We start from the raw sequence: 56,841 nt of genomic DNA, 5'->3' as shown, positions 1-56,841 counted from the left end.
GAAGACTACGACGCGCAACAGGCGCGTGGCCTCGTCACTTGTCCGGTCTGCGGATCGGCGACCATCACCAAACGCCTGTCCGCCCCGCGCCTGAACGTGGCGCACCTGCACGCGCCCGCCGCGCAGCCCGTCGTGCCCGCCGGCGCTTCGGACGCCGAAAAAATGGCCGCGCTCCAGGCCGCCGTCATGCGGCAGGTGCGCACGCTGGTGCGCAACACGGAAAACGTCGGACCGCGCTTCGCCGAGGAAGCCCGTCGCATCCACGAAGGCGACGCCGACGACCGCCCCATCCGCGGCACCGCCACCCGCGAAGAACGCGAATCCCTGGCCGAAGACGGCATCGAGGTCATGGCCGTGCCGGATTTCCTGGACGACGAACGCCTGCAGTAGGGCGTCGGGCGTGGCAATCGGTCCAATCGGTCGCCTGGCCGCCAGCAGAACGTTACGTTCGATCCCCGGTCCCGCCAGATCCGTAAGACCTGCTTATTCACGGTTGTTTGGTTTTTCGCTGCTCAGCGAATATATGAATTTTGTCGAATATTCGCTATATTCCCGACATTCCCGTCATTCGTGACATTTCCGACGTGCATTGAGCAGAGATTACGGCCCTCATGACGAGATCTATCGTGGCGGGACAGGCGTTGATCGGACAGCTCCTGGAGTCACTCCAGGCGTTGCCTGACGTGCGCGTGGCGTCGACCCGGGCAGCACCTGAGGTGCGAGGCGCCAACCCTGTCGATGCCAGGATCGATCTGCAGGTCGCGGGCAAGGCGGTCGTTCTGCTGGTCGAGGTCAAGAAGTCCGTCTATCCCCGGGATGCGCGTCAATGGCTATGGCAATTGAGGTCGCTACAGCCGGGCCAAAACGCCGATGTCCAGCCTCTGCTGGTGGCGGAGTCGCTATCAAGTGGAGCGAAAGAACTGCTCAGAAGCGAGCGGGTCGGTTACTTCGATAGCGGCGGAAGCCTATTCCTGCCGGCGGCGGGTGCCTTCATCTACATCGACAGGCCGGCGCCGAAGGTGCTGGACAAGTCGGTTCGGTCGCTGTTCTCGTCGCGGCGTGCCCAGGTCTTGCACGCCCTCCTGGACGATCAAGATAAATGGTTTGGCGTTAACGACGTGGCTGGCCGTGCGCAGGTGGCGCCATCTACCGCCTCGGAAGTGTTAAGTCAGCTGGAGCGGTTCGACTGGCTGGAGTCGCGTGGGCAAGGACCCAATAAGACGCGCCATCTCCGCGAGCCGGCTGCGTTGCTCGATGCGTGGGCAAAGCAGGTCGCCACGCAGCCTGCGCCGACGCAGCGCCGGTATTTTGTGCCCGCTCTGAAGTCCGATGCGTTGATCGAACGGCTCGCTCAGTCTTGCGATGCGCACCAGGTGGATTACGCGGTGAGCTACGAAGCGGCTGCGCAGCGCTATGCGCCGTTCTTGTCCGGTATTTCCCTGGTGCGCGTTCGACTGCAGCCCGGACCTGGCGCCGAGTTGGCAATGGCCGACTTGGGCGCGCGTGTCGTCAATGAAGGCGCGAACCTCGCGGTCGTCGATTCGACCTCGGCCGGAGCGCTGCTTTTCCGGCGACACGTTGGCGATGTCTGGCTGGCCAGTCCGGTCCAGGTGTATCTCGATCTTCTGCAGGCAGAAGGCCGCGCCAAGGAAATGGCCCAGCACCTGCGCCAGGAGAGGATCGGTTTCTGATGGCAAAGCCCGCGACGTTGGACGGCTATAGCGACCAGTACACGACGGATTGCGAACGTCTCCTCGTGACGTTGCTGCGGGGACTGGGACCGTGGAAAGATTCGGTCTATCTGATCGGGGGGCTGACGCCGCGATATCTCGTTGCGGCTCGTCCTCCGGCCGTGCCCGCGCACGCTGGAACGCTGGACGTGGACCTCGTGATCGACCTGCAGATCCTGGCCGACACCGATGCATATCACACACTCGAAGACAACCTGAAGAAGATGGGCTTCGAGCGAGCCGAGAACGCCGCCGGTGCAAAGTTGTCCTGGCGGTGGCAGACCCGTACTGAACATGGCGCGCTGATGGTGTTGGAGTTGCTGGCGGACGCGCCGGAGATCGCCGGCGGCAAGGTACAGCCATTGCCGACCAATGGCACGATCTCTGCGTTGAACATTCCCTATTCGTCCATTGTTTTCGACCTTCATCAAGTCACCGAGATTCAGGCCGAACTATTGGGCGGCAATGGAATCGCCACAGAACGGATCAAGCATGCGAACCTGGTGAGCTTTACCTGTCTGAAGGTGTTTGCATTCGATCAGCGCTTCGAACGCAAGGATGCCCACGATCTGGTCTATTGCATCGAGCATGCGTCCGAAGGACTGGATGCCGTGGCTGCGGCGTTTCACAAGGAGCGCGAGGGCAGGCATAGGGGCGTTGTGGAGGCCTCTTTGGCGATCCTGCGCAGTCGCTTCGCGAGCGACGCGACCGCCGAGGGCTATCGCAAGGACGGTCCCGTGTCGGTCGCCAAGTTCGAGTTGGGTGATGGCGACGAGCCAGAGCAGCGCGAGGCAAGGATGTTGCGGCAGCGGCAGGCCAGCGACGTGATCGAACGGCTTCTTTCTCGAATCGGCCCGGCACTCCCCTAGCGTGGCCGTCCGCCGGCCGAAAAAAAAGCCAGACCGCAAGGTCTGGCTTTTTTGCGCTGGGCCGGATCAGTTGTTGACGCGGCTGCGGTATTCGTTCGTGCGGGTGTCGATTTCGATCTTGTCGCCGATGGCGCAGAACAGCGGCACGTTCAGTTCGTAGCCGGTGTTGATCTTGGCCGGCTTGGTCACCTTGCCCGAAGTGTCGCCACGGACGGCGGGTTCGGTGTAGGTGATTTCGCGAACGATGGTGGTGGGCAGTTCAACCGAGATGGCGCGGCCGTCGTAGAAGACCACTTCCACGGGCATCGCTTCTTCCAGGTAGTTCAGGGCGTCGCCCATGCTTTCGGCTTCGATTTCGTACTGGTTGTACTCTTCGTCCATGAAGACGTACATCGGGTCGCCGAAGTAGGAATACGTGCATTCCTTGCGATCCAGTTGGACGACTTCGAACTTTTCGTCAGCCTTGTAGACCGATTCGCTGGCCGAGGCGGTCAGCAGGTTCTTGAACTTCAGCTTGACGACGGCCGCGTTGCGGCCCGACTTGTTGTATTCGGCCTTCTGGACCACGAGGGGATCCTTGCCGACCATGACCACGTTGCCGACTCGCAATTCCTGAGCGGTTTTCATCGATAAAACTCCGGGGGTGATGGGTGCGCTCGCCGTGTTAGCAAAAGCCGCAATGGACTTGTGCACACCCCGGGAGGCGTCATAGTTGAGGCCCGACAGATTCAGGGCAACTCAGAAAACTCTCTATTCTAGCGTTTCTTGGCCAACTCTGTGCAAAAAACGGCCAGATTTTCGGCCAGGCCGGGCAGCGCCGATTGGCAGGCGTCCCACTGGCGGGCGGCGTCGAGCCAGGCCTGCCACGCCGCCGGCGCCAGCGCGTCGGCGCAGGCTGCGGCGGTGCGGCCGGGTTCGGGCTGGTTCCAGGCCCGGATCAGCGCATGCGCCGGTTCCGGGGCCGGGTAGCGGGCGAGCCAGGCGTCCAGCTTCTCCAGGTGGACGTTTTCTTCCTGGGGATAGATCTGCCAGACCAGCGGACGCGCGGCCCAGGCCGCGCGGACGAAGGAGTCTTCGCCGCGCACGAAATTGAGGTCGGCGCACCACAGCAGCCGGTCGTAGTCCGGCTGGGCGATGAAGGGCAGGCGGACCACGCGGGGCGCGCCGGGCGCTCCGCAAGCCGACTCCAGGGCCGGGGCCACGCCCTGCGGGACCAGCAGGACGGTCGGACGCGGGTCGGCCGCCAGGGCCTGGGCCAGTTCGGCGGCCGGGGCGGACGGGTAGCAAAATAGGGACACGGTGCGGGCGCCCGCCTGCCGCAGGGCGAGCGCGTCTTCCGGCACGCCCACCGCGCGCAGGAAGCTGTCCTGAAGCGGGGCCGACGCCTGCAACGCATCGCGTTCGGCCGACAGCCCGGGCTCGCGCAGCAGGCCGCCGGTGGCGGCCGTGAAGCCAGGAAAGAAGAAATGCTTTACCAGGCCGTCCGGCCGCTGCGACGGGAGCCCGTGGCAGCTTTCGACCCAGGATTCGGCGCTCAGGTATTCCAGGTTGATCCAAACCGGGTGGGTGCGGCGCATCGACTCGATGAAGGTCGCGGGCGGATCGCAGGCGAAGGCTTCGATCACCACGTCGCGCGCGCAGAGCGCCGGATCGGGCGCGTCGGTCCAGTGCAGGACGTCCACGCCGGCCAGCCGCTGGCGGGGCGCCGTGGGGACCAGCCCGGGCTGGATGTGCGCGAAGCTTTCCAGGTCATCGACCCACAGGCGCACGTCCCAGCCGCAGTCGCGCGCAAGCTGGCGCGCCAGGCGCCAGCACACGCCGACGTCGCCGTAGTTGTCGACGACTCGGCAGAAGATGTCCGCTTGCATGGCCGCTCAGTGGAACTGCGCGGGGGCCGCTTCGGCGTCCTCGGGCAATTCGGCATGCACCAGTTCGCCCAGGGGATTCGGGAAGTAGGGCGCGCCGCAGTCTTCGCAGTACTCGGGCGGCAGCACCCCGGGGATGCGGCGCACGTCGGTGACGCCGTATTCCTTGAGCAGGGCCGCGATTTCGTCGACCACGTCCGGCTGACCTTCGTCCATGACCACGTCTTCCTCGCGACCGTACAGGGGCCAGACGCAGCCGTAGTACACGTCGTTGCTGTTGCGCGCCGTGAAGCCGATGCGGTATTCGTCGATACGGCCTTCGCCGCAGCCGGCCACGACCGCCCGCAATTGCGAGGCTTCCAGGTTGACGGCGCCCTCCAGCCAGCTGACCGCCGCGCGCAGCGACAGCGGACGCACCTGGCGATCGGCTTCGCGGTTGCTGACGTAGTAGGCGTCGGGCAGCAGGGTTTCGAAGCCGCAGCCGGGAAGCAGGGCGGCCAGGGTGGGCTGCGCCTGGGCGGCCCATTGCGCGAGGCAGGCGTCGCGGCTTGCCTCGGCGTCGCCCACGTGTTCCTGCCAGCGGAAGATCGGTGCGCCTTCGGCCACGGCCACGGCGCCGACGATGTAGCGCGTGTCGGCCAGCATGTTGGCGGTCTCGGTGTCCGTGTTGAGCGCCGGCTTGGTGGTTTCTGCCCCCAGTGCCTGCGACCCCAGGCGCTGGAGCCATTGCCAGGTTTCGGAGAAGGTGCGCGGCATCTGGTCCACGCTGACCAGCACGGGCATCAGCGCGGTGCGGGCCGTGCTGGAAAGGACGTGTCCATGCAGTTGCGCCAGCAGGGCTTGCTGGGCGCTGGCGGAAATGGGGCCGGTGGGAATGGCGTAGCGGGTCCAGGCGACGATGGGCGCGACGATCAGCAGCACGTCGTAACGGACGCCGTTTTTCTCGATCTTCATCGATTCGGACAGGGTTTCGGCCTGTTCGATCAAGACCTCGTAGGCGCCCACGTCGCTTTGGGCAAGGTGGTCCAGCGCCGCTTCGAGCGGGGCGTCCTGGCTTGCCTTGAGCAGCTTCGGAATCGCTTCGCCAAGCTGGGTCTCCCAGAACACGTCTTCGACACGGCTGCCCGAGCGGTTCAACGCCTGGGCAAGCGCGACCAGACGAGTGGCCTCACGGGTCATGCGGGGAGCGGATTGGCTGCGGGATCGGGCCATAACTTTCGGGGAACGTCCATTCAGTGTGTAACGACGTAGTTTAACGCCCGGCACCTGCGGCGGGGCGGCCGCCCATCCCATGGCGGATGGCGGCGCGCTTGCCGGCTGGGTCGCCCCAACCGCGCGGCGGGCACTTGGCGCCTGATTGGTGCTGTATTGATGCTGTATTGGCAACAGATTATCTCCGTGCCGGGGGTTTATTGCTGGATTGAATCGGCCGAAAATGAGGGCATCGATACATTCCTGGAGGCACCGCCATGCGTTGGCCTACGCTTTTTGTTTCCCATGGTTCTCCGATGCTGGCCGTCGAACCCGGCAAGACCGGTCCGGCGCTCGCGGACTGGAGCGCCGCGCAGGGCCGCAAGCCCCGCGCCATCCTGGTGGTCTCGCCGCACTGGATGGGCGAGGGCCTGGCGCTGTCCACCCGCGACCAGCAAGTCGCCTGGCACGATTTTGGCGGCTTTCCGCCCGAACTCTACACGCTGCAGTACGCCGCGCCGGGCTCGCCGGAACTGGCCGCGCGCGTGCAGGCCCTGCTGTCGCAATCCGGCATCGCGGCGGACCGGGATCCGCGGCGTCCGCTCGACCACGGCGCTTGGGTGCCCCTGCGATACCTGTATCCGGACGTGGACGTGCCCGTCGTGCAGCTTTCGCTGGACATGGGCCGCGATGCGGCCGGGCAGTTGGAACTGGGCCGCGCGCTCGCGCCCCTGCGCGACGAAGACATCCTGATCATCGGATCGGGGTCGCTGACGCACAATCTGCGCCACATCCGCATGCCGCAGAACGCGCCGGCGGTGGACTACGTGCCGGGCTTTCAGGCGTGGTATGCCGAGAAGCTGGCCGGGCATGACGTGCCCGCGCTGCTGGACTGGCAGGCGCAGGCGCCGGGTGCCCTGCAGGCGCATCCGCACGACGACCACCTGATGCCGTTGTACGTGGCGCTGGGGGCGGGCGGGCCGGCGGCAACGCGACTGAACGATGAAGTGTCGTACGGCGCGCTGGCGATGGACGCTTATCAGTTCGATTGATCTTTGAATGGGTGTCTGACACCCGTGGAGATGCTGGGCAAGCTGACGGTCGTCTTTCGTAGGGGTGTCTGACACCCATGAGACGCTGGGCAGGCTGACGGTCATCTCTCCTGGGTGTCAGACACCGGGCAGTGCCATAAATGAAAAACGCCCCGGAACCGCAAGGTCCCGGGGCGCTTGTACTGCGCTGCAGCCGTCGAGGATCAGGCCGCGAGCAACTGGCGCAGCACGAAGGGCAGGATGCCGCCGTGCTGGTAGTAATCGACCTCGATCGGCGTGTCGATGCGCAGCAGCACGGTCACGTCCTGCTTGGAGCCGTCCTTGCGCGTGATCGTCAGCGTCACGTCCTGCATCGGCTTGATGCCGTTTTCCAGGCCGGAGATGTCGTACGTTTCTTCGCCGGTGATGCCCAGCGACTGGACGCTGTCGCCGCCCTTGAACTGCAGGGGCAGCACGCCCATGCCCACCAGGTTGCTGCGGTGGATGCGCTCGAAGCTGCGGGCGATGACGGCCTTGACGCCCAGCAACTGGGTGCCCTTGGCGGCCCAGTCGCGCGAGGAGCCGGTGCCGTACTCTTCGCCGCCGAACACCACCGTGGGGGTGCCGGCAGCCACGTACTTCATGGCCGCGTCGTAGATCGACATCTGTTCGCCGGTGGGCTGGAACAAGGTCTCGCCGCCTTCGAAGCGGCTGCCGTCGGGCAGCGACGGGATCATGAGGTTCTTGATGCGCACGTTGGCGAAGGTGCCGCGCATCATGATTTCATGGTTGCCGCGACGCGAACCGTAGCTGTTGAAGTCGGCCTTCATGACGCCGTGCTCCTTCAGCCACTTGCCCGCGGGCGAGGTTTCCTTGATGGAGCCGGCGGGCGAAATGTGGTCGGTGGTGACCGAGTCGCCGAAGACGCCCAGCGCGCGCGCGCCCTTGACCGTGGGCATCGCGCCCGGGGTCATGCCGAAGCCTTCGAAGAAGGGCGGTTCGGCGATGTACGTGGAATCGGGCCAGTTGTAGGTATCGCCCGTGACGCCCTTGATGTTTTCCCAGAGCTTGCCGGGATTGCTCTTGACCTGGCCGTAGTTGGCCTCGAAGGCTTCGGGATCCAGGGCGTACTTCAGCAGGGCGTTGATTTCCTCGGTGGTCGGCCAGATGTTGCCCAGCCACACGTCGCCGTTCTTGCCGCGGCCGACCGGTTCGGTCATCAGGTCACGCGTGACGGTGCCGGCCAGCGCATAGGCTACGACCAGCGGCGGCGAGGCCAGGAAGTTGGCCTTGATGTTCGGATGGATGCGGGCCTCGAAGTTGCGGTTGCCCGACAGCACGGCCGAGCAGATCAGGTCGTTGCTGATGATGGCTTCGTTCAGGTCCGGGGTGAGGTCGCCCGCGTTGCCGATGCAGGTCGTGCAGCCATAGGCCGCCACGTCGAAGCCCAGCTTTTCCAGGTACGGCAGCAGGCCGGTCTTGGTCAGGTACTCGGTGACCACGCGGGAGCCAGGCGCCAGCGAGGTCTTGATGTGCTTGGGCACGGTCAGGCCGGCTTCTACGGCCTTCTTGGCCAAAAGGCCGGCCGCCAGCAGGACGCTGGGGTTGGACGTGTTGGTGCAGGACGTGATGGCGGCGATCAGGATGTCGCCGTTCTTGATCTTGGTGCCAGCGCTGGTGGTGAAGGTCTGGTCCAGCTTTTCGGCGGGCTGGTTGAAGCCGTTTTCCGCAACCGGCTTGGAGAACAGGTCGATGAAGGTGTTCTTGACGTTGCCGATTTCGATGCGGTCCTGCGGGCGCTTCGGGCCGGCCAGCGAGGGCGCGACGGTAGACAGGTCCAGCGTCAGCAGCTTGGTGAAATTGATGTCCTGCGCCGAGGGAATGCCGAACATCTTCTGTGCCTTGAAGTAGGCTTCGAAGGCGGCGATTTCCTCTTCGGTGCGGCCGGTGCCGCGGAAGTAGTCGATGGTGCGTTCGTCGACCGGGAAAAAACCCATGGTCGCGCCGTATTCCGGCGCCATGTTGCCGATGGTGGCGCGTTCGGCCACGGTCAGGCTGGCGGTGCCTTCGCCGCAGAATTCGACGAACTTGCCCACGACTTTTTCACGCCGCAGCATTTCGGTGATGGTCAGCACCAGGTCGGTGGCGGTGACGCCGCCGCGCAACTGGCCCTTGAGCTCGACACCCACCACGTCGGGCGTCAAGAAGTAGACGGGCTGGCCCAGCATGCCGGCTTCGGCTTCGATGCCGCCCACGCCCCAGCCGACCACGCCGATGCCGTTGATCATGGTGGTGTGGCTGTCGGTGCCCACCAGCGAGTCGGGGTAGTAGACGTTGTTCTGCTTGTCCTGGTGCACGCCGCGCGCCAGGTATTCCAGGTTCACCTGGTGAACGATGCCGAAGCCCGGGGGCACGACGCCGAAGGTGTCGAACGCCTGCATGCCCCACTTCATGAACTGGTAGCGCTCTTGGTTGCGCTTGAACTCCAGCTTCATGTTCAGGTCCAGCGCGTTCTTGGTGCCGAAGTAGTCGATCATGACCGAGTGGTCCACCACCAGGTCCACCGGCACGAGGGGCTCGATGCTCTTGGGGCTCTTGCCCATCTTGTCGGCCACCGAACGCATGGCGGCGATGTCGGCCAGCAGCGGCACACCGGTGAAATCCTGCAGCACGACCCGGGCGACCACAAAGGGAATTTCATCTTCGCGCTTGGCGTTGGCCTGCCAGTTGGCGAGCTGCCGGACGTGTTCTTCAGTGACCTTCTTGCCGTCGCAGTTGCGCAGCACGGACTCCAGCACGATGCGGATGGAGACCGGCAGCCGCTGCACGTCGATGCCGAGCGATTTGCCCAGCGCCGGCAGCGAGTAGTACTGACAGGACTTGTTGCCGATCTTGAAATTCTTGAGTGTGTCTAGGGTGTTGTGCGGCATGATGGACTCCGTGGTTTTGCCCAGCTGAAGGCGGCATTTTCAAGCGTTTCGGCGCGTTTGTCATTGTCTCAGGGACAAGTTTGCCGAGGGGCTATATCTTGGTTTGTGTCTTATATCTTATATAAGACTTGTCTGGCGCGTCAAAGTTCCGGCCCTTGGTTTCGCGCCGGCCAGGCCCGGATATGGCGAAGCCCCTACTTTGGCGGACGCGCGCAAAGCCTGCAATACCCCGTGTCCGCAATCGCGGGCTCAGGCCAGGCGCGCGGGAAGTTCCGCCGCCGCATATTCCAGGAAGCGCCGCAGCGCCAGCGGCTCGCCGCCGCGCGCCGGCATGACGGCGTGGATGCGTGCGGGCGGCGCGACCCAGGCGGGCAGGACCTGCACGAGTTCGCCCGAGTTCAATTGGGCGGCGCACAGGTAGCGGGGCACCAGCGCCACGCCCAGGCCCGCGCAGGCCATCGCCCGCAGGGCGTCCATGTTGCTGCTCAGGCACCGCGGCTGGAATTCCACGGACTCGGTCTCGCCCGACGGGCCCGTAAAGCGCCACGTCCGCGGGCCGTCCTGCGTGGCGAGCGCCAGGAGCGGCATTGCCGCCAGGTCGCGGGGATGCCGGGGCGCGGCGCTTGCCATGGTCGGATTGCAGACCAGCACCAAGGGCGCTGGCGCGACTTCGTGCGCGTTCAGCCGCGAGTCGGTCAGGGACGACGCCTGGGCGCGGAATGCAAGGTCATAGCCTTCGGCGATCAGGTCGATGATCTGGTCCCGCGTGTCCAGCAGCACGCGCACGTTGGGGTGGGCGAGACAAAACCGCGCCACGAGGCCGCCGAGCACGGTCACCGCGAGGGGCGAGGGGGCGGTGATGCGCAGAAAGCCGGCGGGCGCGTCGCCCACGGTCGCAGCCAGGTCATATACGGTGCGCGCTTCCCGGGCCAGGGCCTGCGCATGGGCGTAGACCTGCTCGCCCATCGGCGTCAGCGAGACGCGGCGCGTGTTGCGCTGGAGCAGCCGCAGTCCCAGCCGGGTTTCCAGGTCCGCAACCCGGCGGCTGAGCTTGGAACGTTGCATATTCAACACACGTGCGGCCGCGGAAAAGCCGCCTTTTTCGACGACTTCATTGAATAAAAGCAGGTCATCGACGCGGTGAATGTAGGTAGGCATACAGCGTTTTAATAGGGAAAACGGGGCTGGATTGTGGCAATTGTCCTGTTGGACAGGACAATTATTCCTGAAATCAGCCTCTACTGTCCGATTGTGGGAGCGCATAAGCTGTGGCCGCATTCAGCCATTACTCAGGTAGCGTTTTTTTTGACTCTTAAGCTCAGCGCCGTTGTCCCCGGCGCCATCAAGTCCCAGGGCGACTCGTGCGAGATCCGGCAGTTTCGCCATACCGATTTTTCGACGAGCGTGTCGCCGGTCGTGCTGGTGGATCATTTCGTCATGACGGGGCCGGCATTTGGCCCGCACTCGCATGCGGGCATCAGCGCGGCAACGCTGCTGCTCGATGACAGCACGGGCGTCCTGCAGAACCTGGAGGGCGCCGCGGACAGCCGCGACATCCGCGCGGGCGACCTGTACTGGGCGCAGACGGGGCGCGGCCTCGTGCATGCGCAGCGTCCCGTGGGAGAAGCCAGGCTGCACGGTCTGCAGATTTTCATGGACCTGCCGGGCGATCTGAAATCGCAGGCCCCGTCGACCTCGCTGCTGCGCACCGCGGAGATTCCCGTGATCCAGAGCCCTTCGGGGCGCATACGCGTGGTGTCGGGCCAGCACGGGGAAAGCGAGTCGCCGCTGCGAACGCCCGCGCCGCTGCTGATCCTGGACGGCCAATTGCGCCCCGGGGCGACCACGCTGGTGCCGTTGCGGCCAGGCTGGAACGCCTGGATCACTGCAATCCATGGCGATCTGGGCGTGCGCGCCAGGCATTGCCGCCGGGGCGCGAGTCCCTTGCCCAAGGTGGCGGGCGGCGATCCGGATTTCGCGGTGGTCCGTACGGGCTGGGCAGTGGCCGCCACCGCGCAGCCGGACGGCGAAGAAGGGGTGCTGCTGCTGATGGCGGGATGCGCGCCTTCGCACTTCGTGCTGATCGCGGGCCCGGCGGTCGACCTTCCCGCCGCGGGCCAGGGCATGCCGGCGCAGCTGGGACTGGCGTCGCTGGAGCAGGCGTTGGCGGCTTACCAGGCCGAAGAGGCGCAAGCGCAAGCCGAGATCCAGGCCGAACTGGAGCGCGAGGACGCGGCGGCCTAGCGGTTCGGGCGGCGGGCGCCGCATCCGCCCGCCGGGACATTGTGTTGTCATGCCGCAACGGGCGAGGGCTGTTTCTTCATAAAAGAATCAATGAGAACGATTCTCTTTTGGTAACATCTGCGGCGTTAGACCTCAAGACCCCAGGGCGAACGGGCTTTGCTGGCGCCGGTGCTTCCGGACGCCACGTCGGTTCAGCGCGGGATTTTGCGGATCTGCCCCGCAACGCGGATCCTCTCCGCCCTACCAGCGTCCCGTTATGAAAATTCGAACTCTTGCATGCATGGCAGCCGCGCTGCCGTGCTTCGGCGCCGTCCACGCCCAGACTGCCCCCCAAACCCCTTCCGCCACGACCACCAGCCCGGTGACCTCGATGGACGCCATCCGCGTCGAGGCCAGCGCGGATGCGTCGGCCGGTGGCCTGTCGGCGCCCTTCGCGGGCGGGCAGGTGGCGCGCGGCGGCCGTGTCGGCATTCTGGGCACGGAAGATTTCATGAACACGCCGTTCAGCGTCACCAGCTATACGAACGAACTGATCCAGGACCGTCAGGCCAAGAGCGTGGGGGATGTGCTGCAGAACGACGCGGGCGTGCGCGTGGCGCGCGGCTTCGGCAATTTCCAGGAGTCGTACTTCATTCGCGGCTTCATCCTGAGCTCCGACGATGTGGCCTACAACGGCCTGTACAGCCTGCTGCCGCGCCAGTACATCGCTACCGAGCTGTTCGAGCGCGTGGAAGTGCTGCGCGGCGCGACGGCGTTCCTGACGGGCGCGACGCCCGGCGGCGGCGGTATTGGCGGTGTGATCAACCTGGTACCCAAGCGCGCGCCCAACGAACCGCTGACCCGCGTGACCACGGGCGTGTCGAGCGGCGGCCAGTTCCTGTTGTCGACCGACATCGCCCGCCGCTTCGGCCCGGACGACAGCACCGGCATTCGCCTGAACGCAGCGCAGCGCAGCGGCGACACGGGCATCGACGATGAGCATTCCCGCACCAGCGTGGTGTCGCTGGGACTGGATTGGCGGTCGGCGGATACGCGCCTGTCCGCTGACATCGGGTGGCAGGAAAACAAGCTCAAGCGGCCGCGTCCGAACGTGACCCTGGGCGCGGGCGTCACGACGGTGCCCGACGCCCCGGACGCCAGCTCCAATTACGCGCAGCCCTGGTCCTATTCCAATGAGCGCGACGTCTTCGGCACCGTGCGCGCCGAACACGATTTCAGCGACAAGCTGACGGTATATGGCGCCTTCGGCATGCGCCGCAGCGACGAAGCCAACTCGTTGGGCAACATCACGCTCACCAATGGCAGCACCGGCGACGGGACCTTCTACCGCTTCGACAACACGCGCGAGGACAGCGTCAACACCGGTGAACTGGGCCTGCGCGCCAAGGCGCAGACCGGCCCCGTGGGCCACGAGATCGTCGTGTCCGCCTCCTTCTTCGACCTGAAGAAGAAGAACGCGTACGTGATGGACTTTCGCAACACGTTCCCCACGAACATCTACGATCCGATTTCCTACGACAAGCCTGCCTTCAGCGCTTCCGCGCTGCGCGGCAACGATCTGGACAACCCCGCGCTGCAGGGCCGCACGCGCCTGAGCAGCTACGCCATCGGCGACACGATGTCCTTCCTGGACGATAAGGTGCTGTTCACGGCCGGTATCCGCCATCAACGCATGTCGCAGCGCGACTACGCGTACAACACCGGCAATGAAAGCGGCGCCTACGACGCCAGCCACAACTCGCCGGCGTTTGGCCTGGTGGTCAAGGTCGCGCCCAGCGTTTCGCTGTACGCCAACTACATCGAAGCCCTGGTCGCCGGTCCGACCGCGCCCGCGACGGCAGGCGGCAAGCCGGTGCCCAACGTGGGCCAGAGCCTGCCGCCCTTCGTGTCCAAGCAGAAGGAAGTCGGCGTGAAGTTTGAACGGGAAGGCCTGGGCGCCGGCCTGGCGTACTTCTCGACGGACAAGCCGCGCGCGGCCTACAACGCCAACAACGAGCTGACCAATTCGGGCAAGGACCGCCACCAGGGCGTGGAACTGACCGTGTTCGGCGAGCCCGTGCGCAGCGTGCGCCTGCTGGGCGGCCTGACGTGGCTGGACGCCAAGCAGGTTTCGACCGGCACGGCCTCGCTGGACGGCAACCGCGTGATCGGCGTGCCGCGCTTCCAGGCGAACATGGGCGTGGAATGGGATATCCCGGGCGTGGAAGGCCTGGCGATCGACGGCCGCGTGGTCTACACGGGGTCGTCCTATGCGAATGACGCCAACACGCTCAAGGTGCCCGGCTGGACGCGCTTTGACGCCGGCCTGCGCTACATGATGGACGTGGACGGCCACGTCGTGACCCTGCGTGCCCGCGTGGACAACATCGCCAACCGCAACTACTGGTCGTCGGTGGGCGGTTATCCGGGCAACGGCTACCTCGTCCTGGGCGGCCCGCGCACGTTCTCGCTGTCGGCCAGCATGGACTTCTGATCGATGCGGGCCTGGCCCGCACGCATCATCGCTCCACCGATCCCGGCCCCGCGCCGGGATTTTTTTGCGTCGTCAGCGGGGAGAGGCGCGCCTCACCACAACCATCCGCCGCGCGACAGGCTGGCTTCGCAGCTCTTGTACTGCGCCGTGAACTTCTCGGCGCGCGCCTGCACCTTTTGCGACACGGTCTTCAACCACGCCTTGCGGTCGTAGCTGCGGTTGCGGTAGCCGGTCCAGCCTTCGTGGTAGTTCAGGTACTGCCCGTAGGCGTCCCATTTCGAGATGCCGTTGATGCGCTGGGTCTTGGTCATGTACCAGCCCATGAAGTCCAGCGCGTCGGCAAAGTTGTCGCGGCTGGACGTCCAGCCGCCCGCTTCGCGCTTGTAGTCGGCCCAGGTTTCATCCTTGGCCTGCGCATACCCATACGCCGAGCTCACGCGGCCCCACGGGATGATGCCCAGGAAGTAATAGCGCGGCGGCAGCGCGTCATGCTTGAAGGAGGACTCCTGATACATCATGGCGATGGGCACCGGCACCGGCGCGCCCCATTTCTTCTGCACGTTCAGCGCCGCGTCGTGCCATTCCGGCTTTTCGCGGAAGATGGCGCAGATATTGTCGGGATTCGAAGGCGGCGCGGTGGCGCAGCCGGCTAGCGTCAGCAACAGCGTCGGCGGCAATAGCCGGATCATTGGCAGGCTTCCTCCAGGAAAAATGCGCCAGGGCTTCCCCGGCCGTGGCGGCCGAGTCGCGGCCGCGTGCTGGGATTGTATTGAAACGTTTCGTTATACAGGCCGCGCGCCGTACTTAAATGCCCGGACAGAGGCAAAAAAAACGGCCCCGGGCGATTGCACCGGGGCCGTCGTCAGGCCGTCAGGCCTGCGATGCGCGCAGCGATCAGACTTCGATCACGTCGGCAACATCCTTGTAGTCGGCGATCTTGTCGAAGTTCAGGTACTGGTAGATCTGGTCGCCGCTCTTGTTGATGACGCCCATGTCGGCCATGTACTCGTCCTTGGTCGGGATGCGGCCAAGCTTGGAGCAGATGGCGGCCAATTCCGCCGAACCCAGGTACACGTTGGTGTTCTTGCCCAGACGGTTCGGGAAGTTGCGGGTGCTGGTCGACATGACGGTGGCGCCTTCACGCACCTGCGCCTGGTTGCCCATGCACAGCGAGCAGCCCGGCATTTCCGTGCGGGCGCCGGCGGTGCCGAAGACGCCGTAGTGGCCTTCCTCGGTCAGTTGCGTGGCGTCCATCTTGGTCGGGGGAGCGACCCACAGCTTGACCGGGATGTCGCGCTTGCCTTCGAGCAGCTTGGAGGCGGCGCGGAAGTGGCCGATGTTGGTCATGCAGCTGCCGATGAACACTTCGTCGATCTTGGCGCCGGCGACTTCCGACAGCGTCTTGACGTCGTCCGGGTCGTTCGGGCAGGCCACGATGGGCTCGTGCACGTCGGCCAGGTCGATCTCGATGACGGCGGCGTATTCGGCGTCGGCGTCCGGTTCCAGCAGCTTGGGATCGGCCAGCCAGGCTTCCATGGCCTTGATGCGGCGGCCCAGCGTGCGCTCGTCTTCGTAGCCGTTGGCGATCATCCACTTGAGCATCACGATGTTGCTGTTGATGTACTCGATGATCGGTTCCTTGTTCAGGCGCACCGAGCAGCCGGCGGCCGAACGTTCGGCGGAAGCGTCCGACAGTTCAAAGGCTTGTTCGACCTTCAGGTCGGGCAGGCCTTCGATTTCGAGGATGCGGCCGGAGAAGATGTTCTTCTTGCCCTGCTTGGCAACGGTCAGCAGGCCTTGCTTGATGGCGTACAGCGGAATGGCGTTGACCAGGTCGCGCAGGGTGACGCCGGGTTGCAGCTTGCCCTTGAAGCGGACCAGCACCGATTCCGGCATGTCCAGCGGCATGACGCCGGTGGCGGCGGCGAAGGCCACCAGGCCCGAGCCGGCGGGGAAGGAGATGCCGATGGGGAAGCGGGTGTGCGAGTCGCCGCCGGTGCCGACGGTGTCGGGCAGCAGCATGCGGTTCAGCCACGAGTGGATCACGCCGTCGCCGGGGCGCAGCGACACGCCGCCACGGGTGCTGATGAATTCAGGCAGCGTGTGGTGCGTCTTGACGTCCACGGGCTTGGGGTAGGCGGCCGTGTGGCAGAACGACTGCATCACCAGGTCGGCCGAGAAGCCCAGGCAGGCCAGGTCCTTGAGTTCGTCGCGGGTCATGGGGCCGGTGGTGTCCTGGCTGCCGACCGAGGTCATCTTCGGTTCGCAGTAGGTGCCCGGGCGGATGCCGCGGCCTTCCGGCAGGCCGCAGGCGCGGCCGACCATCTTCTGGGCCAGCGTGAAGCCGCGGCCGGAGTCGACCGGATCCTTGGGCAGGCGGAACAGCGTGGACGGCGCCAGGCCGAGGGCCTCGCGCGCCTTGGCGGTCAGGCCGCGGCCGATGATCAGCGGAATGCGGCCGCCGGCGCGCACTTCGTCGAACAGCACGTCGGACTTGACTTCGAATTCGGCGATGACTTCGCCGTTCTTGAGCGCCTTGCCTTCATAGGGACGCAGCTCGACCACGTCGCCCATTTCCATCTTGGACACGTCGAGTTCGATCGGCAGGGCGCCGGCGTCTTCCATCGTGTTGTAGAAGATCGGGGCGATCTTGTTGCCCAGGCACACGCCGCCAAAGCGCTTGTTCGGGACGAAGGGGATGTCTTCGCCGGTGAACCACAGCACCGAGTTGGTGGCCGACTTGCGCGAGGAGCCGGTGCCGACCACGTCGCCCACGTAGGCGACCAGGTGGCCCTTTTCCTTCAGGGATTCGATGAACTTGACCGGACCGCGCTTGCCGTCTTCTTCGGGTTCGAACGCGGCGCCGTCGCGCTTGTTCTTGAGCATCGCCAGCGCGTGCATGGGGATGTCGGGACGGGTGGTGGCGTCGGGCGCGGGCGACAGGTCGTCGGTGTTGGTTTCACCGGGGACCTTGAAGACCGTGATGGTCAGGCTTTCCGGCAGTTCCGGACGGCTGGTGAACCATTCGGCGTCGGCCCAGCTTTGCATCACGGACTTGGCGTTGGCGTTGCCCTTGTCGGCCTTTTCCTTGACGTCATGGAAGGCGTCGAACATCAGCAGGGTCTTCTTGAGCGCATCGGCGGCGATGGTGCCGATTTCCGCATCGTCCAGCAGTTCGACCAGCGGGCCAATGTTGTAGCCGCCGAGCATCGTGCCCAGCAGTTCCGTCGCCTTGGCACGGCTGATCAGCGCACAAGCTTCCTTGCCCAGGGCCACGGCGGCCAGGTAGGAAGCCTTGACCTTGGCGGCGTCATCCACGCCGGCCGGCACGCGATGCGTCAGCAGTTCGACCAGGTTCTGTTCTTCGCCGGCGGGCGGGTTCTTCAGCAGTTCGATCAGTTCGGCGGTTTGTTTGGCCGTAAGGGGCAGCGGGGGGATCCCCAGAGCCGCGCGTTCGGCAACGTGTTGGCGGTAAGTATCCAGCATGTGAGGCCTGCTCAAAGTCGGGTTGGAAGAAGGGTTGTCGGCCGGAATTGTAGAAGCAAGTGGGGGCGGCAAGCAAATGTCTTATATCTTATATAAGACTTGCTCGTTCCCGCTGTTGCTCGGGGGCGACGGCGCGGCCGCAGAGGTGCCGCGCAAAACGGCGGCCGCGCGGGCTGCCGGGGGATCCGGGCGTCCTGACCGGTTGGGGGCGGCCGGCCGCTCAGGGCGTGCTGGCGTCGTAGACCACGCCTACGCGGGCGAAATTGCCCCCGTACTGCTTGACGTCGACCTCGAAGGGCGCGCTGTCGCCGGGCGGCAGGCGCGGCAGCCGCAGCTCCTTGAACGTGGCGCCCGTGATCTGGTCCTGGGCGTCGTACAGGCTGACCCACACGCGCACGGTGTCGACGTCGTCGGCGCTGTCGTTGCGAACCCGGCCGTGGACGGTCACGTACTTGTAACGGAAGCGGTAGCTGAAGTTCAGCGTGCCGGTGCCGATGCCGGCCTCGGTGTTTTCCACCGTCACGGCAAGCGCGGGCCTGGGGCCGGGCAGGGCGGCGCGCTTGGCCGGCAGCCAGTTCGTCTTGACTTCCGAATAGCGTTCCACGCGCCCGGTCAGCGCCACCGGCACGCGCTCGCCGGGGTACAGGTGGGTGGGCAGGGACCAGGACTGGCGCAGGTCGAGCTGGCGCGACCCGTCGAACACCGCGATCTCGGCGCGGGGCGACAGGGCAACGTACCGGTCGCTGGTGTTGACCAGTTCGGCATACAGGACCGGACGCTCGATTTCGTCGAGCAGCCGGCGCGGCGCCGACAGCTTGAGCGCGCCGGCATCGAACAGGGCGAAATCCGGGTCCAGCAGCTCTTCGGTGGTCAGGCGCACGTGGTCGATGACGCGCGTATTGGCGGGGCTGACGCGCACGATGCGGCTGGCGGGCGGCTCGACCGCCGGCGGCGCGGTGCTGGCCGTGACCGCGGCCCCGGACGGCTGGCGCGCGGGCCCGAGTGCCGTGTACTTCCAGGCGGCGTATCCGCCGGCGGCAAACAGGATCAGCGCCAGGCCGGCCATGGCGGGCCGCGCCAGGCGCCGGGTCGTGCCGGGGGCAGCGTTCTGGTCAGCTTTCACTTTGCACCATGTAGTCGTAGGAGGCCACCTCGCCGTCGCGCAGCATCTCGCAGCGCACGTCGAAGGACGTCAGCGCGTCCGGGGCCAGGGGGCTGGCCGTGGCGTAGCCGTTGCCCGTGCCGATCAGCCTGCCGTCGGCGCCGTACAGCATCACGGTGATCTGCGTGCTGCCGGCCGGGCTGGACCCCCGGTTGCGAATCAGGCCGACCAGACGGTAAGTGCCGTCATTGCGGACCAGTTGCACCTTGCTGGCGGCCACGTCATTGTTCCTGCCGCGGGCGGGCGACGGCGTGCCGACCTGCAGGTCGTAGCGGCTGAACGCCTTGGCGGGCGCGGCGATCGTCATGGGGGTGTATTCGCCCGGCTCCAGCGAGCGGGCGGGCGCCGAGCCGGATACCGTCGCCAGCGACAGGTCGCCCTGGAAGAACGACGCCGTGACGCGCGGCACGTCGATCTTCCGGCCGGTCTCGTTGCGTACCATCATGACCAGTTGCGTGCGGCCGCGCGCCTTGATTTCCTGGACGTCGGTCAGCTTGACCCGCGCGGCGTCGATGGGCGGTTCCGCGCTGCGGCCGGGCGAGGGCGTCGGGCGCGAGCCCAGCAACCCGACGGCCAGGGGAACCAGGACGCCGGCCACGATCGCCACCAAGATCGCCGCGACCGCGATGGGCTTCATGGGCGCGGAAGGCGGCCTCTGGATGTTGCGCAGGATCTTTTCCAGCCGCTGCGCGACGTTGTCTTCGACCAGCGTGACCGCGTGGCAGTGGCTGCACTGGTATTCGTTGGTGTCCAGCTTGGTGAACTGGGCGCTGCCGCAGGTGGAGCAGGTCAGCGTCACCGTGTTGATCGTGGTTTGTTTGGGCGTCATTCTCGCGGGGCGGGCGTGCGGTCCCCAGGCGCGGGCCGGGATGGCGCGGCGGGGGCGGGCATGTCGGGCTAGCCGGGCGGCAAGGATAGCGGCGTCCCGCTGTGGACGCGGTGCGGGAGCGCATCAGCTTGTGACTAAATGTGTGCAATCGCCCCGTCCGTGCAACCCCGACGCGGGGGCAAGGGGGCCTAGCGGTCGGCCCCTGCGGCCAGTGCTATGATGCCCGGCGTCAAAAATCCGTTAACCCGTTAACCCGTTACCACGCCGTCTCCCGTCGATCCGCTCACTGCCGCCCTGGCGCGCAGCCGGGCAGAGCCGAGGTCTGGCTCCCCCGCATGAGCATCTATCAACATCTGCTGTTTCTGGCTTGCGTGGCGCTTGCCACCTATGCGCAGACGATGACCGGCTTTGCGTTCGGCCTGGTGCTGCTGGGCCTGTCGGGTGTGTTCCAGCTTGCCACCGTGTCCGAAGTGGCCAACGTGGTCAGCGTGCTGTCGCTGGCAAACGCCGCCGTGACGCTGCTGCGCGCCCGGCCGCAGGTGAACTGGTCCTTGCTGACGCCCGCCGCGATCAGCAGCCTGGCGGGTGTCGGGGTGGGCGTGGCCGCGTTGACGTGGATCAGCGGGTCCATGGCGGTGCTGCTGCAGTTGCTCCTGGGCATCACCATCCTGGCTTGCGCCATTTTGCTCGTGGCCCGCACCGAGCCGCTGGCGCAGCTTTCCTCCCGCGCTTCCAGCGTGTTCTTCGGCGGCGTGTCGGGGGTGCTGGGCGGCCTTTTTTCCAGCGCCGGCCCGCCCATGGTCTATCACCTGTACCGCCAGCCGCTGCCGCTGGCCACCATCCGCAACAGCCTGCTCATCCTGTTCTCGCTCAACGCCACAGTGCGCCTGGCGCTGGTGACGGGGCAGGGGGCTTTCACGGCGTCATCGTTTTGGCTTAGCCTGCAGGCGCTGCCGATCGTGATCGGGGTGACGTGGTTTGCGCGGCGCTACAGCACCGAGAATTCGATGAAGACCGTCAAGCGCATGGTGTTCTTCCTGCTGCTGGCCGCTGGCCTGGGCCTGATCGTGCCGGCGTCGAGGATCTTGACGGCGGGCTAGGTGCGGCGCAGCCCGGCGGGACGCGCAGAGGCGTCCGCCGCCGGCCTTCATGCAGGCAACACGCCAGGCAACACCCCGTCAGCCGCGTTCGCCCGTGATGTAGCGCTCGAGTTCGTGGATGATGAATTTCTGCTCGCTCATCACGTCCTTGACCAGGTCGCCAATGGACAGCAGGCCGATGAGCTTGTCGTTCTCGATGACCGGAAGATGGCGAAAGTGCCGTTCGGTCATCATGGCCATACAGTGTTCCCGCGTATCCGTGGGGCTGACGTAATACACCGAGTCGGTCATGATGTCGCGCACCTTGGTCGTGCGCGATGACCGGTCCTGCAGCACGATCTTGCGCGCGTAATCGCGTTCGGTCAGCATGCCCAGCACCACCTCGCCTTCCACCACCACCACCGCCCCGATGCTGCGGTCGGCCATCGTCTTGACGGCGTCGAACACCGACGAGTCCGGCGACACCGTCACGACGGCGTGATTGGCTTTTTCCCTGAGAAGCTCAGCAACTGTCTTCACGATGTGCTCCCGAATCGGTGACGAGGTTCGAACGTCCGCCCCGGCGCCGGACCGGAAATCCGGCCGGTTGCCGCCGCGTGACCATGCTCCATCCTAAGCCTGCCCGCGGCATTGCCGCAAGCGGGGCGGCTATTTCGGGTTTTTGTCGCGAAACGCCAGCCCGGCCATTTCGCGCAGATTGCGCGTGGCGCTGCGCTCGGTGGCGGGATTCCAGGCCAGCGAAATGCCGATGGACGCCCCGGCGGGGAAGTCGGCGAGCGCCTTGTAGACCACGCCGGTGCCGGGATGGCGCCGGCCCCCCGCGGGCACCAGCGCCACGCCCAGTCCGCTCTCGACCAGGCTGAGCAGGGTCTGCACCTGTACCGCCTCCTGCGTGATGCGCGGGGTGAATCCACGCAACTGGCAGGCATTGATCGCCGCCATGCGCAGTCCCGCGGCTTCGGTGGCCGTGTACATGATGAACGGCTCCTGCGCCAGATCGGTCAGGCGCACGCGGCTGCGCCGCGCCAGCGGGTGCGCTTTGGGCACGGCGAGCGCGAAGGTCTCGGTCGTCAGCGGCGACAGCCGCACGCTCGATCCCATCGCCACCGGCACGCGCACGATGCCGACTTCCAGCGTGTCTTCCTCCAGTTCCTGCATGATGCGGATCGATGTGGCCTCGCGCAGCACCACCGTGACGCCCGGATAGCGTTCGCGAAAGCGCGGCAGGATGCGCGGCAGCACGTCGTGCGTGGCCGACCCCACGAATCCGATGCGCACCGTGCCGCCTTCGCCTGCGGCCCCGGCGCGGGCGGCAAGCCGGAACTGCTCGGCATGGAAGAGGGCGCGGCGCGCTTCATCCAGCGCGGCCAGCCCGGCCTCCGTGAGCTTGACGCCCTGGCGGCCGCGCACGAACAGCGCCGCGCCCACCTGCGCTTCGAGCTTGCGGATCGACACCGACAGCGGCGGCTGCGACATATGCAGTTTTTCCGCGGCGCGATGGAAGTTCAGCGTTTCGGCAAGGACGAGGAACTGCTGGAGATGGCGCAAATCCATGGCGGAAGTCCAGGCGGGGAAGACGCCGCATGATACGGCGGGGCGGCGGATCCCGATCGGGTCAGGCGATGGCGCCTTGCGCGCGCAGGCGGTCCAGCGCGGCGTCGTCCAGGGCCAGCACGCGGGCCAGCACCGCGTCGGTGTGTTCGCCCAGGCGCGGCGGCGCGGCCGGGTCGCGCGGCGGCGTGCCGAGCAGGCGCAGGGGCGAGCGCAACAGGCGCAGCGTGCCATGGCGGGCGTCCGGCGTGTCGGCCACCAGCCCGCGCGCGGTGATCTCGGGGGCATCTAGCGCCTCGTCCACGCTGCGCACCGCGCCGGCGGGAATGCCGGCCGCGCGCACGGTCCGCAGCCAATGCGCGGTGTCCTCGCCGGCGAAGATGCGTTCGAGGTCCGGGATCAGCCGCTCGCGGTTCAGCACGCGCGCGCGGCTGGTGGCATAGGCCGGATCGTCGCGCCATTCCGGCCGGCCGACCAGGTCGCAAAGCCGGGCGAACTGCGCATCGTTGCCCACCGCCAGGGCGAACGAGCCGTCGCGGGTCGCGAAGATCTGGTAGGGCACGACCGTGGGGTGCGCGTTGCCCAGCCGGCGCGGCGTCTGACCCGCGGCCAGATAGCCCGCGCCGACATTGGCCAGCACGGACACCGCGCCGTCCAGCAGCGCCAGGTCGATGTGCTGCCCGCGCCCGCTGCGCGCACGCGCCAGCAGGGCGGCCAGGATCGCCTGTACGCCGTTCATGCCGGTCACGAGGTCCGTGATGGCCACGCCCAGCTTCATCGGCGCGCCGCCCGGCTCGCCGGTGATCGACATCAGTCCGCTTTCGGCCTGGATCACGAAGTCGTAACCCGGCTCGCCCGCGCGCGGCCCGGTCCTGCCGTAGCCGCTGATCGAGCAATACACGAGGCCCGGGTTGAGCGCCGACAGGTCTTCATAGCCCAGGCCAAAGGCGTCCAGGGCGCCGAGCCGGTAGTTCTCGACGAGCACGTCGGCCTCGCGCGCCAGCTCGCGCACGAGGCGCTGGCCTTCCGGATGCTTCAGGTTGACGGCGATCGACGCCTTGCTGCGGTTGGCGCACATGAAGTAGGTGGATTCGCCATCGACGTCGGGCGGCGACCAGCCGCGCGTGTCGTCGCCCTGGCCGGGCGCTTCGATCTTCCAGATTTCGGCGCCCAGGTCGGCCAGCGTCTGGGTGCACCAGGGACCGGCCAGCACGCGGCTCAGGTCCAGCACGCGGACGCCGGACAGCGGCAGGTAGCCGCGCGGGTCCTGGCTCAGGTCCTGGCCCAGGTCCGCGCCGATGTTCAGGCCCATCTCGTCGCGCATTTCGTCACCTATCTCCGCCCTCATTGCGCTTCCTTGGCGTACAGCGTCGTGCGCAGGTAGGTCAGCGCGTCCGCGTTGCTGGCCAGGGCATCGGCGCCGATGCGTTCGTGCCAATGGGATTCCGATCCGGCCGCAAGACGCCATGCACGCAACCGGCGCGTGTAGAGCTGCAAGTCGTATTCCTCGGTGACGCCGATGGCGCCGTGCACGGCGTGCGCGATGTCGGCGACCGGCGGTACGGCCTGGCTGGCGCGGGCCTTGCCCAGCGCCGCGAGCAGGGGGCGCGGCAGGCCGTCCTCGCCCTGGAAGGCCAGTTGCGCCGCCATGCGCGCGGCCCACACCTGTTCGGCCATGACGCTGATCTGTTGCTGCACCGCCTGGAAGCGTCCGATGGGCTTGCCGAACTGGGCGCGCTGGTTGGCGTAGTCCAGCGTCATCGTCAGCACCCGATCCATGGCGCCGGCGATGAGGCCCGCGCAGGCGGCCGCCGCCAGCGTGTCCAGCGGCGCGGCGCCGTCGATGCGCTCGGCATCGGCCCGCGCCCAGGAAACCTGCGCGTCCAGGCTGCCGTGCACCCCGTCGGGCTCCACGCGCGCGGCCTGCATGGGCAGCAGCCAGGCCTGGCCATCGATGCCGGCCAGCACGTAATCGGCGCAGCGTGCCCAGGGCACGCTGAGGCCGGCGATGCGCTGGCCGTCGATCGCGAGCCCGTGCGGGGCGAGCGCGATGGCGCCCGACGCCTGCGGCCGCCGCGCGCGGGCGAGCCAGGCGCGGGCCAGCAGGGTGTGGGCGATTGGATAGGGGCACAGGTGCCGGCCGGCCGCCAGCACGATGGGCAGGGCGTCTGCCAGGCCCAGTCCGGCGCCGCCCTGTTCCTCAGGCACCAGCGCATCCGCGAAGCCGGCGTCCTCGCAGGCCTGCCAGGCGGCGGCCTGCGGCTGGCCCTGCTCGGCGCCGCGGATCACGTCCGGCGTGCAGGTCTGGGCGAAGAGGCGTTCGGCGGCGTCGCCAAAAATGTTGTCCATGAAGGTCGTCCTTATCGAAGGCCAAGGCCGCGGGCGATGATGCCGCGCAGGATTTCACGGGTGCCGCCGCGCAGCGAGAACGTCGGCGCCACCTGGTCCAGGTACGCCAGCGTGCGCAAGAGCGGCAAGGGCACGGGCCGCTGCGGATGCCGCCCCAGCGTATCGCCGATGAGGCGGGGGATGGCCTGTTCCAGCTCGGTGCCCAGGTCCTTCACCAGCGAGGCTTCCGTGGCGGGGCTGAGGCCCGCCGCCAGCTTGCCCGCCACCGCCAGCGACATGGCGCGCAACACCGCCATCTGCGACAGGATGCTGCCCAGCGCGGCGTGGCTGGTTGCATCGGCGCCGGCATCGCGGTCGCGGCAGTGCGCCAGCCAGCATTCCAGCAGCGCGATGCTGGAGTACAGGCGCTCGGGTCCGCTGCGTTCAAAGGCCAGCTCCGCATTGACCTGCGCCCAGCCCGCGCCTTCCTCGCCGATGAGCGCATCGGGGGCCAGCGCGACATCGTCGAAAAAGACCTCGGAAAAATGCGCGTCGCCCGCCAGGTCCTCGATCGGGCGCACCGACACGCCGGGCAGCGACAGGTCCACGATGACCTGCGACAGGCCCTGGTGCCGGTCGTCGGCGGTGCCCGACGTGCGCACGAGCGCGATCATGTAGTGGGAGCGGTGCGCGTTGGTGGTCCAGATCTTGCTGCCGTTCAGGCGCCAGCCGCCGGACACGGGCGTGGCCCGCGTGCGGATGCTGGCCAGGTCCGAGCCGGAGCCCGGTTCGCTCATGCCGATGCAGAAGAACGCCTGCGCGGCGCAGATGCGCGGCAGGTAGAAATCCTTTTGCGCTGGCGTGCCGTATTTCAGGATGAGCGGCGCGCTCTGGCGGTCGGCGATCCAGTGGGCGGACACGGGGGCGCCCGCGCCCAGCAGTTCCTCGGACAGCACGAAGCGCGCGAAGTGGCCGCGCGCCGCGCCGCCGTATTCGCGCGGCAGCGTCAGTCCCAGCCAGCCGCGCTCGGCAAGCTGGCGGCTGAAGCCCGCGTCGAAGCCCATCCACGAGCGGGCGCGTTCGTCGGGTTCCAGGCCGTCCAGCGTATCGGCCAGGAAGGCGCGCACCTCGGCGCGCAAGGCTTCGTCCTCGGGGGGAATGGCGGTGAGTTCCAGCGTATCGATCATCGGGCGCTCCGGGTCGGACAAAGGCGCCGCGACAGGCGCCGGGGCTCACTATCCGGGAGCGCGCTGAAAGCTGTCCAATATTATTTTTTGGATTTGCGATATGTGTTTCGTATCGACGGCGGCGCCCAGGGGCGCGGCGGGGCGCCGATACGGCAGGGATATCACCCGCGCAAAAATTAATATTAGACGTCACCTGCCTGCGTGCCTACGCTTCATGCCACGCCCTGCCGCGCCCCGCGCGGACCGGGCGGCACACAACAAAGGAGACAGCATGAACAAGGTGATACGCCTGGCGGCGCTGGCAGGCGCCGTGTGGCTGGCGCAGCCCGCAACGGTGGCGCTGGCCGCCTACCCCGACAAGCCGATCCGGCTGATCGTGTCGTTCCCGCCGGGCAGCGGGACGGACAGCAACGCGCGCTATGTGGCCAGGAAGATGGAGGAAAAGCTGGGCGTGGCGGTCACGGTGGAGAACCGGCCCGGCGGCAACAGTTTCATCGCCGCGCAGGCCGTGGCCACGGCGCCGGCCGACGGCTACACGCTGCTGCTGGCCAGCAATTCGCCGGTGGCCACGAACGCCGCCATGTACAAGAACCTGCCCTACGACCCGGTCAAGGATTTCGCGCCCGTGGCGCGGCTGGGCTATGGCGCGATGGCGCTGGCGGTGAAGTCCGACGCGCCCTACCAGTCGGTGAAGGACCTGGTCGAGGCCGCCCGCCAGCGGCCGGGGGCGTTGAACTATGGCAGCGGCAGCGCCTCGTACCAGATCGCCACGGAGCTGTTCCTGTCGATGGGCGGCGTCAAGGCCAACCACGTGCCGTATCGCGGCGCGGCGCCCGCGCTGACCGACCTGGCGGGCGGGCAGGTGGACTTCGTGTTCGCGGACTATGGCGCCGTGATCCCCTTCGTGCAGAGCGGGCGGATGCGGCTGCTGGCCGTCACCGGGGACAGCCGGCTGAAAAGTTCGCCCGACACGCCGACCTTGCAGGAATCGGGCTTTCCGGGCTACTACATGGTGAACTGGACGGCCGCCTTCGCGCCGGCCAAAACGCCCGCGCCCATCATCGATGCGCTGGCCGACACCTTGCTGGCGATCTATCGCACGCCCGACGCCGCCGAGTTCCTGGCGCGCACCAACTGGGAGGTGTTTCCGGTGGGCCCCAAGGAGCTGGGCGAGTTCCAGCGCCAGGAGATCCGCAAATGGGATGAGGCCGCCCAGCGCGCCGGCATCCCGAAACAGTGATTGTTGCGATTGAAGAAGGAGCAGGCATGGCAGAGCTGGTACAGGTTGAACAGAGCGCCGACGGGGTGGTCACCCTGACCTTGAATGATCCGGCGACCCGCAACGCGCTCACGGGCAGCGCCATGGTCGATGAACTGCTGGCCGAATTCGCGCGCATCGAGCGTGATGACTCGGTGCGCGTGCTGATCATCACCGCCGCGGGCAGCGTGTTTTCGTCGGGCGGGAACGTCAAGGACATGCAGCGGCAGATCGGCCCCGAGGTGGGCAGCGCGGCGCTGCGCCAGGAATACCGTCACGGCATCCAGCGCCTGCCGCTGGCGCTGTACGCGCTGGAGGTGCCGACCATCGCCGCGGTGAACGGCCCGGCCATCGGCGCGGGCTGCGACCTGGCGTGCATGTGCGATGTGCGCATCGCGGCGCAGGAGGCCACGTTTGCGGAAAGCTTCGTCAAGCTGGGCATCGTGCCGGGCGACGGCGGCGCCTGGTTCCTGCCGCGGCTGATCGGGCAGGCGCGCGCGGCGGAGATGTCCTTTACCGGCGACGCGATCGATGCGGCCACGGCGCTGCAATGGGGGCTTGTATCGCGCGTGGTGCCGTCGGGCGAGCTGCTGCCCGCCGCGCATGCGCTGGCGGCGCGCATGGCGGCCAATTCGCCGGACGCGGTGCGGCTGACCAAGCGGCTGCTGCGCGAAAGCCAGCATGTGCGGCTGGACACCTTGCTGGAACTGTCGGCGGCCTATCAGGCGCTGGCCCACAAGACGCAGGCGCACGCCGACGCCGTGGACCAGTTCATCGCGCGCCGCGCCGCGCGCAAGCCGCAAGGATGAGGCCGACGCGCAAGGGGCGGGCAGTATGATGGAATGCACGTCATCGAATGCATTGCACCATACGAAACGCACCACAAGGAGGAAACACCATGAATGAAGTCATCGTTGCTTCGGCCGTCCGCACCGCGATCGGGGATTTCGGGGGCGCGCTCAAAGACGTGCCGCCCTGCGATCTGGGCGCCACCGTCATCAAGGCCGCGCTCGAGCGCGCGGGCGTCTCGGGCGATGAGGTGGGCCACGTCGCCGTCGGCCACGTCATCAACACGGAGCCGCGCGACATGTATCTCTCGCGCGTGGCCGCCATGAACGCCGGCATCTCCAAGGAAACCCCCGCCTTCAACGTCAACCGCTTGTGCGGCTCGGGGCTGCAGGCCATTGTGTCCGCGGCGCAGACGATCATGCTGGGCGACGCCGACATCGCGGTGGGCGCGGGCGCCGAAAGCATGAGCCGCGCGCCGTACATCGCGCCGGCCCAGCGCTGGGGCGCGCGGATGGGCGACAGCGTCATGCTGGACATGATGACTGGCGCGCTGTCCGATCCGTTCGGCAAGATGCACATGGGCGTCACGGCCGAGAACGTGGCGGCCCGTTTCGGCATCAATCGCCAGGACCAGGACGCCATGGCCGCCGAATCGCATCGACGCGCCGCCGCGGCGATCGACGCGGGCTACTTCCGCGACCAGATCGTGCCGGTCAAGATCAAGTCGCGCAAGGGCGAGATCGTGTTCGACACCGACGAGCACGTGCGCCGCGACGTCACGGTCGACACGCTGGCCACCCTCAAGCCCGTGTTCCAGAAGGAAAACGGCTCGGTCACGGCAGGCAACGCATCCGGGCTGAACGATGGCGCGGGCGCGCTGGTCCTGATGAACGCGTCGGTGGCGGCCAAGCGCGGCGTCAAGCCGCTGGCGCGCCTGGTGGCTTACGCGCATGCGGGCGTGGACCCCGACATCATGGGCATCGGCCCCGTGCCGGCCACGCAGGCCGCGCTCAAGCGGGCCGGCCTGACCGTCGACCAGCTTGACGTCATCGAAGCCAATGAAGCATTCGCCGCGCAGGCGTGCGCCGTGTCGCGCGAACTGAAGCTGGACCCGGCCAAGGTGAACCCCAACGGCAGCGGCATTGGCCTGGGCCACCCGATCGGCGCCACCGGCGCCATCATTGCCACCAAGGCCCTGCACGAGCTGCAGCGCGTGGGCGGGCGCTATGCGCTGGTGACCATGTGTATCGGCGGCGGCCAGGGCATCGCCGCGATCTTCGAGCGGATCTGATCCGCCCGGCGCGCATCGCCCCGCGAGGTCCCGGCAACGCCGGGGGCTCGCGGGTTTTTCATTGGGCGTCCTGGCCCAGGTAGTCCTTGGCCCAGGCCTGGCATTCTGCGTGCAGCAAGGCGCCCATCTGCGCCCGCCGCGGGGCGTCGAGCCGGCTGCTGATCGCGCCGAAACTGAACGCGACCCAGGTCAGCTCCGACACCGGAAACGCCACGCCCACGCCCGACACGCCTGGCGTGATGGTGTCCACGATCTCCGAGTAGCCTGCGCTGCGGGTCTGCCGGACCGCCTTCATTAGCGCCGGGCTGGAGACGCGGATGTGTGCGTAGCTGGCCGCATGCCGCGCGTAGAGTGCGGCGATCTCTTCATCCGGCAGGGCTGCCATCAGCGCCAGCCCGCCCGCGCCCACGCCGAGCAGCCGGCGCTCGCCCTGGTCGATGGTAAAGACCTTGACCGGGAACGAACCGGCCTCGCGCAGCAGGCACAGCGCGTAATCGCCCTGGCGGATCACGAGGAACACGGTATCGCCGGAAAGACGCGCGAGTTTTTGCGCGAACGGACGCAGGGCGTCCAGCAGCGGCGTGCGCCGCAAGGCGGCAAATCCCAATTGCATCGAATCCACGCCCAGCCGATATCGGCGGGTGGCGCGGTCGCGTTCCGCGAACTGCTCTTCCAGAAGGCAACTGAGCAGGCGGTGGGCGGTGGAGCGTTCCAGCCCGGTGGCCGCCATGACGCCCTGCAGATCGATGCCGTCTTCCTGGTGCTGCGCCAGCACACGCAACAGGCCAAGCGCGCGCCGCATGCTCTGGGTTCCAGCGGTCGGTGATGGGTTGTTCATATTGTGGGAAAAAGTCCATGAATATTTTGTAGTTTAGGATTTGAGGTGCGTTAATTCAATGCATGGGATCGCGCCGCATTCGATGGCGCGGCATGACAAGGACGAGGAGACCATGCAATACGCCACCCTGGCCGTCGAACGGCACGACGCGGTATGCCGCATCAGCCTGGCCCGTGAATCCGCGCGCAACGCGCAGAGCCAGCAGATGCTGGACGAGCTGGACGACGCCCTGTCGCGGGCCGAGCAGGACGACGCCGTGCGGGTGGTCGTCCTGGCCGGCCGCGGGGCGCATTTTTCGGCGGGTCACGACCTGAAGGAAGCGCAGGCCAAACGGGCCGACTTCACGGTCGAAGAACGCTGGGAGTACGAATCCCGCCGCTACTACGGCTACTGTCTGCGCATTTGGGATTTCCCCAAACCCACCGTGGCGCAGGTGCAGGGCGCCTGCGTGGCGGGCGGCTTCATGATCGCCAACATGTGCGATCTGGTGGTGTGTTCGGACACCGCGTACTTCTCCGATCCCGTGGGCCACACGCTGGCTGCCGCCGCCACTGAAGTGCTGATCCATCCGTGGGTGATGGGGCTGCGCAAGGCCAAGGAAATGCTCTACACCGGCGAAAAGGTCGATGCGCAGGAGGCCTTGCGCATCGGCATGGTGAACCGGGTCGTGCCCGATGCGGAGCTGGACGCCGCGACGCTGGCGCTGGCGCAGCGCATCGCGCAGGCGCCGCCTTTCGGCCTGCGTCTGATCAAGCGGTCGCTCAATCGCACCGCCGACGCGCAGGGCTTTCGCACGGCACTGTCGGCGCACTTCGACACGCATCAGTTGTCCCACCTGAGCGAAGAATTCCAGGCGGTGCGCCAGCGCGGCCTGGCGCAGGCCATCCAACGGAACAAGGATCTGCCCGCGCGGGATGCGGGCGCGCCGCTCGTCGAGGGGGCGCCAGGCGACGCGAGCCCGGCTGGCGGCAACAAGGGCGACGCCGCATGATCGCCCGCCTCGATCCTTTGCTGAACCCCCGATCGATCGCCATGATCGGCGCCAGTTCCAACCCGGGCCGCATCGGCGGCATGCCATTGGACCTGCTGACCCGATTCGGCTTCAAGGGCGGCATCTATCCGGTCAATCCGAAGTACCAGGAAGTCTTCGGCCTGCGTTGCTGGCCCGACATCGAAGCCGTGCCCGACGCGGTGGATCTGGCGGTGCTGGCGATTGGCGCGGCCGACGTGACGCCGATGCTGCGGCGCTGCCACGCCAAGGGCATCCGCGCGGCTATCGTCTACGCCGCCGGTTTTGCCGAAGCCGGTGGCGAGGGCGCGCGCCTGCAGGACGAGCTGGAGGCCTTCGTGGCGGAAAGCGGCATGGCGGTGGCGGGGCCCAATTGCATGGGTTTTGCAAACCTGAACACGCAGGCCCACACCGCATTCGCCTCCGTCTTCAAGACCGCGCCTGCTCAGGCGGGGCCCGGGTCGGTCAGTCTGCTCACCCAGAGCGGCAACGTGTGCGCGGCGGTGTATGCCATCGCCCGCCGGTTGGGATTGCCGTTCTCCCACTTCATCAACACGGGCAACGAAGCCTGCATCGACTTTTCGCAGTACCTGGAATACCTGGCGGCCGATCCGCAGACGCAGATCGTGCTGGGCTATATCGAACAACTGCGCGACGGCGACCGGTTCGTGCGCGCCTGCCGCGAGCTGGAGCGCCAGGGAAAGCTGCTGATCGCATTGAAGGCCGGGGCCACGGACAAGGGGGCGCAGGCCGTGCAGTCGCACACGTCGGCGCTGGCCGGCGACCGCCGGGTGTACGCGGCGGCCTTTCGCCAACTGAATGTCATCGAGGCCCACGATTTTGCGCAGATGGCGCACCTGGCCAGCCTGGCGACGCTGCGGCACCGCACGGCCGGCAAGCGCGTGGTGGTGCTGACGATGTCCGGCGCCCTGGGGGCGATCCTGGCGGACAAGTTCATCGGCGCCGGGCTGGCGCTGCCGGACCTGCCGCCCGATCTGCAGGACATTCTGCGCGGCGGCATTCCCGATTACGGCATGGTCGGCAATCCGGTGGACGTGACCGGCAATGTGGTCAACGATCCGGCCTTTGTGCGCACCGTGCTGCAGGCGCTGGCCACGTCCGCCGCGATTGACGCCGTGGTGGTGTACGCGCCCGGCTACATGCTGGACCGCATGGCCGATGCCTTGGCCGAGGCCTCGCGCCAGCATCGGCGACTTTTCGTCGCGATCGATACCGGCCTGGCGCAAAGCCGCGCCGCGCTGCGCGAGGCCGAGGTGGCGGTGTTCGAGGATCTGGGCCAGGCGGTGGAGGCATTGGCGCCTTATCTGTTGTGGCGCGCCGCGCGCGGGGACAAACGGCAGGCGGCCCTGCCCGCCGTCACGGCCGCGTCCGCGCCCGGCCTGCCGTGCAACGAAGCGCAGGCCCGCGCCTATGTGGCCGCCTGCGGCCTGCCCGAGGCCGCGGCCGACGTGGCGCACAGCGCGGACGAGGCCGTGCGCGGCGCGCGCCGCGCCGGATATCCGGTGGCGCTGAAGGTCCTGAGCCCCGACATCGCCCACAAGACCGAAGCGGGCGGCGTGGCGCTGAATCTGGCGGACGAGCAGGCGGTGCGCGGCGCGTATGCCCAGGTGACCGAGGCCGCGTCGCGCGCGCAGCCCGATGCGCGCATCGACGGCGTGCTGGTGCAGAAGATGGAGTGCGGCGTCGCGGAGATCATCGTCGGCGCCACGCGCGACCCCGTCTTCGGCCCGGTGTTGACGGTGGGCCTGGGCGGCGTGCTGACCGAGATCTACCAGGACACCAGCCACCGCCTCTTGCCGGTGGACGAGGACATCGCCTTGGAGATGTTGCGGGAGCTCAAGGCGTTCGCGCTGCTGGATGGGTTCCGGGGCAAGCCCCGGGGCGACCTGGCGGCGGCCTGCAGAAGCATCGTGGCCGTCGGCAACGCCTTGCTCGCCGCGCCGGCGCAGGTGTCGCAGATAGAAGTGAATCCATTGCTGATCAAAGAGGCGGGGCAGGGCGTCGCGGTGCTGGACGCGCTGATCCTGCCCGCAACCCCGTAGCGCGACCGCGCAAATCCCAGGAGGAGACAAGCATGATCAAGACAATACTGGCCGGCGTCGCACTGGCCTGCTTTGGCGCCACGGGCGCTGCCCAGGCCCAGGACAATTATCCGAGCCGCCCCGTGCGTATCGTGGTGCCGTTCTCGCCAGGCGGCGCGACCGACATCATGAGCCGCCTGCTGGCGGAAAAGCTGAGCGGCAAGCTCGGCCAGCCGGTGATCGTGGAGAACAAGCCAGGGGGCGGCACCATGATCGCGTCGGACTACGTGTCGCGCGCCGAGCCGGATGGCTACACCTTGCTGATGGCCGCGTCGTCGCTGGGCATCGCGCCCAGCATCTACCCCAAAGTGAATTACGACCCGATCAAGGATTTCGCGCCGGTCACGCAGGTGGCGTCCGTGGTGCACGTGCTGGGCGTGCATCCGTCGGTGCCGGCCAAGAACGTGGGCGAGCTGATCGCCTATCTGAAGGCCAACCCGGGCAAGGTGAGCTACGGCTCGGTGGGCACGGGGAGTTCCACGCATCTGGAAGCCGAACTCTTCAACAGCATGGCCGGTGTCCAGATGGCGCACATCCCCTATAAGGGCAGCGCGCCGGCGCTGAACGACCTGGTGGCGGGGCGCCTGCAGGTGATGTTCGACGCGTGGGCTTCGTCCGGGCCCTTCGTCAAGGACGGCAAGCTGCGCGCCCTGGCGGTCACGACGGCCAAGCCCTCGGCGTCGGTGCCCGAACTGCCCACGGTGGCCGCCTCCGGCCTGCCGGGCTATTCGGCCATGCCGTGGCTGGGTCTGGTGGCGCCTGCGCGTACGCCCCAGCCCGTGATCGACAAGCTCTACCAGAATCTTGCGCAGATCTTGCAGCAGCCGGAGGTGAAGGCGCAGTTCGTGGGCCTGGGGCTGGACATCATTGGCAGCGATCCGAAAGCCTTCGGCGCCTTCCTCCAGCAGGACGTGGCGACGTGGGCCAAGGTGGCGCGCGATTCGAACATCCGCCTGGAGTGAGCGCATGACGATGCAGCAAACATTCGCGCCGGCGGATGCAGGGCGGGCCTGTGCAGAGCAGAATGGCGGGGCGCGGGAAGATCAGGCCTTCCGCCTGGACCTGCGCCGCTGGCTCGACACGGCCTACGCCGATTTCGCGCGCGCCTGGCCGGGCGGCGCCGATCCGCGCAACCTGGACTACCGGCGCGCCTGGGAAGACACGCTGTGCGCCCATGGCTGGTCCGGGTTGGGCTGGCCTGTGGCCTACGGCGGCAAGGCGCTGCCGCTGTCGCGCCAGGCCGTCTTTCACGAAGAGCACGCGCGTTGCGGCGCGCCGCTGGGCGTGAACCTGATCGGCCACGGCATCCTGGCGCCTACCCTGCTGCATTTCGGCAGCGAGGCGCAGAAGCGGCGCTTTCTGCCGGGCATTCTTTCGAACCGCGAGGTGTGGTGCCAGGGGTATTCCGAGCCGGGCGCGGGCTCGGACCTGGCCGCCGTGCGCACGCGGGCCGAACCGGCGCCGGGCGGCTTTCGCCTGAACGGCCACAAGATCTGGACGTCCTTCGCGGACCGGGCCCAGTGGTGCTTCGTGCTGGCGCGTACCGACCCCGATGCGGCCCGGCACAAGGGCCTGAGCTTCCTGTTGGTGGACATGCGCAGCCCGGGCGTGCGGGTCGAGCCCATCCGGCAGATCACGGGCGAGGCTGAATTCTGCGAGGTGTTTTTCGAGGACGTGTTCGTGCCCTCGGACGCGCTGCTGGGGGAACTGAACCAGGGTTGGCGGATCGCGATGGCGGCGGCCAGCTTCGAGCGCGGCACGTACTTCATCCCGCGCCTGGTGCGCTTCGCGCAGGAATTGCGTCAGGTGCGCGAGCTAGCGCTGCGCCCGGACGCGCGCGGCCGCGTGCCGGCGGCGTCGGCCTCGGTGCGCCACCGCTGGGCGCGCCTGGCGGCGGACAGCCATGTGCTGGCGCTCAAGTCGCAGCGCGCGCTGGCGGGCGCGATGCGGGGCGATCCGCCCGGACCCGAAGGATCGTCCACCAAGATCCACTGGAGCGAGGCGCACCAGCGCCTGCTCGAACTGTCCCTGCAGTTGCTGGGCGAGGACGCCTGCCTGGGGCCGGATGCGGCCGAGGCGGGCGCGGCGCAACTCACGCACGCCTATCTCTGGTCGCGCGCCGAAACCATCCTGGCCGGCACCTCCGAAATCCAGCGCAACATCATTGCCGAGCAGATGCTCGGCCTGCCCAAGGCCTGACGTTCCATGAATCTGCACCTCAGCGAAGACCAGCGCATGTTGCGCGATGCCGCCCAGCGCTTTCTCTCGCAGCGCCACCCGGCCGCCGTGTCGCGTGCCGCAGCGAACCACGACACGCCCGCGCGCCAGGCGCTGTGGCGCGAACTGGCCGATCAGGGCTGGCCCGCCTTGTTGGCGCCGCAAGCGCACGGCGGACTTGGCCTGGGCATGCAAGAGGCCTGGATCGTGGCCGAGGAGGCGGGCAGGCATCTGCTGAGCCTGCCGCTGGCGGCCAACATGGCGCGGCTGCCGACCCTGTGCGACGCGGGCGGCGGGGTGGCGCGGTGGGCCGATCCCATGATGGCGGGCGAGACCTGGTACGCCGATGCCGACCTGCGCCCGGACGGCTCGGCCTTCATCGAAGGCGCGGGCGGCGACGTGCGTGCGCTGGCCGTGCGCGCGCAGGCGGCCACCGTCCTGCGGGTGGACCTGCTGGCGCCCGTTGCCGGTGCGGCGGGCCTGGATCCGACCATGCCCGTTGCGATGGCGGCCCATCCCGAGATCGTGGAAAGCATGGAAGTGACGGTCGATCCAGGGACGTGGGATCTGATGCGCACGCGGCTGCGCCTGCTGCGCTCGGCCGAGATGCTGGGCGCGGCGTCCGCGGCGCTGGACATGGCCGCGGCGTATGCGCGTGAACGCCAGCAGTTCGGCCGCGCCATCGGCGCCAATCAGGCCATCAAGCACCGTCTGGCCGAAGATTGGATGGGCCTGGACGATGCGCGCCTGGCAGGCTGGGCGGCGGCGGTCTCGATGGATGCGCGCGCGCCGTCCGCGCCGCGCGATGTCCTGTTTGCGCCGCTGCTGGCCGTGCAGGCCAGCCGGCGCGCCGCCCAGAACGCGATCCAGGCGCACGGCGCGCTGGGCGTGACCTGGGAGTGCGACGCGCACCTGTACCTCAAGCGCGTCCTGCGTCTGTCGGCCAGCCTGGAGTCCGACGTGTCCGGCCCGGACCTGCTGGAGCGCATCTGGGAAACCGCAGCGTAGCCGCCGGCCCCGGGGCGGCGGGCCTACAATCGCGCCCATGCATAAATCCAACTTTCCCTCCGAACTCGACCAGCCCACGCTTTCCGAAGTGGACGGCGTGCGCTATCTGCACTTCAACACCGAATGGGTGCAGGGCGCGATGCACATCAAGCGCCCGGCCGACCTGGTGCTGGAGTACACCGCCCAGATGATGGCCTGGCTGCTGTTCCTGGAACCGCCCAAGGAAGAGGCCATCGGCATGCTGGGCCTGGGCGCCGGGTCGCTCGCGCGCTTTTGCGCCAAGCACACGCGCGGCCCGCTACTGGCGGTGGAATGGAATCCGCGCGTGACCGCCGCCTGCCACATGTTCTTCCGCCTGCCCGGCGCCAACCGGCTGCAGGTCGAACATGCCGACGCTGGCGCGTGGGTGGCCGATCCGCTCAACGCCGGCCGTTGCCCCGTATTGATGGTCGACCTGTACGACGCCGCCGCTGAAGGACCGGTGCGCGACAGCGTGAAGTTCTACCGCGACTGCCGCCGCGTGCTGGGCGAGGTCGGCATCCTGGCCGTGAACCTGTTCGGCCGTCATGAAAGCTTTGGCAAGAACATCGACAACCTGTCCAAGGCGTTCGAGGACCGCATCGTGCTGCTGCCCGAAGTCGAAGCTGGCAACCAGATCGTCCTGGCCTTTTCCGGCCCGCGCCTGGCAATCACGCCGGCGGAGCTGCTGGCCCGCGCGGAGGTGGTGGAGAGCAAGTACGGGCTGCCGGCGCGCCGGTGGGCGCGCTCACTGACGCGCCATGCGGTCGACGGGGTTCTGCATTTTTGATGGCTTTCAGGGCCGCAGCGGGCGACCGGCCGCAGGAGGCCCATCGTCCGGCTCATTCCGATCGGCCCGGTCCATCGCCTCAAGTTGCGCGAACACGTCTGCCGCGGGGATGACGCGTCCTTCGTCAATGTCTTTTCGACCGTTTGCCAGCAGTTGAACGAGCGCCATGATCTGGTTCAGGTCGCCGTGCCGCTTTAGCTTTAGGTTAGACATCTTCACGTGGGCTGAATATTTCGGTGACAGGACGCCGAGATGGTAGGCGCGATCGGACCGGCTGCGGTCTTAATTCAGTCCTACTTCCGCCCGATTTTCAGTATCACGGGTTCTGGGTTGGCGTCTTAATCCCGGATTGTCAGCTTCCTGTTAGGGAAGGTACCGAGGCGCCCGGGGTTTACCTTTCTTCCCGCCCAGGTCTATCATGGCCTTATTCATAATTATGAATTACGGCGTCACCCGCGCCGTCAGCCCATGAGCATGAGCCATCCCATCGTCCGGCAAGCCTTGTACCTGGAAGTCGCGGACCGCCTGCGCGGCATGATTCATGCGCGTGCGCTCCGAAACGGCGAATGGATCGACGAATTGCGGCTGGCCGGCGAAATGGGCATTTCGCGTACGCCCTTGCGTGAGGCCCTGAAGGTGCTGGCCACCGAAGGCCTGGTCCGGCTGGAACCGCGGCGCGGTTGCTTCGTCAATGAGCTGTCCTTGCAGGACCTTGAAGACATCTTCCCGCTGATGGCCATGCTGGAAGGGCGCTGCGCCTTCGAGGCGGCGCGCAAGGCCAGCGACGCGCAGCTCGCCGAGCTGGAACCGCTGCATGCCGCGCTGGCGGGTCACGCCAAGGCGGGGCGCATCGACGCTTACTACAAGACCAATTACCTGATCCACGAGGCCGTGCAGGCCCTGGCCGGCAACCAATGGCTGTCCGACATGGTGGGCAACCTGCGCAAGGTCCTGAGCCTGTCGCGCCATCGCAGCCTGTCGCGGCCCGGCCGCATCGACGAATCCTGCGCCGAACATCTCGCCATCTTCGAGGCCCTGAAGGCCCACGACCCCGACGCCGCGCAGGCACTGGCGCACACGCACTTGATGCGCCAGCTTGAAGCGCTGCGCGCACTAAGCAACGAAGACGCCGCCGATGCGGCGCCGTCCGATCCCATCGTTATCGAGGAGCCCGCCCATGTCCGCACACGCCAATCTCGCGCCCGCGCGCGGCGCACGCACGCCTGAGCCCGAAGCCGACCTCGTCGACGCCGCCGCCGCGGCCGAAAGCGCCAGCCTCATCACGCGGCTGGGACGGCTGTGGGACCGCGGACGCCTGCCCAGCGAATCCGAAGTGCGGCGCCTGTTCGAGGCCCGCCTGACCGACGTCGCCGCCAACAAGCTGGCGCGCCGCTGGTGCGAGCAATACACCGCCGCCGACGGCAAGGACCGCCGGCTGATGCTGGCCGCGCTGGCGCAGATCCGCGCAACCTACGCCGGCGATGGCGGCGAAGGCGTGCGCCTGTTCAAGCGGTTCAACGCCCAGCCCCAGGGATTGCGTTTCCTGGTCGACCTGCGCGCGGACATGCTGCGCTGGCGCAAGCAGGTGGCGGGCATCCAGGCGCTGGACAAGGAATTGGAAGGGCTGCTCTCGGCCTGGTTTGACGTGGGCCTGCTGGAACTGCGTCCGCTGACCTGGGATTCGCCGGCGTCGCTGTTGGAAAAGTTGATCCTCTACGAGGCGGTCCACGAGATCAAATCCTGGGACGACCTGCGCCACCGCGTGGCGCCCGACCGCCGCTGCTATGCGTACTTCCACCCGCAGATGCCGGGCGTGCCGCTGATCTTCGTGGAAGTGGCCTTCGCCAGCCAGATGGCCGACAACGTGCAGGTGCTGCTGGACAGCACCCTGCCGCCGCAGGACCTGGACAAGGCGCGCTGGGCGATTTTCTATTCCATCTCCAACACGCAGCCCGGCCTGAAGGGCATCAGCTTCGGCAACTTCCTGCTCAAGCGTGTGGTCGAGCAGTTGCTCGAAGAACTGCCCAAGTTGAAGGCGTTCGCCACCTTGTCGCCCATTCCGGGATTCACCGACTGGCTGGGCAAGCTGGATGCGGCAGCGGTGGAGGCCATCGTGCGCGAAGACAAGACGCGCGCCAAGGACAGCAAGCGCGCAGGCGTGCCGGACGGGCAGCGCTGGGTTGCGCGCCTGGCCAAGGCCGCGCAGGGCCAGACGTCCGACGTGGTCAAGCGCGCGGGCTTCCGCCTGGCCGCCACCTATCTGCAATCCATGAAGAACGGGCTGCCGGTGGACGCGGTGGCGCGCTTTCACCTGGGCAACGGCGCGCGCATCGAGCGCCTGAACTGGGCTGCGGACACGTCGCCCAAGGGGCTCAAGCAGTCCTGCGCCATGATGGTCAATTACCTGTACGACCTGGACGAGCTGGACACGAATCTTCAGCGCCTGAACGACGGCAAGCCGCAGATCAGCCGCGGCGTGGGGCGCGTGGCCTGACCGCCGGAAACACGGCGGCAGACAATATCAACCACAACAAGGGCAGGGGACATGACGGAGAACGTGGCTGGCCACGGCCAGGTGCGGTTTGAGCGCGAGGGGCCGCTGGCCTGGGTGACGCTATCGCACCCGGGGCGCCTGAACGCGATCACGGTGGGCATGTGGCGCGAACTGCGCGAGGTCTTTACGCGCATCGCGCAGGAGGACGCCTTGCGCTGCGTGATCGTGCGCGGCGAAGGGGGCAACTTCGCCGCTGGCGCAGACATCCGCGAGTTTCCTGCCGTGCGCGCCGACATGGCCGGCGTGCAGCGCTACCACCGCGAGATCCTGGCGCCCGCCCTGCAGGCCGTGGCGCAGTGCCCGCAACCGGTCATTGCGCAGATCGAGGGCGTTTGCGTGGGCGGCGGGCTGGAAATCGCCAGCCAGTGCGACGTGCGCATCGCCGGCGCGTCGGCCCGCTTCGGTGTGCCCATCAACCGGCTGGGCTTTCCCATGGCGCCCGATGAAATGCGCGGCCTGCTGGCGCTGGCCGGCCGGGCCGCGACGCTGGCCATCCTGCTGGAAGGCCGCGTATTCGGCGCCGAAGAGGCGCGCGGACTGGGGCTGCTGACCCGTATCGTCGACGACGGCCAGGTGGCCGAGGCGGCCCGCCGCAGCGCCGACCGTATCGCCCAGGGCGCGCCGCTGGCCGCCCGCATCAACAAGCGCTTGTCCGCCAGGCTCGCCAACGGCGCCGCCTTGACCGAGGACGAGTATCGCGATTATTTCTCCTATGCCGAAAGCCGGGACCACAGAGAAGGCGTGCGCGCCTTCCTGGCCGGCGAAGACCCTTCCTTTTCCGGAGACTAGACAGGTGAGCAACGCCAACCTATATGCTGTCCTGCAAGGCGGCTTTCCCAAAGACCGCAGCAAAGTCGCGCTGGAAACGCCCGACCTCCAATACACCTGGGACGACATCGACCGCGCGACCGCGTGCCTGGCGAACCTGCTGGAATCGCTGGACCTGCCCGACGGCGCGCGCGTCGCCGTCCAGGTCGAAAAGTCGCCCGAAGCCCTGCTGCTGTATCTGGCCACGCTGCGCGCGGGCCTGGTGTACCTGCCGCTCAATACGGCCTATCGCGAATCCGAAATCGAATACTTCCTGGGCAACGCCGAGCCCTCGGTGGTGGTCTGCGCCAGCAAGAACCTGGACTGGGTCAAGCGGGCCGCCGACAAGGCCGGTTGCGCGCACGTCTACACGCTGGACGAAGACCGCACCGGCAGCCTGCTCGACGCCGCGGGCGGCCTGTCGCAGACGTTCAAGACCGTGCCGCGCAAGCCGGACGACCTGGCCGCGATCCTGTACACCTCGGGCACCACGGGCCGCAGCAAGGGCGCGATGCTCTCGCATGGCAACCTGGCCGCCAATGCGCGCGTCCTGCATGAATACTGGGGCTGGCGCGAGGACGACGTGCTGCTGCACATGCTGCCGATCTTCCACGTGCACGGCCTGTTCGTCGCATCGCACGGCGCGCTGCTGGCGGGCGCGCGGATGATCTGGCTGCCCAAGCTGGATGCCGACCAGGCGCTGCACTACCTGCCGCAAAGCACGGTGATGATGGGCGTGCCCACGTATTACGTGCGCCTTCTGGCCGACCCGCGCTTTAACCGCGAGGTCTGCGCCAACATGCGCCTCTTCATTTCGGGCTCCGCGCCGCTGCTGGCCGAGACGTTCTCGGACTTCAAGGCGCGCAGCGGCCACGCCATCCTGGAACGCTACGGCATGAGCGAAACCGTCATGCTGACCTCCAATCCCTACGATCCCGCGCAGGGCGAACGCCTGGCGGGCACCGTGGGCCGCGCCTTGCCGGGCGTGCAGGTGCGGGTGGTCGACGATGCCGGCGTCGCGCTGGCGCCGGGCGAGATCGGCAATGTGCAGGTGCGCGGTCCCAATGTGTTCTCGGGCTACTGGCGCATGCCGGAAAAGACGCGAGAGGAGTTCACCGACGACGGCTGGTTCAAGACCGGCGACGTGGGCCGCTGGGGCGGCGAGTCGGCCGGCCGCGACGTGCCCGCCGATTACCTGTCCATCGTGGGCCGCAGCAAGGACCTCATCATTTCCGGCGGCTACAACGTTTATCCCAAGGAAATCGAGACGCTGATCGACGACATGCCCGGCGTGGCGGAGTCGGCGGTCATCGGCGTGCCGCACCCGGACTTCGGCGAGGCCGTGGTGGCGGTGGTGGTGCCCAAGGACGGCGCGTCGCTGGACGCGTCGGCCATGCAGGCCGAACTGAAGTCGCGCATTGCCAACTTCAAGGTGCCCAAGCGCGTGCACATCATCGACCAGTTGCCCCGCAACACGATGGGCAAGGTGCAGAAGAACGTGCTGCGCGAGACCTACAAGGCGCTGTAGCCCCGTTCATGCCGGTCCCGCGGGACCGGCATTTTTTCACCCTTTTTTCGCAGCCCGCTTCCCGACGACCCGACGACCCGACGACAGCAAGGAGACCCATCCCCATCCAGTGCCCCGCAAGACCTGCCAGCCGCATTCAACAAGAAAAATATTCCAGCGACGAGACGCCAAAAAACAGGCGCCGTCCCCCGATGCAGCAAGAGGAGACAAAATGAAATATCGCACCACCGCCGCGGCCGTGTTCGCCGTGGCAGCCCTGGGTTTCGGCGGCGTTGCCGCCGCGCAATGGCCCGAGCGGCCCATCACGCTGATCGTTCCGTTCCCCGCAGGCGGCGGCACGGATACCTTCGCCCGTCCGCTGGCCGCGCAGCTCACCACGCAGCTTGGCCAGACGGTGGTCATCGACAACAAGGGCGGCGCGGGTGGAACCGTGGGCGCCGGCGTTGCGGCCAAGGCCAAGCCCGACGGCTACACCTTCTTCATGGGCGGCGCGCACCATGCGCTGGCGCCTTCCCTCTACAAGAACCTGAGCTACAACATCCAGAAGGATTTCGTGCCGGTCGCCCTGGTGGCCCAGCCGCCGCAGGTCGTCGTCATCAACGCGGGCAAGCTGCCGGTCAAGACCCTGCAGGAGTTCATCGACTACGCCAAGAAGCGCCCCGGCGAAATCAACTTCGGCACGGCGGGCAAGGGCAGCACGCACCACCTGGCCGGCGAACTGTTTGCGATGCAGACGGGCATCAAGCTGGTGGACGTGCCGTACCAGGGCGCGGGCCCGATGCTGTCGGCGCTGATTGGCGGGCAGGTGGACCTGGCGTTCGACGGCCTGGGCTCGTCGGCCGGCCACATCCGCGCCGGGGCGATCAAGCCGCTGGCCGTGGCCGCGAAGGAACGCTCGCCCTCGCTGCCGGACGTGCCCACCGCCGCCGAGGCCGGCGTGCCCAACTACACCGTGTCGACCTGGTACGCGATCTGGGCGCCCGCGGGAACGCCCAAGGAAGCGGTCGACAGGATGGCCGCCGAGATCACCAAGGCCCTGAACACGCCCAAGCTGAAGGAAACCTGGGCGGGCAACGGTTCGGGCGTGCCCACGTTGACGGGCGCCGAATTCGGCAAGTTCGTCGATAGCGAGGTCACGCGCTGGGCCAAGGTGGTCAAGGACTCCGGCGTGACGCTGGACTGAAGCCTCAGCGCCACTCGCTGGCCTGGCTGAGCCGGGCCAGCTGGTCATGCGTCAGCGTCAGGCTGGCCGCCTTGACCAGTTCGTCCAGCTGGGCGAGCGACGTGGCGCTGACGATGGGCGAGGTGATGCCCGGCTGCGCGATCTGCCAGGCCAGCGCGGCCTGCGCGGGCGTGCAGCCGGCGTCCTCGGACACCTCGTCCAGCGCCTTCAGGATGCGGTAGCCGCGGTCGTTCAGGTATTTCTCGACGATCTTCGCGCCGCGCGCGCTCTTGGCCGCGTCATCGGGCCCCCGGTACTTGCCGCTGAGAAAGCCGCTGGCCAGCGCGTAGTAATTGATCGTGCCCATCTGCTGCGTCTTCACCAGGCTTTGCAGCCCGGATTCGAAGGGTTCGCGCGTGTACAGGTTGTACTCGGGCTGGATGCTTTCGTAGCGCGGCAGGCTGTGCCGCTCGCTGGCGATCAGCGCTTCGGACAGGCGCACGGCCGTGTAGTTGGACGCGCCGATCGCGCGCACCTTGCCCGCTTCGATCAGCTTGGCGTATTCGCCCAGCGTGTCGGTCAGCGGCGTGTCGGGGTCGTCCTGGTGGGATTGGTAAAGATCCACGTGGTCCGTCTGCAGGCGGGCCAGCGACGCGTCCAGCGAACGCCGGATGTAGGCGGGGGACAGGCCCTTTTCGCCCGGCCCCATCTCCATGCCGACCTTGGTCGCGATCAGGACCTGGTCGCGCTTGCCCGAGCGCTTGAGCCACTTGCCGATCAGCGTTTCGGATTCGCCGCCCCGGTTGCCCGGCACCCAGCGGGAATACACGTCGGCGGTGTCGATGAAATTCAGCCCCGCGTCGACCAGCGCATCCAGCAGCGAAAAGGTGCCGGCCTCGTCGACGGTCCAGCCGAAAACGTTGCCGCCGAAAGTGAGCGGGGGAACCTGCAGGCCGGATCGGCCCAATGCGCGTTTGATCATGGTTGGCCTCGGGATACCGCCGGCAGGCGCGCGAAACGGGATGAACGGCGTTTGACCGGCGGCTTTCAGTATATTCACGCCGCTGACCCATGGCGGGGCGAGCCTGTATGCATGCACCATTACAGGGATTCCCCCCACGCCATTTGGCAGGCGGCACGTTAGACTATACGGCTTTATGGCAGGCCGAACGGATGGCACATTCCGCGGCCGGCCATGAAGATACCGGCACATTCAACAAGCAATACCAGGGTTCAAGGAGCAAACATATGCTGATCGGAAAAAAACATTTTCTGACGGTTGGCGCGATGGCGCTGGCGATGGCTATCGCCGCGCCGGTCGCCGCGCAGCAGAAGTCCGTCGCGGTCACCGCCATCGTCGAGCACCCGGCGCTGGATGCCGTGCGTGACGGCGTGCAGGACGCCCTCAAGCAAGCCGGCTACGAGCCGGGCAAGAACCTGAAGTGGCAGTATCAAAGCGCGCAGGGCAACAACGGCACCGCGGCCCAGATCGCGCGCAAGTTCGTCGGCGACCGCCCGGACGCCATCGTCGCGATCGCCACGCCGTCGGCCCAGGCCGTCGTCGCGGCCACCAAGGACGTGCCGGTGGTGTATTCCGCCGTGACCGATCCGGTCGCCGCGCAGCTCGTGTCCAGCATGGACGCCTCGGGCACCAACGTGACCGGCGTGTCGGACCTGCTGGCGCTGGACAAGCAGGTCGAACTCATCAAGAAGATCGTCCCCAACGCCAAGCGCGTGGGCATCGTCTACAACCCGGGCGAGGCGAACTCGGTCGTGGTCGTCAAGAAGCTGCAGGAAATCCTGCCCAAGTCGGGCATGAGCCTGGTCGAAGCCGCCGCCCCGCGCTCGGTGGACGTGGCTTCCGCCGGGCGCAGCCTGATCGGCAAGGTCGACGTCATCTACACCAACACCGACAACAACGTCGTGTCGGCCTACGAATCGCTGGTCAAGGTGGGCAACGACGCCAAGATCCCGCTGATCGCCTCGGACACCGACAGCGTCAAGCGCGGGGGCATCGCGGCCCTGGGCATCAACTACCGCGACCTGGGCGTGCAGACCGGCAAGGTCGTCGTGCGCATCCTGAAGGGCGAAAAGCCTGGCGCGATTCCGTCTGAAACCAGCTCCAAGCTGGAGCTCTACGTGAATCCGGGCGCCGCCGCCAAGCAGGGCGTCACGCTGCCCGAGGCGCTGATCAAGTCGGCCGCGGTGGTCGTGAAATAATCCGGCGCGACATCCGCCCCGCCATGCCTGACCGGCGTGGCGGGGTTTTTCTTGCGTTTTTCCCTGGGAAAGTCCGTGCATCCGCAGGCGCCGCCGGCGCGCGGACGCCTGGGCGGGAAACGGGAGAAAATGCGTTGCGGGAAACGTTTGTTGCGAAAGCTCGGGTAAAACTGACCCTGGAACGCAAGAAATCCCACGTTTCACTTCTTTAATATGCTCGTTTCTTACCTGATTGGATCTGACCCATGTCATTGTTCTCGTTGTTAGGCGCGCTGGAGATCGGGCTGATCTTCAGCCTGGTGGCCTTGGGTGTATTTATCTCCTTTCGCCTGCTGCGCTTTCCGGACCTGACCGTGGACGGCAGCTTCCCGCTGGGCGGCGCGGTCTGTGCGACGCTGATCGCCTCGGGCACCGATCCGTTTTCGGCCACCATCATCGCCACGATCGCCGGCGCGGCCGCGGGGCTGGTCACCGGCTGGCTGAACGTCAAGCTCAAGATCATGGACCTGCTGGCCAGCATCCTGATGATGATCGCCCTGTATTCGATCAACCTGCGCATCATGGGCAAGCCCAACGTGCCGCTCATCACTGAGCCTACCGTCTTCACGATCCTGCAACCGGGCGGGATTGCCGACTACGTCGCCCGCCCGTTGATCCTGATCGTCATCGTCATCCTGTGCAAGCTGGCGCTGGACTGGTTCTTCGCCACGCAGACGGGCCTGGCCGTGCGCGCCACCGGTTCCAACGGCCGCATGGCGCGGGCGCAAGGCGTCAATACCGGCCGCATGATCCTGGGCGGCATGGCGCTGTCGAACGCGCTGGTCGCGCTGGCGGGCGCGCTGTTCGCGCAGACGCAGGGCGGATCGGACATTTCGATGGGCATCGGCACCATCGTGATCGGCCTGGCCGCGGTCATCGTCGGCGAAAGCATCCTGCCGTCGCGCAAGCTGGTGCTGGCCACGCTGGCCGTCATCATCGGCGCCATCGTCTACCGCTTCTTCATCGCCCTGGCGCTCAATAGCGATTTCATCGGCCTGAAGGCCCAGGACCTGAACCTCGTCACCGCGGTGCTCGTCACGATCGCCCTGGTCATCCCGATGCTCAAGCGCCGCCTGGTCGGCAAGAAGGGGCGCTGATATGTTGTCCGCAAAAGACCTGAAAATCACCTTCAATGCGGGTACGCCCATCGAGACCCGCGCGCTGCGCGGCCTGTCGCTGGAGATCCCCTCGGGCCAGTTCGTGACCGTGATCGGTTCCAACGGCGCGGGCAAGTCCACGTTCCTGAACGCCGTGTCGGGCGACCTGCCGGTCGACTCCGGCCGCATCGACATCAACGGCGTGGACGTGACGCGCCAGCCGGTCTGGGCGCGCGCGGGCAGCGTGGCCCGCGTGTTCCAGGACCCCATGGCGGGCACCTGCGAAGACCTGACCATCGAGGAAAACATGGCGCTGGCGCAGATGCGCGGCGCATCGCGCGGCTACAGCCGCGCCGTGAAGGCCTCGATGAAAGACGGCTTTCGCGAGCGTCTGGCCACGCTGGGCCTGGGCCTGGAGAACCGGCTCACCGATCGCATCGGTCTCTTGTCCGGCGGCCAGCGCCAGGCCGTCAGCCTGCTGATGGCGGCATTGCAGCCCTCGCGCATCCTGCTGCTGGACGAACACACCGCCGCGCTCGATCCGCGCACCGCGGACTTCGTGCTGCAGCTCACGGCGCGCATCGTGGCCGAGAACCAGCTCACCACCATGATGGTCACGCACAGCATGCGCCAGGCGCTGGACGTCGGCGACCGCACCGTCATGCTGCACCAGGGCCAGGTCGTGCTGGACGTGTCGGGCGACGAGCGCCGCGGCATGGACGTGCCGGACCTGCTTGCCATGTTCGAGCGGGTGCGGGGCGAGAAGCTGTCGGACGACGCGCTCTTGCTGGGGTGATCGCGCGCTAGATAAACCGGCCGGGCCGGAACGCGCGATGGCGGTCGGCGCCGCCGCTCCGCATCAGCTCGGCCAGGATCTTCGCGGTGCCCGGCGCCGTGCTGAAACCGATGTGCTGGTGACCCAGCGCCAGCCATAGCCCCGGATGGCGCGGCGCCTCGCCGATCATCGGGCGGCTGTCGGGCAGGGTGGGGCGGCGGCCCAGCCAGGCGGCGGCATCCAGGCGCTCTCCCAATGGCAAGGCTTCGCGCGCGCGCTGTTCCGCCAGGTCCAACTGGACGGGGCGGGCAGGCGCGTCGCAGGCGTCCAGCTCGACCCCCGTGGACAGGCGCAGTCCGCGCGCCATGGGCGACAGCACGTAGCCGCCACCCGTGTCGTACACCGGGCGCGTGACGCGTGCGCCTTCGCGTCCGCTGTAGTGCATGTGATAGCCGCGTTCAAACGCCATCGGCAGGTCGATGCCGGTCGTTTTCAACAAGGCCTTGGACCACGGTCCCAGCGCGACGACGAGGCGGTCGGCCGATACGGATTCGGATGCGTTCGTCCCTTGCACCGTCCATCGGCTGCCGTCGCGGCGGATGGCGCTGGCGGTCAAGCGTTGGAATGCGCCGCCCTCGCGCCGGAACAGGTCGGCGTAGGCCGCGACGACCTCATGCGGATCGTCCACCGAGTACGAGCCCTGTATCCACAGCGCGCGGGGAAAGATGGGCGACAACGCGGGTTCCAGTCCGGCGAGTTCGGCGGGAGCCAGTTCGCGCGTCGGCACCTCGTACTGCGCGAAGGTACGGCGCGCCAGCGCGCCGGCCTGCCAGGCCGCTTCCGAGCGATAGAGAAAGATCCAGCCGGTATCGCGCAGCCGGTGGCGCGCGCCGCTCTCGTCCAGCAGCTTGATGTGTTCGGGCGCGGACAGCCGAATCAGGCCGTCCAGCGCGCGCGCGGTTTCCTGGAAGACGGACGCCCGCGCGCTTGCCAGGAAGCGCGTCGCCCAACCCAGGTTCGCGGCCAGATACTGCCAGCGATACCTGAACTGGACCGTGTCGTTCTTCAGGAGGCGCGGCAGTTGCCCCCACAGCCCCGGATGATTGAACGGCATCAGCGAACTGCGGGCCAGTACGCCGGCGTTGCCCATTGACGTTTCCATGCCCGGCTCCTGGCGGTCGACCAGTGTGACCGTCATGCCGCGCCGGCGCAGTTCCAGCGCGCAGCAGACGCCGACGATGCCCGCGCCCAGCACGATGACGTGATTGCCCATGTCTTTTTTCATCCTTGTTCTTGGTGCCCCAGGATACGCCGTGCCGCCTGGACGCCCCACCATGAGGCCTCCTCGAAGACCGAATACCCCGACAGGTCGGCGTGCGCGAACAGCACCGGCCCGTCCACGGCCCGCAGCGCGGCCAGCCCTGGATTGGACAGGTAGCCGCAGACGGGCGTAGCCATGGCGTGGCCGCGCACGGTGATTTCCAACTGGCGGGCGTGGCGCCAGAAGTCCTTGCCATAGGCCGCGACCAGGTCCACGGCCGCCATGTCGCGCAGCGCCTGCGGGCTGGCGCGGGTCAGCCAGTCGCGCGCGGCGTGCGGCGCCTGGCCGCTCAGCGCGTGATAGGCCGTGAAGACGCTGCGCGGGGACCGCGCCACCCGCAGCAACTGATGGGTGGACACCACATAGCCCAGGGCCTCGCCCTGGTAGACCACGTTGTCCCACGACAGGGGTTCGCCGGGCGCTTCGAGGGGATAGCCTTCCATGACGAAGTTCGACACCATCCAGGCCGCGTGCGGGGCGGCGTGCGCCGCGGGGTCGTATCCATACGCGCGGATGTCCGGCAGGAGGTGCTGCGCCACGAAGAGCGGCATGGCGCAGACCGTTCGGCGGGTCTGGATGGCGTAGGCGCGGGGGTCGCCTTGCGGTCCGGGCGTCAGGCACGTGACCCGCGGACCGGCCGGCAGCTCCTCGACGCGCGCCGCCGTGCCCGGCAGCAGCCAGCCGGCGTGGCCGAGCCGTTGCGTGATGGCGTCGCGCATCCGGTCGGCCAGGACCGCCAGCCCGCCGGGCCAGGTCAGCACGGCGCCTTCGCCGGCGTTGGCCGCATGGCCGTCGCGGCTGGCGAAATAATGCAGCCCGGCCCATGCCGACACCACGTCGTAGCGCGCGCCGTAGTCGTCGCGGCAGCAGTAGTTCAGATACCAGTGCAGGGCGGGCGAGGTGTAGCCTTCGCGGTCCAGCCACTGCCTGAAGGTCAGGTTGTCCAGCGCCCGCCAGGCCGGATCGCGCGACGACAGGACGAGCGGGATGCTGAACACCTTGCGCCCGTCGTTGCCCACTTGCGTGCGCAGTCGCTCGACGAAATCCAGGAACCGGCGATGCTGCGCGGCATCGGCTTCGGGCACGCCGGTCATGGGCAGCAGGTGCTCTTCCCAACGGCCGTTGCGCAGCAGCCGTTCCTGCGGCGAATGCACCAGGACGGACTCGTCGTAGTACGGACGCACCTCGCCCGCGCCGTGTTCGATGAGGCCAAAGTCGGCCAGCATCTCGCGCACGTGGGAAGACGCCAGCGAGGGCAGCGGCAGGTAATGCGCGCCCAGCGGGTAGTCCAGGCCGTCGCGCTGGCCGGCCGCCGCGTTGCCGCCGAATTCCGGGCCCTGCACCACGACGAAATCGGTAAAGCCTTCGCGCGCCAGTTTCCAGGCGCAGAACAGTCCGGCGACCCCCGCGCCCAGTATTGCGACCTCGTGCCGGCGCGTGGCGGACGGCTGCGGCAGGGCCGCGCCATCGCGCAGCGCGTGCCCGGCCTGCATGCCCGGATAGCGCACGTCGGGCGTGGTCTCGACGATGCGCGAGCGCCAGTAGCCCACGGACCCCGCGGCCGCGGCCGTGGCGGCGCCCAGCAGGAAGCTGCGGCGCCGCATCAGCGGATCACCTTGCGCCAGTCCTCGTCGAAGTAGCGCACCAGCGATTGCTCATTCAGGCGGTTGGGCGGCATGGCCAGCGCCGGCATGTCGGCGGGAAAGTGAAAGAGTTCGCGCACGGTGACCGGGTCGAGGTAGCGCGTGGCCACGGTGAGCGTCTCGGGCGGCGTGTAGTCGCGCCGCTTGCTGGCCAGGATGAAGCCCCAGTCGCCGAACGACGGCACGTACACATGGTACGGCCACGTGTTCAGGCCGGCTTCCTTGAGGGTGGCGTCCACGCTCCAGAACGAGCGCGGCGCGAAGTAGGGCGACGTGGACTGCACGACCAGGTAGCCGTTCTCGGCCAGGTGACGCGCCATCAGGTGATAGACGGGCACTGAGTACAGGCGCCCGAGGCCGAAGTTGGACGGGTCGGGAAAGTCCACCACGATGAAGTCGTAGACCTCGGCATGCGTCTCCAGCCAGCGGCCCGCGTCGTCGTTGATGACCGTCACGCGAGGGTCTTTCAAGGCGCCTTCGTTCAGTTTGACCAGCGGCTCGGAGCGCGAGAAGAGATTCGTCATGGCGGGGTCCAGGTCCACCAGCGTGACGTGCTCGATGTGCTTGTACTTCAGGATCTCGCGCACGGCCAGGCCGTCGCCACCGCCCAGCACCAGCACGTTGCGGGCCCAGGGCAGCGCCTGCAGGCCGGGGTGCACCAGCGATTCGTGATAACGATGTTCGTCGCGCGACGAGAACTGCAGATTGCCGTTGATGTACAGGCGCAGGTCGTCGTGCCAGCGCGTCACGGCCAGGCGCTGGTACTGCGTGGTCTCGGCATGGATGACGTCATCGCCATAAAGTCCCTTCTCGGCCCAGGCCGTCATGCTGCCCGAATACACGAAACCCAGCCCCAGGATGCCGATCACCACGCCGGCGCGCATGGCCTTTTCGCCGGGGCGGGTGACTTCGGCGCGGAACAGCCAGGTCGTCCACAGCGCCACGCTGGCGTTCAGGATGCCGAACAGGAAGCTCGTGCGCAGCAGCCCCAGCTTGGGCGCGAGCAGCAGGGGGAAGACCAGCGACACCGCCAGGGCGCCCAGGTAGTCGAAGGTCAGCACGCGGCTGACGATCTCGCGGAACTCCGCCTTGCGCTGGTTGAAGACGCGCATCACCAGCGGGATCTCCATGCCGACCATCAGGCCGATGATGAAGACGCCGACATACAACGCCGCGCGAAAGGGCGCGGACAGCCACGCGAACACCAGGAAAAGCACCGCGGCGGACACCCCGCCCAGCAGCGCGACCAGCAGCTCCACGTCGATGAAGCGATTCAGAACGTCTTCGTCTCTTACATATTTTGACAACCATGAACCGATGCCCATGGCGAAGAGATAGCACCCGATCACCGACGAGAACTGCAGGATCGAATCCCCCAGTAAATAGCTGGCGAGCGCGCTGCTGATGAGCTCGTAGCCCAAACCGCAGGATGCAACGATTAATACCGAGAGAATGAGAACGCGGTCGCGCATGGAGTGTCCGAGCCGAAAAATGCGTTCGCAGTATATCGAACGCCACGTATATACTGCGCGCAATTGGGAGGCTGGCAATGGGAGAAGCAATGCATCCGGCGGTGACCTATCTGATCTATATCGTTTCAGCGCTCGTCATGCTGGGCGTGTTCACGGCGGTCTACACGGCCGTCACGCGCTACAAGGAATTCGACCTCGTCCGCGAGGGCAACATCGCCGCGGCCATGTCCTACGGCGGCGCGCTGGTCGGTTTCAGCCTCACGCTGGCTTCCAGCATCGCGATCCACGCCAGCTTCGTCATGTTCCTGGTCTGGGGCGTGGCGGCGATGGCGGTGCAGATCGTCGTGTATGTCGTCGTCGCCAACGCCATACGCGGCATGAACGACGCCATCGTGGAAAACAACATCGCCATGGGTGGCCTGCTCGGCGCGATTTCCCTGGCGGCGGGCATCGTCAACGCCGCCTGCCTGACCTGAGGCCGCCGCGCCATCCGATCCGACACAGGAGGACTTTCCATGAGTCTCGGTTCATTCATTCGCAAGCAATTCATCGACATCCTGCAATGGAACGAGGATCGCGACGGCGTGCTCGCCTGGCGCCATCCGATGCAGGATTTTGAAATCCAGTACGGCGCCAGCCTGACCGTCCGCGAATCGCAGATGGCGGTGTTCGTCAACGAAGGCAAGGTGGCCGACGTGTTCGGCCCCGGCATGTACAAGCTGACCACGCAGACGCTGCCGATCCTGACCTACCTGAAGAACTGGGACAAGCTCTTCGAGTCGCCCTTCAAGTCGGACGTGATTTTCTTCAGCACGCGCCTGCAGCTTGGCCGCCGCTGGGGCACGGCCCAGCCGGTGACCCTGCGCGACAGCGAATTCGGCATGGTGCGCCTGCGCGCCTTCGGCGTGTATTCGTACCAGATCTCCGACCCCGGCAAGTTCTACCGCGAAATCAGCGGCACGCGCGACGTCTATACCGTGGACGACCTGGAGGCGCAGCTTCGCAACATGGTGGTGGCCGCCATGACGACCGCGCTGGGCGGCGCCAAAGTGCCGTTCCTGGACATGGCCGCCAACCAGGGCCTGATGTCGCAGAGCATCGCCGAGCAGCTCGCGCCCGTATTCGACCGCTACGGCGTCAAGCTCGACAACTTCACCGTCGAGAACGTGTCGCTGCCCGAAGAACTGCAGAAGGCGCTGGACACCCGGATCTCGATGGGCATGGCCGGCGACCTGGGCAAGTTCACGCAATACCAGACCGCGACGTCCATCCCGCTGGCCGCGCAGAACGAAGGCGGCATCGCGGGCATCGGCGCTGGCCTGGCCGCCGGCGCGGCCCTGGGCCAGACCATGGCGCAGGGGCTGGGCGCGGCGCAGGGCCAGCCGCAGCCCGGGCAGCCGCCCCAACAAGCACAGCCCGCGCAGGCCGATCCCGTGCAGCGCCTGCAGCAGCTCAAGGAATTGCTGGACAAGGGCCTCATCACCGCGGCGGACTACGATACGGCCAAGGCCGACGTGCTGAAGAAACTCACCAGCTAAGGCCCCATGCAGCAGGTTCTGTGTCCGCAGTGCGGCGCCCCAGTCAAGTTCACGTCCGCGGCTTCCGTCATGGCGGTCTGCGGTGCGTGCCGCAGCACCTTGCTCAAGGATGCCGAGTCGGTCAAACGCATCGGCGAGGCGGCCGAGGTCCTGGAAGACTATTCGCCGCTGTGCCTGGGCGCGGCGGGCGTCCACGACGGCAAGTGCTTCGACGTCATCGGCCGCATCCAGCTGCGCTTTGACGAAGGCTTCTGGAACGAGTGGTACCTGTGGTTCGAAGATGGCACCGATGGCTGGCTGTCGGACGCCTCGGGCCAGTACGCCGTCACGCGGCGGCGCCAGGCCAAGACCACGCAAAGCCTGCCGGCGTTCGAGGACATCGCGCCGGGCGACGAGTTCAAGCTGGACGGACAGCGCTTCGTGGCCGCGGACGTGCGCACCAGCCAGGCCGGCGGCGCCCAGGGCGAGCTGCCGTTCGTGCCCGGCGACGGCTGGCAGGCCAAGGTGGCCGACTACCGCAGCCTGGACGCCTTCCTGACGCTGGACTTTTCCGATGGCCCGCAGCCCGAGCTCTACATCGGCAAGGCGTTCGACCTGTCGGCCATGCAGGCCGGGTCGCTGCGCACCAAGGAGCAGGTCGAGGAGACGGCCGGGCGCTTCCGCGGCCAGATCAAGGCGCTGGATTGCCCCAACTGCGGCGCGCCGATCACCTTTGTCGCCGCGATGGCCACGAACGTGGTCTGCCCCTCGTGCGCGGCGGCCGTCGATTGCTCGGGCCCCACGGCGGAAGTCATCGAAAAGGCGCGCCGGGTGCAGAAGATCCGCGCCACCCTTGCGCTGGGCTCGGTCGCAAAGATGGAGGGCGTGGACTACACCCTCATCGGCCTCATGAAGTGCGCCGACCCCGACCCGGACGAGCCCTCCAGCTGGACCGAATACCTGCTGTTCAACCCGGCCAAGGGATTCGTCTGGCTGGTGGAGTCCGAAGAGGGGTGGGAGCGCGTGCAGGTCTGCGACACCTGGCCCAGCCACAACAACGCCACCAGCGTGCGCTGGCGCAACCGGCTGTACCAGAAGCTGTACGACTACACCTCGCGCGTGGAAATGGCGCTGGGCGCCTTCAACTGGCGGGTCAAGGTCGGCGACAGCACGCGCATCACCGACTACAAGGTCGGCACGCTGAAGCTCACGCGCGAGCTGGGCGACAAGGAACTGGGGTGGTCGGCGTCGGCGCCGGTGTCGCCGGCGCAACTGGCCCAGTGGTTCAACCGGCCCGAACTCAACCGGCAGAAGGCCATGGCGGGCGCTGCCGCCAAAGCGGCGGGCGGCTACCGGAAATGGGCCAAGGCGGCGCTGATCGCCCTGGTGTTCCTGAACTTTGACAACATCTTCGACGGCCGCTTCATTCCGGTCCTGGTCGGGATGGCGTTTCTCTGGGTGCCGGCCCTCCTGGCCGACACGCTGACAGGGAAGGATGAATAGCATGAAGGGCAAGGTGTTGTATGCCATCTATGCCGTGGTGGTCGTGCTGGCCACCACCAGCGCCAGCGCGCCGGGCTCGCGTCTGGTCGGCGGCGGCAGCGGCAGCAGTTGGGGCGGCGGTCATTCCGGCGGGTCCGGCTGGTCGTCGGGCGGATCCCACAAGTGACGGGGCACGCCACCCCGGGCCGGCACGTGCTGGCGGACTTTCGCGGCGTTGAGCCCGGCCTGCTGGCCGACGCGCCCGCCCTGGAACGGCAGATGACCGCGGCGGCGCGCGCGGCGGGCGCGCAGGTGCTCAGCGCGCATTTCCATCATTTCGGCGAAGGGGCGGGAGTCACGGGCGTGATCCTGCTCAGCGAATCCCACATCAGCATCCATTCCTGGCCGGAGCACCGGTTCGCGGCCCTGGACATCTTCATGTGCGGCGCCGCCCGGCCCGAAGCGGCGCTGGACTTCCTGCGCGCCGCGCTGGCCCCCGAAGCGGTGCGCGTCACTACCGTGGCGCGCGGCTGACATCGCACGGCGCCGTTCGACCGAACACTGCCCTTGATATTTCGTAAACACCGCGCCCCTGCAAATTGACTACCGTTATATACCTGGATATATTTCGATCCTGAATCGCCCCAATTCCCAGGAGAACGACATGTTGTACAAACGCCCGCTCGCTGCGCTGACTCTGGCGCTTGCCGCCGCATGGAGCGCCCATGCCAGCGCCGGGGAGCTGGTGGTATCGGCCGCCGCCAGCCTGACCAACGCGTTCAAGGAAGTGGCGCAGGGTTTTGAGAAAGCGCACGCGGGCACCAAGGTGATCCTGAACTTCGGCGCGTCCGACGTGCTGCTGCAGCAGATCGTGAAGGGGGCGCCGGCGGACGTGTTCGCCTCGGCCGACCAGAAGGCGATGGACAAGGCGGTCGAGGAAAAGGCCGTCAAGCCCGCCTCGCGCGTGGACTTCGCGGCCAACCAGATCGTGCTGATCGTGCCGGCCGACAGCAAGGCCAACATCACGGCGCTCAAGGATCTGGAGCGCGCCGAGGTGAAACGCATCGCCTATGGCAATCCCGCCTCGGTGCCGGTGGGGCGCTACACGCAGGCGGCCTTGCAGGCCGCGGGCCTGTGGGACGCGGTGCAGGCCAAGAGCGTGCTGGCCCAGAACGTGCGCCAGAGCCTGGACTACGTGGCGCGCGGCGAGGTCGACGCCGGCTTCGTCTTTGCGACCGATGCGGCCATCATGCCGGGCAAGGTCAAGATCGCCGTGCGCGTGCCCTCGCAGACGCCGGTGACCTATCCCATCGCGTTGACCACGCGCGAGGCCGCGGCCAAGGAAGCCGAAAGCTTTGTCGCTTATGTGCTGTCGCCCGCCGGCCAGGCGATACTGTCGCGCTATGGCTTCCAGAAGCCTTGAGTCCCCGTTCAATCGTAGGCATCGATGAGTGATCCGGTCTGGGTTCCCCTGCTGCTTTCCCTGAAAGTGGCAGGGTGGGCCACCCTATTGGCAGCCATTGCCGGCACGGCCGCGGCCTATGGCCTGTCGCGCTGGCGCTGGCCCGGCCGCGACCTGCTCGATGCCATCCTGACGCTGCCGCTGGTGCTGCCGCCCACCGTGCTGGGCTATTACCTGCTCGTGCTGCTGGGCCGGCGCGGCATCATCGGCGAGACGCTGGCGGGCTGGGGCATCGAGCTGGTCTTCACCTGGCAGGGCGCCGTGATCGCGGCGTCCGTGGTGGCTTTTCCCCTGGTGTTCAAGTCGGCCCGCGCCGCGTTCGAAAACGTCGACGGCCAGCTCGAGAACGCGGCCCGGGTGCTGGGCGTGGGCGAGGCCGGGGTGTTCTTCCGCGTGACGCTGCCGCTGGCCGCCCGCGGCATCGCCGCCGGCGTGCTGCTTGCGTTTGCGCGCGCGCTGGGCGAGT

At 67.4% G+C, this 56,841-nt stretch carries 51 protein-coding genes (2 of these 51 cut by a window edge); 31 read left to right on the top strand and 20 right to left on the bottom strand.

Translation table 11 applies throughout. From position 1 onward, the window contains the following. The 3 genes from BMW75_RS18780 to BMW75_RS18770 form a co-directional block, all read left to right on the top strand. A protein-coding gene (locus BMW75_RS18780; protein ID WP_092581376.1) for a DUF1178 family protein crosses the window boundary here: on the top strand, positions 1-390 show its 3' portion. 69 nt of this gene lie to the left of the window's left edge; the window shows 390 of its 459 coding nt (coding positions 70-459); its start codon lies off the left edge, out of view; its stop codon occupies positions 388-390. 221 nt (positions 391-611) lie between these two features. Next, the gene (locus BMW75_RS18775) at positions 612-1,691 is read left to right on the top strand and encodes a type IV toxin-antitoxin system AbiEi family antitoxin (RefSeq protein ID WP_092581375.1); all 1,080 of its coding nucleotides are present in this window, start codon (positions 612-614) and stop codon (positions 1,689-1,691) included. Next, complete coding sequence (locus BMW75_RS18770; RefSeq protein WP_092581374.1) at positions 1,691-2,599, top strand: hypothetical protein; 909 nt, start codon at positions 1,691-1,693, stop codon at positions 2,597-2,599. Before BMW75_RS18775 ends, BMW75_RS18770 begins: the two co-directional genes overlap by 1 nt. A gap of 66 nt (positions 2,600-2,665) precedes the next feature. On the opposite strand, the gene efp is transcribed toward BMW75_RS18770, so the two are convergent. From efp to BMW75_RS18755, 3 genes are all read right to left on the bottom strand, one after another. Next, a complete protein-coding gene (gene efp / locus BMW75_RS18765) occupies positions 2,666-3,226 on the bottom strand; it encodes an elongation factor P (protein WP_006220534.1) in 561 nt (186 codons plus the stop codon). A 128-nt stretch (positions 3,227-3,354) separates the two neighbouring features. Continuing rightward, positions 3,355-4,467 carry an elongation factor P maturation arginine rhamnosyltransferase EarP gene (gene earP, locus BMW75_RS18760; RefSeq protein WP_092581373.1) on the bottom strand — a complete coding sequence of 371 codons (1,113 nt, stop codon included), beginning with the start codon at positions 4,465-4,467 and terminating at the stop codon, positions 3,355-3,357. A gap of 6 nt (positions 4,468-4,473) precedes the next feature. Continuing rightward, the gene (locus BMW75_RS18755; protein WP_092581372.1) at positions 4,474-5,676 is read right to left on the bottom strand and encodes a DUF2863 family protein; all 1,203 of its coding nucleotides are present in this window, start codon (positions 5,674-5,676) and stop codon (positions 4,474-4,476) included. 257 nt (positions 5,677-5,933) lie between these two features. Here BMW75_RS18755 and BMW75_RS18750 point away from each other — a divergent pair, with 257 nt between their 5' ends. Further along, a complete protein-coding gene (locus BMW75_RS18750; RefSeq protein ID WP_092581371.1) occupies positions 5,934-6,707 on the top strand; it encodes a DODA-type extradiol aromatic ring-opening family dioxygenase in 774 nt (257 codons plus the stop codon). Between the two features lie 203 nt (positions 6,708-6,910). Here the strand turns inward: BMW75_RS18750 and acnA are convergent, their stop codons facing one another. Together acnA and BMW75_RS18740 are read right to left on the bottom strand one after the other, a co-directional pair. Beyond that, entirely contained in the window at positions 6,911-9,616 is a 2,706-nt protein-coding gene (acnA, locus tag BMW75_RS18745) for an aconitate hydratase AcnA (protein ID WP_092581370.1), read from the bottom strand. Between the two features lie 249 nt (positions 9,617-9,865). Next, positions 9,866-10,774 carry a LysR substrate-binding domain-containing protein gene (locus BMW75_RS18740; RefSeq protein WP_092581369.1) on the bottom strand — a complete coding sequence of 303 codons (909 nt, stop codon included), beginning with the start codon at positions 10,772-10,774 and terminating at the stop codon, positions 9,866-9,868. 147 nt (positions 10,775-10,921) lie between these two features. Here BMW75_RS18740 and BMW75_RS18735 point away from each other — a divergent pair, with 147 nt between their 5' ends. Together BMW75_RS18735 and BMW75_RS18730 are read left to right on the top strand one after the other, a co-directional pair. Then, entirely contained in the window at positions 10,922-11,860 is a 939-nt protein-coding gene (locus tag BMW75_RS18735; RefSeq protein ID WP_092581368.1) for a pirin family protein, read from the top strand. Positions 11,861-12,116: 256 nt separating this feature from the next. Next, the gene (locus BMW75_RS18730; protein ID WP_092581367.1) at positions 12,117-14,333 is read left to right on the top strand and encodes a TonB-dependent receptor; all 2,217 of its coding nucleotides are present in this window, start codon (positions 12,117-12,119) and stop codon (positions 14,331-14,333) included. Between the two features lie 92 nt (positions 14,334-14,425). Here BMW75_RS18730 and BMW75_RS18725 read toward each other — a convergent pair whose 3' ends face one another. From BMW75_RS18725 to BMW75_RS18710, 4 genes are all read right to left on the bottom strand, one after another. Continuing rightward, on the bottom strand, positions 14,426-15,022 hold the full coding sequence (locus BMW75_RS18725) for a transglycosylase SLT domain-containing protein (protein ID WP_092581366.1): 597 nt from the start codon (positions 15,020-15,022) through the stop codon (positions 14,426-14,428). A gap of 205 nt (positions 15,023-15,227) precedes the next feature. Further along, positions 15,228-17,819: a bifunctional aconitate hydratase 2/2-methylisocitrate dehydratase gene (gene acnB / locus BMW75_RS18720; RefSeq protein ID WP_092581365.1), complete on the bottom strand. Its 2,592-nt coding sequence runs from the start codon at positions 17,817-17,819 to the stop codon at positions 15,228-15,230. A gap of 220 nt (positions 17,820-18,039) precedes the next feature. Beyond that, on the bottom strand, positions 18,040-18,942 hold the full coding sequence (locus BMW75_RS18715) for an FxLYD domain-containing protein (RefSeq protein WP_092581364.1): 903 nt from the start codon (positions 18,940-18,942) through the stop codon (positions 18,040-18,042). After that, a complete protein-coding gene (locus BMW75_RS18710) occupies positions 18,932-19,810 on the bottom strand; it encodes an FxLYD domain-containing protein (protein ID WP_092581363.1) in 879 nt (292 codons plus the stop codon). Before BMW75_RS18710 ends, BMW75_RS18715 begins: the two co-directional genes overlap by 11 nt. 335 nt (positions 19,811-20,145) lie before the next feature. Here BMW75_RS18710 and BMW75_RS18705 point away from each other — a divergent pair, with 335 nt between their 5' ends. Next, a complete protein-coding gene (locus BMW75_RS18705; protein ID WP_092581362.1) occupies positions 20,146-20,910 on the top strand; it encodes a TSUP family transporter in 765 nt (254 codons plus the stop codon). 78 nt (positions 20,911-20,988) lie between these two features. Here BMW75_RS18705 and BMW75_RS18700 read toward each other — a convergent pair whose 3' ends face one another. The 5 genes from BMW75_RS18700 to BMW75_RS18680 all read right to left on the bottom strand — a co-directional run bounded on the left by BMW75_RS18700 (position 20,989) and on the right by BMW75_RS18680 (position 25,976). Next, positions 20,989-21,429 carry a CBS domain-containing protein gene (locus BMW75_RS18700; RefSeq protein ID WP_092581361.1) on the bottom strand — a complete coding sequence of 147 codons (441 nt, stop codon included), beginning with the start codon at positions 21,427-21,429 and terminating at the stop codon, positions 20,989-20,991. Positions 21,430-21,558: 129 nt separating this feature from the next. Further along, complete coding sequence (locus BMW75_RS18695) at positions 21,559-22,464, bottom strand: LysR family transcriptional regulator (protein ID WP_076520143.1); 906 nt, start codon at positions 22,462-22,464, stop codon at positions 21,559-21,561. Between the two features lie 61 nt (positions 22,465-22,525). Next, positions 22,526-23,785 carry a CaiB/BaiF CoA transferase family protein gene (locus tag BMW75_RS18690; RefSeq protein ID WP_254792064.1) on the bottom strand — a complete coding sequence of 420 codons (1,260 nt, stop codon included), beginning with the start codon at positions 23,783-23,785 and terminating at the stop codon, positions 22,526-22,528. A gap of 20 nt (positions 23,786-23,805) precedes the next feature. Beyond that, complete coding sequence (locus BMW75_RS18685; RefSeq protein WP_092581360.1) at positions 23,806-24,810, bottom strand: acyl-CoA dehydrogenase family protein; 1,005 nt, start codon at positions 24,808-24,810, stop codon at positions 23,806-23,808. 11 nt (positions 24,811-24,821) lie between these two features. Beyond that, complete coding sequence (locus tag BMW75_RS18680) at positions 24,822-25,976, bottom strand: acyl-CoA dehydrogenase family protein (RefSeq protein ID WP_092581359.1); 1,155 nt, start codon at positions 25,974-25,976, stop codon at positions 24,822-24,824. A gap of 271 nt (positions 25,977-26,247) precedes the next feature. Here BMW75_RS18680 and BMW75_RS18675 point away from each other — a divergent pair, with 271 nt between their 5' ends. The 3 genes from BMW75_RS18675 to bktB all read left to right on the top strand — a co-directional run bounded on the left by BMW75_RS18675 (position 26,248) and on the right by bktB (position 29,314). Then, positions 26,248-27,216 carry a Bug family tripartite tricarboxylate transporter substrate binding protein gene (locus tag BMW75_RS18675; RefSeq protein WP_092581358.1) on the top strand — a complete coding sequence of 323 codons (969 nt, stop codon included), beginning with the start codon at positions 26,248-26,250 and terminating at the stop codon, positions 27,214-27,216. A gap of 26 nt (positions 27,217-27,242) precedes the next feature. After that, complete coding sequence (locus BMW75_RS18670) at positions 27,243-28,043, top strand: crotonase/enoyl-CoA hydratase family protein (protein ID WP_076520147.1); 801 nt, start codon at positions 27,243-27,245, stop codon at positions 28,041-28,043. 89 nt (positions 28,044-28,132) lie between these two features. After that, a complete protein-coding gene (gene bktB / locus BMW75_RS18665; RefSeq protein ID WP_092581357.1) occupies positions 28,133-29,314 on the top strand; it encodes a beta-ketothiolase BktB in 1,182 nt (393 codons plus the stop codon). Between the two features lie 58 nt (positions 29,315-29,372). Here the strand turns inward: bktB and BMW75_RS18660 are convergent, their stop codons facing one another. Next, positions 29,373-30,116: an IclR family transcriptional regulator gene (locus BMW75_RS18660; RefSeq protein WP_172805880.1), complete on the bottom strand. Its 744-nt coding sequence runs from the start codon at positions 30,114-30,116 to the stop codon at positions 29,373-29,375. Positions 30,117-30,264: 148 nt separating this feature from the next. Between BMW75_RS18660 and BMW75_RS18655 the strand changes: the two genes are divergently transcribed. From BMW75_RS18655 to BMW75_RS18630, 6 genes are read left to right on the top strand one after another with little or no spacing between them, the layout of a single operon-like run. Further along, on the top strand, positions 30,265-31,143 hold the full coding sequence (locus BMW75_RS18655; protein ID WP_254792063.1) for an enoyl-CoA hydratase: 879 nt from the start codon (positions 30,265-30,267) through the stop codon (positions 31,141-31,143). Next, positions 31,140-33,224 (top strand): acetate--CoA ligase family protein, encoded by a 2,085-nt coding sequence (locus BMW75_RS18650; RefSeq protein WP_092581356.1) that lies wholly within the window; start codon positions 31,140-31,142, stop codon positions 33,222-33,224. Before BMW75_RS18655 ends, BMW75_RS18650 begins: the two co-directional genes overlap by 4 nt. A 32-nt stretch (positions 33,225-33,256) precedes the next feature. Beyond that, a complete protein-coding gene (locus BMW75_RS18645) occupies positions 33,257-34,225 on the top strand; it encodes a Bug family tripartite tricarboxylate transporter substrate binding protein (protein ID WP_092581355.1) in 969 nt (322 codons plus the stop codon). A gap of 10 nt (positions 34,226-34,235) precedes the next feature. Further along, entirely contained in the window at positions 34,236-35,462 is a 1,227-nt protein-coding gene (locus BMW75_RS18640; RefSeq protein WP_254792067.1) for an acyl-CoA dehydrogenase family protein, read from the top strand. Positions 35,463-35,468: 6 nt separating this feature from the next. After that, positions 35,469-36,488, top strand: a complete 1,020-nt coding sequence (locus BMW75_RS18635; RefSeq protein WP_092581353.1) for an acyl-CoA dehydrogenase family protein — start codon at positions 35,469-35,471, stop codon at positions 36,486-36,488. A gap of 37 nt (positions 36,489-36,525) precedes the next feature. Further along, complete coding sequence (locus BMW75_RS18630; RefSeq protein WP_092581352.1) at positions 36,526-37,296, top strand: class I SAM-dependent methyltransferase; 771 nt, start codon at positions 36,526-36,528, stop codon at positions 37,294-37,296. Between the two features lie 6 nt (positions 37,297-37,302). On the opposite strand, the gene BMW75_RS18625 is transcribed toward BMW75_RS18630, so the two are convergent. Beyond that, a complete protein-coding gene (locus tag BMW75_RS18625; protein ID WP_092581351.1) occupies positions 37,303-37,509 on the bottom strand; it encodes a hypothetical protein in 207 nt (68 codons plus the stop codon). 261 nt (positions 37,510-37,770) lie between these two features. Between BMW75_RS18625 and BMW75_RS18620 the strand changes: the two genes are divergently transcribed. The 5 genes from BMW75_RS18620 to BMW75_RS18600 all read left to right on the top strand — a co-directional run bounded on the left by BMW75_RS18620 (position 37,771) and on the right by BMW75_RS18600 (position 43,368). Beyond that, positions 37,771-38,523: a GntR family transcriptional regulator gene (locus tag BMW75_RS18620; protein WP_092581451.1), complete on the top strand. Its 753-nt coding sequence runs from the start codon at positions 37,771-37,773 to the stop codon at positions 38,521-38,523. Continuing rightward, positions 38,474-39,790, top strand: a complete 1,317-nt coding sequence (locus tag BMW75_RS18615) for a malonyl-CoA decarboxylase domain-containing protein (protein WP_175493221.1) — start codon at positions 38,474-38,476, stop codon at positions 39,788-39,790. Before BMW75_RS18620 ends, BMW75_RS18615 begins: the two co-directional genes overlap by 50 nt. A 51-nt stretch (positions 39,791-39,841) precedes the next feature. Then, entirely contained in the window at positions 39,842-40,639 is a 798-nt protein-coding gene (locus tag BMW75_RS18610) for an enoyl-CoA hydratase/isomerase family protein (protein ID WP_092581350.1), read from the top strand. A gap of 4 nt (positions 40,640-40,643) precedes the next feature. After that, positions 40,644-42,185, top strand: a complete 1,542-nt coding sequence (locus tag BMW75_RS18605; RefSeq protein WP_092581349.1) for a malonate--CoA ligase — start codon at positions 40,644-40,646, stop codon at positions 42,183-42,185. A 211-nt stretch (positions 42,186-42,396) separates the two neighbouring features. After that, positions 42,397-43,368: a Bug family tripartite tricarboxylate transporter substrate binding protein gene (locus BMW75_RS18600; RefSeq protein WP_076520160.1), complete on the top strand. Its 972-nt coding sequence runs from the start codon at positions 42,397-42,399 to the stop codon at positions 43,366-43,368. A gap of 4 nt (positions 43,369-43,372) precedes the next feature. Here the strand turns inward: BMW75_RS18600 and BMW75_RS18595 are convergent, their stop codons facing one another. Next, complete coding sequence (locus BMW75_RS18595; RefSeq protein ID WP_076520161.1) at positions 43,373-44,329, bottom strand: aldo/keto reductase; 957 nt, start codon at positions 44,327-44,329, stop codon at positions 43,373-43,375. A 266-nt stretch (positions 44,330-44,595) separates the two neighbouring features. On the opposite strand from BMW75_RS18595, the gene BMW75_RS18590 reads away from it, so the two are divergent. The 3 genes from BMW75_RS18590 (at position 44,596) to BMW75_RS18580 (ending at position 47,499) form a co-directional block, all read left to right on the top strand. Then, entirely contained in the window at positions 44,596-45,567 is a 972-nt protein-coding gene (locus tag BMW75_RS18590) for an ABC transporter substrate-binding protein (RefSeq protein WP_092581348.1), read from the top strand. A 245-nt stretch (positions 45,568-45,812) separates the two neighbouring features. Further along, a complete protein-coding gene (locus tag BMW75_RS18585) occupies positions 45,813-46,703 on the top strand; it encodes an ABC transporter permease (RefSeq protein ID WP_092581347.1) in 891 nt (296 codons plus the stop codon). Position 46,704: 1 nt separating this feature from the next. After that, the gene (locus tag BMW75_RS18580) at positions 46,705-47,499 is read left to right on the top strand and encodes an ABC transporter ATP-binding protein (protein ID WP_076520164.1); all 795 of its coding nucleotides are present in this window, start codon (positions 46,705-46,707) and stop codon (positions 47,497-47,499) included. A 7-nt stretch (positions 47,500-47,506) separates the two neighbouring features. On the opposite strand, the gene BMW75_RS18575 is transcribed toward BMW75_RS18580, so the two are convergent. From BMW75_RS18575 to BMW75_RS18565, 3 genes are read right to left on the bottom strand one after another with little or no spacing between them, the layout of a single operon-like run. Further along, positions 47,507-48,751, bottom strand: a complete 1,245-nt coding sequence (locus BMW75_RS18575) for an NAD(P)/FAD-dependent oxidoreductase (RefSeq protein ID WP_092581346.1) — start codon at positions 48,749-48,751, stop codon at positions 47,507-47,509. A gap of 8 nt (positions 48,752-48,759) precedes the next feature. Then, complete coding sequence (locus tag BMW75_RS18570; protein ID WP_092581345.1) at positions 48,760-50,403, bottom strand: NAD(P)-binding protein; 1,644 nt, start codon at positions 50,401-50,403, stop codon at positions 48,760-48,762. Further along, entirely contained in the window at positions 50,403-51,914 is a 1,512-nt protein-coding gene (locus BMW75_RS18565; protein WP_076520167.1) for a polyamine aminopropyltransferase, read from the bottom strand. Before BMW75_RS18565 ends, BMW75_RS18570 begins: the two co-directional genes overlap by 1 nt. A gap of 89 nt (positions 51,915-52,003) precedes the next feature. Here BMW75_RS18565 and BMW75_RS18560 point away from each other — a divergent pair, with 89 nt between their 5' ends. The 7 genes from BMW75_RS18560 to modB all read left to right on the top strand — a co-directional run. After that, a complete protein-coding gene (locus tag BMW75_RS18560; protein ID WP_092581344.1) occupies positions 52,004-52,390 on the top strand; it encodes a DUF350 domain-containing protein in 387 nt (128 codons plus the stop codon). 39 nt (positions 52,391-52,429) lie between these two features. Further along, positions 52,430-53,452, top strand: a complete 1,023-nt coding sequence (locus BMW75_RS18555; RefSeq protein ID WP_092581343.1) for an SPFH domain-containing protein — start codon at positions 52,430-52,432, stop codon at positions 53,450-53,452. 6 nt (positions 53,453-53,458) lie between these two features. Beyond that, positions 53,459-54,934, top strand: coding sequence for a DUF4178 domain-containing protein (locus BMW75_RS18550; protein ID WP_092581342.1), 1,476 nt, complete (start codon positions 53,459-53,461; stop codon positions 54,932-54,934). 1 nt (position 54,935) lies between these two features. Beyond that, on the top strand, positions 54,936-55,100 hold the full coding sequence (locus BMW75_RS29515; RefSeq protein WP_175493220.1) for a hypothetical protein: 165 nt from the start codon (positions 54,936-54,938) through the stop codon (positions 55,098-55,100). Continuing rightward, positions 55,097-55,447, top strand: coding sequence for an adenosylmethionine decarboxylase (speD, locus tag BMW75_RS18545; RefSeq protein WP_092581341.1), 351 nt, complete (start codon positions 55,097-55,099; stop codon positions 55,445-55,447). The genes BMW75_RS29515 and speD overlap by 4 nt, the downstream gene beginning before the upstream one ends. 130 nt (positions 55,448-55,577) lie before the next feature. Then, a complete protein-coding gene (modA, locus tag BMW75_RS18540; RefSeq protein WP_092581340.1) occupies positions 55,578-56,336 on the top strand; it encodes a molybdate ABC transporter substrate-binding protein in 759 nt (252 codons plus the stop codon). A 24-nt stretch (positions 56,337-56,360) separates the two neighbouring features. Further along, a protein-coding gene (modB, locus tag BMW75_RS18535; protein WP_092581339.1) for a molybdate ABC transporter permease subunit crosses the window boundary here: on the top strand, positions 56,361-56,841 show its 5' portion. The gene runs 206 nt beyond the window's last position; 481 of the gene's 687 nt are visible here — the first part of the coding sequence; it begins with the start codon at positions 56,361-56,363; its stop codon lies beyond the right edge, outside the window.

This window comes from Achromobacter sp. NFACC18-2 (assembly GCF_900108985.1).
Lineage (GTDB): Bacteria > Pseudomonadota > Gammaproteobacteria > Burkholderiales > Burkholderiaceae_B > Achromobacter.
The sequence above is the reverse complement of the archived record's forward strand: the minus strand, read 5'-3'. Positions and strand labels throughout refer to the sequence as shown.

Coding starts and splice junctions, on each gene's coding strand:
- BMW75_RS18740 (WP_092581369.1), bottom strand. CDS start 10,774: ATGCCTACCTACATTCACCGCGTCGATGACCTGCTTTTATTCAATGAA.
- BMW75_RS18730 (WP_092581367.1), top strand. CDS start 12,117: ATGAAAATTCGAACTCTTGCATGCATGGCAGCCGCGCTGCCGTGCTTC.
- modA (WP_092581340.1), top strand. CDS start 55,578: ATGTTGTACAAACGCCCGCTCGCTGCGCTGACTCTGGCGCTTGCCGCC.
- BMW75_RS18620 (WP_092581451.1), top strand. CDS start 37,771: ATGAGCCATCCCATCGTCCGGCAAGCCTTGTACCTGGAAGTCGCGGAC.
- efp (WP_006220534.1), bottom strand. CDS start 3,226: ATGAAAACCGCTCAGGAATTGCGAGTCGGCAACGTGGTCATGGTCGGC.
- BMW75_RS18570 (WP_092581345.1), bottom strand. CDS start 50,403: ATGCGGCGCCGCAGCTTCCTGCTGGGCGCCGCCACGGCCGCGGCCGCG.
- BMW75_RS18560 (WP_092581344.1), top strand. CDS start 52,004: ATGCATCCGGCGGTGACCTATCTGATCTATATCGTTTCAGCGCTCGTC.
- BMW75_RS18565 (WP_076520167.1), bottom strand. CDS start 51,914: ATGCGCGACCGCGTTCTCATTCTCTCGGTATTAATCGTTGCATCCTGC.
- BMW75_RS18610 (WP_092581350.1), top strand. CDS start 39,842: ATGACGGAGAACGTGGCTGGCCACGGCCAGGTGCGGTTTGAGCGCGAG.
- BMW75_RS18555 (WP_092581343.1), top strand. CDS start 52,430: ATGAGTCTCGGTTCATTCATTCGCAAGCAATTCATCGACATCCTGCAA.
- BMW75_RS18630 (WP_092581352.1), top strand. CDS start 36,526: ATGCATAAATCCAACTTTCCCTCCGAACTCGACCAGCCCACGCTTTCC.
- BMW75_RS18585 (WP_092581347.1), top strand. CDS start 45,813: ATGTCATTGTTCTCGTTGTTAGGCGCGCTGGAGATCGGGCTGATCTTC.
- BMW75_RS18775 (WP_092581375.1), top strand. CDS start 612: ATGACGAGATCTATCGTGGCGGGACAGGCGTTGATCGGACAGCTCCTG.
- BMW75_RS18590 (WP_092581348.1), top strand. CDS start 44,596: ATGCTGATCGGAAAAAAACATTTTCTGACGGTTGGCGCGATGGCGCTG.
- BMW75_RS18575 (WP_092581346.1), bottom strand. CDS start 48,751: ATGGGCAATCACGTCATCGTGCTGGGCGCGGGCATCGTCGGCGTCTGC.
- BMW75_RS18650 (WP_092581356.1), top strand. CDS start 31,140: ATGATCGCCCGCCTCGATCCTTTGCTGAACCCCCGATCGATCGCCATG.
- BMW75_RS18635 (WP_092581353.1), top strand. CDS start 35,469: ATGAATCTGCACCTCAGCGAAGACCAGCGCATGTTGCGCGATGCCGCC.
- acnB (WP_092581365.1), bottom strand. CDS start 17,819: ATGCTGGATACTTACCGCCAACACGTTGCCGAACGCGCGGCTCTGGGG.
- BMW75_RS18550 (WP_092581342.1), top strand. CDS start 53,459: ATGCAGCAGGTTCTGTGTCCGCAGTGCGGCGCCCCAGTCAAGTTCACG.
- BMW75_RS18595 (WP_076520161.1), bottom strand. CDS start 44,329: ATGATCAAACGCGCATTGGGCCGATCCGGCCTGCAGGTTCCCCCGCTC.
- BMW75_RS18755 (WP_092581372.1), bottom strand. CDS start 5,676: ATGGCCCGATCCCGCAGCCAATCCGCTCCCCGCATGACCCGTGAGGCC.
- BMW75_RS18705 (WP_092581362.1), top strand. CDS start 20,146: ATGAGCATCTATCAACATCTGCTGTTTCTGGCTTGCGTGGCGCTTGCC.
- BMW75_RS18645 (WP_092581355.1), top strand. CDS start 33,257: ATGATCAAGACAATACTGGCCGGCGTCGCACTGGCCTGCTTTGGCGCC.
- BMW75_RS18680 (WP_092581359.1), bottom strand. CDS start 25,976: ATGATCGATACGCTGGAACTCACCGCCATTCCCCCCGAGGACGAAGCC.
- BMW75_RS18625 (WP_092581351.1), bottom strand. CDS start 37,509: ATGTCTAACCTAAAGCTAAAGCGGCACGGCGACCTGAACCAGATCATG.
- bktB (WP_092581357.1), top strand. CDS start 28,133: ATGAATGAAGTCATCGTTGCTTCGGCCGTCCGCACCGCGATCGGGGAT.
- BMW75_RS18710 (WP_092581363.1), bottom strand. CDS start 19,810: ATGACGCCCAAACAAACCACGATCAACACGGTGACGCTGACCTGCTCC.
- BMW75_RS18600 (WP_076520160.1), top strand. CDS start 42,397: ATGAAATATCGCACCACCGCCGCGGCCGTGTTCGCCGTGGCAGCCCTG.
- BMW75_RS18685 (WP_092581360.1), bottom strand. CDS start 24,810: ATGGACAACATTTTTGGCGACGCCGCCGAACGCCTCTTCGCCCAGACC.
- BMW75_RS18655 (WP_254792063.1), top strand. CDS start 30,265: ATGCAATACGCCACCCTGGCCGTCGAACGGCACGACGCGGTATGCCGC.
- BMW75_RS18695 (WP_076520143.1), bottom strand. CDS start 22,464: ATGGATTTGCGCCATCTCCAGCAGTTCCTCGTCCTTGCCGAAACGCTG.
- BMW75_RS18690 (WP_254792064.1), bottom strand. CDS start 23,785: ATGCGCGACGAGATGGGCCTGAACATCGGCGCGGACCTGGGCCAGGAC.
- BMW75_RS18675 (WP_092581358.1), top strand. CDS start 26,248: ATGAACAAGGTGATACGCCTGGCGGCGCTGGCAGGCGCCGTGTGGCTG.
- acnA (WP_092581370.1), bottom strand. CDS start 9,616: ATGCCGCACAACACCCTAGACACACTCAAGAATTTCAAGATCGGCAAC.
- BMW75_RS18725 (WP_092581366.1), bottom strand. CDS start 15,022: ATGATCCGGCTATTGCCGCCGACGCTGTTGCTGACGCTAGCCGGCTGC.
- BMW75_RS18640 (WP_254792067.1), top strand. CDS start 34,236: ATGCAGCAAACATTCGCGCCGGCGGATGCAGGGCGGGCCTGTGCAGAG.
- BMW75_RS18670 (WP_076520147.1), top strand. CDS start 27,243: ATGGCAGAGCTGGTACAGGTTGAACAGAGCGCCGACGGGGTGGTCACC.
- BMW75_RS18580 (WP_076520164.1), top strand. CDS start 46,705: ATGTTGTCCGCAAAAGACCTGAAAATCACCTTCAATGCGGGTACGCCC.
- BMW75_RS18660 (WP_172805880.1), bottom strand. CDS start 30,116: ATGCGGCGCGCGCTTGGCCTGTTGCGTGTGCTGGCGCAGCACCAGGAA.
- BMW75_RS29515 (WP_175493220.1), top strand. CDS start 54,936: ATGAAGGGCAAGGTGTTGTATGCCATCTATGCCGTGGTGGTCGTGCTG.
- earP (WP_092581373.1), bottom strand. CDS start 4,467: ATGCAAGCGGACATCTTCTGCCGAGTCGTCGACAACTACGGCGACGTC.
- BMW75_RS18615 (WP_175493221.1), top strand. CDS start 38,474: ATGTCCGCACACGCCAATCTCGCGCCCGCGCGCGGCGCACGCACGCCT.
- BMW75_RS18750 (WP_092581371.1), top strand. CDS start 5,934: ATGCGTTGGCCTACGCTTTTTGTTTCCCATGGTTCTCCGATGCTGGCC.
- BMW75_RS18770 (WP_092581374.1), top strand. CDS start 1,691: ATGGCAAAGCCCGCGACGTTGGACGGCTATAGCGACCAGTACACGACG.